The organism is Mesorhizobium sp. M0019 (assembly GCF_040323975.1).
GTDB lineage: Bacteria > Pseudomonadota > Alphaproteobacteria > Rhizobiales > Rhizobiaceae > Mesorhizobium.
Window position 1 is genome coordinate 1 of the sequence record NZ_JAMYVK010000050.1, and the last position, 50,027, is coordinate 50,027.

At 60.9% G+C, this 50,027-nt stretch carries 50 protein-coding genes and 8 pseudogenes; 26 read left to right on the top strand and 32 right to left on the bottom strand.

Translation table 11 applies throughout. The features are described from left to right. Positions 1-321: 321 nt before the first annotated feature. The 5 genes from NKK47_RS27670 to NKK47_RS27690 form a co-directional block, all read right to left on the bottom strand. The gene (locus NKK47_RS27670) at positions 322-909 is read right to left on the bottom strand and encodes a hypothetical protein (protein ID WP_352578986.1); all 588 of its coding nucleotides are present in this window, start codon (positions 907-909) and stop codon (positions 322-324) included. Positions 910-1,886: 977 nt separating this feature from the next. Next, positions 1,887-2,621: an SMC-Scp complex subunit ScpB gene (gene scpB / locus NKK47_RS27675; RefSeq protein ID WP_352578987.1), complete on the bottom strand. Its 735-nt coding sequence runs from the start codon at positions 2,619-2,621 to the stop codon at positions 1,887-1,889. Between the two features lie 5 nt (positions 2,622-2,626). Continuing rightward, on the bottom strand, positions 2,627-3,652 hold the full coding sequence (locus tag NKK47_RS27680; protein WP_352578988.1) for a DUF1403 family protein: 1,026 nt from the start codon (positions 3,650-3,652) through the stop codon (positions 2,627-2,629). Between the two features lie 241 nt (positions 3,653-3,893). Beyond that, entirely contained in the window at positions 3,894-4,487 is a 594-nt protein-coding gene (locus NKK47_RS27685) for a type II toxin-antitoxin system VapC family toxin (RefSeq protein ID WP_352578989.1), read from the bottom strand. Next, positions 4,477-4,773, bottom strand: a complete 297-nt coding sequence (locus tag NKK47_RS27690) for a hypothetical protein (RefSeq protein ID WP_352578990.1) — start codon at positions 4,771-4,773, stop codon at positions 4,477-4,479. Before NKK47_RS27690 ends, NKK47_RS27685 begins: the two co-directional genes overlap by 11 nt. 275 nt (positions 4,774-5,048) lie before the next feature. On the opposite strand from NKK47_RS27690, the gene NKK47_RS27695 reads away from it, so the two are divergent. From NKK47_RS27695 to NKK47_RS27715, 5 genes are all read left to right on the top strand, one after another. Further along, on the top strand, positions 5,049-6,179 hold the full coding sequence (locus NKK47_RS27695) for a site-specific integrase (RefSeq protein WP_352578991.1): 1,131 nt from the start codon (positions 5,049-5,051) through the stop codon (positions 6,177-6,179). 1,003 nt (positions 6,180-7,182) lie between these two features. After that, a complete protein-coding gene (gene repA, locus NKK47_RS27700) occupies positions 7,183-8,364 on the top strand; it encodes a plasmid partitioning protein RepA (protein WP_023749471.1) in 1,182 nt (393 codons plus the stop codon). Next, complete coding sequence (repB, locus tag NKK47_RS27705; protein ID WP_352578992.1) at positions 8,361-9,395, top strand: plasmid partitioning protein RepB; 1,035 nt, start codon at positions 8,361-8,363, stop codon at positions 9,393-9,395. The genes repA and repB overlap by 4 nt, the downstream gene beginning before the upstream one ends. A gap of 154 nt (positions 9,396-9,549) precedes the next feature. Further along, positions 9,550-10,893, top strand: coding sequence for a plasmid replication protein RepC (gene repC, locus NKK47_RS27710; protein WP_352578993.1), 1,344 nt, complete (start codon positions 9,550-9,552; stop codon positions 10,891-10,893). 78 nt (positions 10,894-10,971) lie between these two features. Then, positions 10,972-11,157, top strand: coding sequence for a hypothetical protein (locus tag NKK47_RS27715; RefSeq protein WP_352578994.1), 186 nt, complete (start codon positions 10,972-10,974; stop codon positions 11,155-11,157). Between the two features lie 25 nt (positions 11,158-11,182). Here NKK47_RS27715 and NKK47_RS27720 read toward each other — a convergent pair whose 3' ends face one another. After that, positions 11,183-12,115, bottom strand: a complete 933-nt coding sequence (locus NKK47_RS27720; RefSeq protein WP_352578995.1) for a recombinase family protein — start codon at positions 12,113-12,115, stop codon at positions 11,183-11,185. A gap of 274 nt (positions 12,116-12,389) precedes the next feature. Here NKK47_RS27720 and NKK47_RS27725 point away from each other — a divergent pair, with 274 nt between their 5' ends. The 8 genes and pseudogenes from NKK47_RS27725 to NKK47_RS27760 all read left to right on the top strand — a co-directional run bounded on the left by NKK47_RS27725 (position 12,390) and on the right by NKK47_RS27760 (position 19,193). Next, positions 12,390-13,550, top strand: coding sequence for an RHE_PE00001 family protein (locus NKK47_RS27725; RefSeq protein ID WP_352578996.1), 1,161 nt, complete (start codon positions 12,390-12,392; stop codon positions 13,548-13,550). 71 nt (positions 13,551-13,621) lie between these two features. Then, positions 13,622-14,308, top strand: coding sequence for an XRE family transcriptional regulator (locus NKK47_RS27730; protein ID WP_352578997.1), 687 nt, complete (start codon positions 13,622-13,624; stop codon positions 14,306-14,308). Positions 14,309-14,531: 223 nt separating this feature from the next. Next, positions 14,532-14,915: an RES domain-containing protein gene (locus NKK47_RS27735; protein WP_352578998.1), complete on the top strand. Its 384-nt coding sequence runs from the start codon at positions 14,532-14,534 to the stop codon at positions 14,913-14,915. A 754-nt stretch (positions 14,916-15,669) separates the two neighbouring features. Further along, positions 15,670-15,918 (top strand): hypothetical protein, encoded by a 249-nt coding sequence (locus NKK47_RS27740; RefSeq protein ID WP_352578999.1) that lies wholly within the window; start codon positions 15,670-15,672, stop codon positions 15,916-15,918. 21 nt (positions 15,919-15,939) lie between these two features. Next, a complete protein-coding gene (locus NKK47_RS27745; RefSeq protein WP_352579000.1) occupies positions 15,940-18,057 on the top strand; it encodes a recombinase family protein in 2,118 nt (705 codons plus the stop codon). A gap of 28 nt (positions 18,058-18,085) precedes the next feature. Then, positions 18,086-18,313: pseudogene (locus NKK47_RS27750) on the top strand (transposase domain-containing protein); the annotation flags it as partial. 2 nt (positions 18,314-18,315) lie between these two features. Continuing rightward, a complete protein-coding gene (locus tag NKK47_RS27755; protein WP_352579001.1) occupies positions 18,316-18,549 on the top strand; it encodes a hypothetical protein in 234 nt (77 codons plus the stop codon). A 134-nt stretch (positions 18,550-18,683) separates the two neighbouring features. Then, positions 18,684-19,193, top strand: a complete 510-nt coding sequence (locus NKK47_RS27760; protein ID WP_352450349.1) for a ferritin-like domain-containing protein — start codon at positions 18,684-18,686, stop codon at positions 19,191-19,193. Positions 19,194-19,301: 108 nt separating this feature from the next. Here the strand turns inward: NKK47_RS27760 and NKK47_RS27765 are convergent, their stop codons facing one another. The 8 genes from NKK47_RS27765 to NKK47_RS27800 form a co-directional block, all read right to left on the bottom strand. Continuing rightward, entirely contained in the window at positions 19,302-20,048 is a 747-nt protein-coding gene (locus NKK47_RS27765) for a hypothetical protein (RefSeq protein WP_352579002.1), read from the bottom strand. Further along, entirely contained in the window at positions 20,048-20,944 is an 897-nt protein-coding gene (locus tag NKK47_RS27770; protein WP_352579003.1) for a hypothetical protein, read from the bottom strand. The genes NKK47_RS27765 and NKK47_RS27770 overlap by 1 nt, the downstream gene beginning before the upstream one ends. Continuing rightward, the gene (locus NKK47_RS27775; protein ID WP_352486197.1) at positions 20,941-21,336 is read right to left on the bottom strand and encodes a phage holin family protein; all 396 of its coding nucleotides are present in this window, start codon (positions 21,334-21,336) and stop codon (positions 20,941-20,943) included. The genes NKK47_RS27770 and NKK47_RS27775 overlap by 4 nt, the downstream gene beginning before the upstream one ends. Continuing rightward, on the bottom strand, positions 21,326-21,871 hold the full coding sequence (locus NKK47_RS27780) for a hypothetical protein (protein ID WP_352579004.1): 546 nt from the start codon (positions 21,869-21,871) through the stop codon (positions 21,326-21,328). The genes NKK47_RS27775 and NKK47_RS27780 overlap by 11 nt, the downstream gene beginning before the upstream one ends. A 304-nt stretch (positions 21,872-22,175) precedes the next feature. After that, positions 22,176-22,379, bottom strand: a complete 204-nt coding sequence (locus NKK47_RS27785; protein WP_352579005.1) for a hypothetical protein — start codon at positions 22,377-22,379, stop codon at positions 22,176-22,178. 411 nt (positions 22,380-22,790) lie between these two features. Continuing rightward, positions 22,791-23,381, bottom strand: coding sequence for a YihY/virulence factor BrkB family protein (locus tag NKK47_RS27790; protein ID WP_352579006.1), 591 nt, complete (start codon positions 23,379-23,381; stop codon positions 22,791-22,793). Next, positions 23,378-23,833 carry a YhjD/YihY/BrkB family envelope integrity protein gene (locus tag NKK47_RS27795; RefSeq protein ID WP_352579007.1) on the bottom strand — a complete coding sequence of 152 codons (456 nt, stop codon included), beginning with the start codon at positions 23,831-23,833 and terminating at the stop codon, positions 23,378-23,380. The genes NKK47_RS27790 and NKK47_RS27795 overlap by 4 nt, the downstream gene beginning before the upstream one ends. Before the next feature lie 274 nt (positions 23,834-24,107). Next, positions 24,108-24,263, bottom strand: coding sequence for a hypothetical protein (locus NKK47_RS27800; protein WP_352579008.1), 156 nt, complete (start codon positions 24,261-24,263; stop codon positions 24,108-24,110). A 1-nt stretch (position 24,264) separates the two neighbouring features. Here NKK47_RS27800 and NKK47_RS27805 point away from each other — a divergent pair. The 4 genes and pseudogenes from NKK47_RS27805 to NKK47_RS27820 form a co-directional block, all read left to right on the top strand. Next, positions 24,265-24,489 (top strand): annotated as a pseudogene (locus tag NKK47_RS27805) (ATP-binding protein); the annotation flags it as partial. Positions 24,490-24,660: 171 nt separating this feature from the next. Next, on the top strand, positions 24,661-25,398 hold the full coding sequence (locus tag NKK47_RS27810) for a DUF6088 family protein (protein WP_352579009.1): 738 nt from the start codon (positions 24,661-24,663) through the stop codon (positions 25,396-25,398). Beyond that, complete coding sequence (locus tag NKK47_RS27815) at positions 25,395-26,447, top strand: nucleotidyl transferase AbiEii/AbiGii toxin family protein (protein WP_352579010.1); 1,053 nt, start codon at positions 25,395-25,397, stop codon at positions 26,445-26,447. Before NKK47_RS27810 ends, NKK47_RS27815 begins: the two co-directional genes overlap by 4 nt. Positions 26,448-26,623: 176 nt before the next feature. Then, the gene (locus NKK47_RS27820; RefSeq protein WP_352579011.1) at positions 26,624-27,175 is read left to right on the top strand and encodes a DUF309 domain-containing protein; all 552 of its coding nucleotides are present in this window, start codon (positions 26,624-26,626) and stop codon (positions 27,173-27,175) included. A 49-nt stretch (positions 27,176-27,224) separates the two neighbouring features. Here the strand turns inward: NKK47_RS27820 and NKK47_RS27825 are convergent. The 3 genes and pseudogenes from NKK47_RS27825 to NKK47_RS27835 all read right to left on the bottom strand — a co-directional run. Continuing rightward, a pseudogene (locus NKK47_RS27825) lies at positions 27,225-27,745 on the bottom strand (Ros/MucR family transcriptional regulator). Between the two features lie 3 nt (positions 27,746-27,748). Continuing rightward, the gene (locus NKK47_RS27830) at positions 27,749-28,303 is read right to left on the bottom strand and encodes a hypothetical protein (RefSeq protein ID WP_352579012.1); all 555 of its coding nucleotides are present in this window, start codon (positions 28,301-28,303) and stop codon (positions 27,749-27,751) included. Positions 28,304-28,844: 541 nt separating this feature from the next. Next, positions 28,845-29,186 (bottom strand): annotated as a pseudogene (locus tag NKK47_RS27835) (sulfite exporter TauE/SafE family protein); the annotation flags it as partial. Positions 29,187-29,469: 283 nt separating this feature from the next. Here NKK47_RS27835 and NKK47_RS27840 point away from each other — a divergent pair. From NKK47_RS27840 to NKK47_RS27855, 4 genes are read left to right on the top strand one after another with little or no spacing between them, the layout of a single operon-like run. Continuing rightward, positions 29,470-29,916, top strand: a complete 447-nt coding sequence (locus NKK47_RS27840; RefSeq protein WP_352579013.1) for a thiosulfate oxidation carrier protein SoxY — start codon at positions 29,470-29,472, stop codon at positions 29,914-29,916. A 39-nt stretch (positions 29,917-29,955) separates the two neighbouring features. Beyond that, on the top strand, positions 29,956-30,258 hold the full coding sequence (gene soxZ / locus NKK47_RS27845) for a thiosulfate oxidation carrier complex protein SoxZ (protein WP_352579025.1): 303 nt from the start codon (positions 29,956-29,958) through the stop codon (positions 30,256-30,258). A 54-nt stretch (positions 30,259-30,312) separates the two neighbouring features. Continuing rightward, positions 30,313-30,654, top strand: a complete 342-nt coding sequence (locus tag NKK47_RS27850) for a c-type cytochrome (protein ID WP_352528404.1) — start codon at positions 30,313-30,315, stop codon at positions 30,652-30,654. Positions 30,655-30,660: 6 nt separating this feature from the next. Beyond that, on the top strand, positions 30,661-31,929 hold the full coding sequence (locus NKK47_RS27855) for an NAD(P)/FAD-dependent oxidoreductase (RefSeq protein ID WP_352579014.1): 1,269 nt from the start codon (positions 30,661-30,663) through the stop codon (positions 31,927-31,929). An 8-nt stretch (positions 31,930-31,937) separates the two neighbouring features. On the opposite strand, the gene NKK47_RS27860 is transcribed toward NKK47_RS27855, so the two are convergent. The 9 genes from NKK47_RS27860 to NKK47_RS27900 all read right to left on the bottom strand — a co-directional run bounded on the left by NKK47_RS27860 (position 31,938) and on the right by NKK47_RS27900 (position 41,189). Then, entirely contained in the window at positions 31,938-34,064 is a 2,127-nt protein-coding gene (locus NKK47_RS27860; RefSeq protein WP_352579026.1) for a heavy metal translocating P-type ATPase, read from the bottom strand. 56 nt (positions 34,065-34,120) lie between these two features. After that, positions 34,121-34,849 carry a sulfite exporter TauE/SafE family protein gene (locus NKK47_RS27865; protein WP_352579015.1) on the bottom strand — a complete coding sequence of 243 codons (729 nt, stop codon included), beginning with the start codon at positions 34,847-34,849 and terminating at the stop codon, positions 34,121-34,123. 30 nt (positions 34,850-34,879) lie between these two features. Next, entirely contained in the window at positions 34,880-35,002 is a 123-nt protein-coding gene (locus NKK47_RS27870) for a hypothetical protein (RefSeq protein WP_352579016.1), read from the bottom strand. 153 nt (positions 35,003-35,155) lie between these two features. Further along, entirely contained in the window at positions 35,156-35,380 is a 225-nt protein-coding gene (locus tag NKK47_RS27875; RefSeq protein WP_023718671.1) for a hypothetical protein, read from the bottom strand. Between the two features lie 151 nt (positions 35,381-35,531). Beyond that, positions 35,532-37,196, bottom strand: coding sequence for a cbb3-type cytochrome c oxidase subunit II (locus tag NKK47_RS27880; protein WP_352579017.1), 1,665 nt, complete (start codon positions 37,194-37,196; stop codon positions 35,532-35,534). Continuing rightward, positions 37,193-38,635: a cbb3-type cytochrome c oxidase subunit I gene (locus NKK47_RS27885; protein WP_352579027.1), complete on the bottom strand. Its 1,443-nt coding sequence runs from the start codon at positions 38,633-38,635 to the stop codon at positions 37,193-37,195. Before NKK47_RS27885 ends, NKK47_RS27880 begins: the two co-directional genes overlap by 4 nt. Before the next feature lie 146 nt (positions 38,636-38,781). Beyond that, complete coding sequence (locus tag NKK47_RS27890) at positions 38,782-39,243, bottom strand: c-type cytochrome (protein ID WP_352450401.1); 462 nt, start codon at positions 39,241-39,243, stop codon at positions 38,782-38,784. An 11-nt stretch (positions 39,244-39,254) separates the two neighbouring features. Beyond that, positions 39,255-40,400 (bottom strand): metallophosphoesterase family protein, encoded by a 1,146-nt coding sequence (locus NKK47_RS27895; protein WP_352579018.1) that lies wholly within the window; start codon positions 40,398-40,400, stop codon positions 39,255-39,257. A 90-nt stretch (positions 40,401-40,490) separates the two neighbouring features. Continuing rightward, entirely contained in the window at positions 40,491-41,189 is a 699-nt protein-coding gene (locus tag NKK47_RS27900) for a carboxypeptidase regulatory-like domain-containing protein (protein WP_502905062.1), read from the bottom strand. 196 nt (positions 41,190-41,385) lie between these two features. On the opposite strand from NKK47_RS27900, the gene NKK47_RS27905 reads away from it, so the two are divergent. The 4 genes from NKK47_RS27905 (at position 41,386) to groL (ending at position 45,453) form a co-directional block, all read left to right on the top strand. Next, positions 41,386-41,991 (top strand): SCO family protein, encoded by a 606-nt coding sequence (locus NKK47_RS27905; protein ID WP_352579020.1) that lies wholly within the window; start codon positions 41,386-41,388, stop codon positions 41,989-41,991. Between the two features lie 80 nt (positions 41,992-42,071). Beyond that, a complete protein-coding gene (locus NKK47_RS27910) occupies positions 42,072-42,314 on the top strand; it encodes a hypothetical protein (protein ID WP_023718664.1) in 243 nt (80 codons plus the stop codon). Positions 42,315-42,487: 173 nt separating this feature from the next. Continuing rightward, entirely contained in the window at positions 42,488-43,744 is a 1,257-nt protein-coding gene (gene hemA, locus NKK47_RS27915; protein WP_352579028.1) for a 5-aminolevulinate synthase, read from the top strand. Between the two features lie 65 nt (positions 43,745-43,809). Further along, positions 43,810-45,453, top strand: coding sequence for a chaperonin GroEL (gene groL, locus NKK47_RS27920; protein ID WP_352579021.1), 1,644 nt, complete (start codon positions 43,810-43,812; stop codon positions 45,451-45,453). A gap of 816 nt (positions 45,454-46,269) precedes the next feature. Here groL and NKK47_RS27925 read toward each other — a convergent pair. The 5 genes and pseudogenes from NKK47_RS27925 to NKK47_RS27945 form a co-directional block, all read right to left on the bottom strand. Continuing rightward, complete coding sequence (locus NKK47_RS27925; protein WP_352579022.1) at positions 46,270-46,617, bottom strand: DUF3363 domain-containing protein; 348 nt, start codon at positions 46,615-46,617, stop codon at positions 46,270-46,272. Continuing rightward, positions 46,601-46,866 (bottom strand): annotated as a pseudogene (locus NKK47_RS27930) (DUF3363 domain-containing protein); the annotation flags it as partial. The gene NKK47_RS27925 and the pseudogene NKK47_RS27930, both read right to left, overlap by 17 nt. Continuing rightward, positions 46,761-47,387 carry a DUF3363 domain-containing protein gene (locus tag NKK47_RS27935; RefSeq protein ID WP_352579023.1) on the bottom strand — a complete coding sequence of 209 codons (627 nt, stop codon included), beginning with the start codon at positions 47,385-47,387 and terminating at the stop codon, positions 46,761-46,763. The gene NKK47_RS27935 and the pseudogene NKK47_RS27930, both read right to left, overlap by 106 nt. A 94-nt stretch (positions 47,388-47,481) precedes the next feature. Next, positions 47,482-47,919: a hypothetical protein gene (locus NKK47_RS27940; RefSeq protein ID WP_352579024.1), complete on the bottom strand. Its 438-nt coding sequence runs from the start codon at positions 47,917-47,919 to the stop codon at positions 47,482-47,484. A 302-nt stretch (positions 47,920-48,221) separates the two neighbouring features. Then, positions 48,222-48,344, bottom strand: a pseudogene (locus tag NKK47_RS27945) (IS6 family transposase); the annotation flags it as partial. 58 nt (positions 48,345-48,402) lie between these two features. Between NKK47_RS27945 and NKK47_RS27950 the strand changes: the two are divergent. Next, positions 48,403-48,771: pseudogene (locus NKK47_RS27950) on the top strand (transposase); the annotation flags it as partial. 154 nt (positions 48,772-48,925) lie between these two features. Here NKK47_RS27950 and NKK47_RS27955 read toward each other — a convergent pair. Then, positions 48,926-49,804: pseudogene (locus NKK47_RS27955) on the bottom strand (transposase); the annotation flags it as partial. Between the last annotated feature and the right edge of the window lie 223 nt (positions 49,805-50,027).

Here is a 50,027-nt window from a genome sequence, read left to right on the forward strand (position 1 = left end):
AACCAGCGGTGGCCAAGCTGCCCGTCCGGGTCCGCCATCGCGCAGCGGGTTGAGCAGCTTCTCGAAGCGATACCACTTCACCAGAGCCGACAATCGATCAAGCGGTGAAGAACCGCCAGCCAACTTGCCGCCCAGAAAAGCCTCCGCCAAGCTCAACTGGCCCATCTGCTCACTGCCATCGCGATTCCCTCCGAGCTTCGTCTCAGAGAATCACAATCAGCGAATTACGCAACAGGCCCTCATATGGGAGGCTAACACAACCGCTTGGTGCTGCGACCCTAATCCTGCTCAAGTCTTCTGCACTGAGCTGGCGGACCGAAATCATTCTGGCAAATAGAATTCGGACCATTGGACTGCCGCCGCGCGCTGATTGATCATTGCCTCGACCCGCGGCTCGTCAAATCCGAGTTCCGTCAGAACCTGCCTCGTCGAGGCACCGTACTTCTCCGCTGGCGGATGTGTGCTGATATGGCCATTGTCGGGCCCGATCGCGCACGGTTCGAACAAATCGAGCCATCGGTCAGCGGCATCGATATCGTGCCTGACGAGCCGATAGGTGGGGCCGGACCCGCTCTTGAGCACCGCCGTCTGATGGAGATACTTTTCGCGGAGCTCGGCGATTGAGCTTGGCTGAACCGCACCGATATTGAGCTTTGTCAGCATCGCCACGCATTCCGAAGCCGATCGGCGCTCGAACTCCGCTTCGAGGGATTTAGCCAAGTCGGCAGCTTGGTGGTCATCGATGCCAAGGTGGCGGGCTAGGCCCTTCAATTCCTTTCCGTTCGCGCAGGCAAGGAAGCCACGGTTCCATGGCCCGCGCCTTAACGTGCCGGCTTTTTTGTGGCGTAAGGAATTGACAATCCATAGATTGCTACCGCGGCAGTTATGTCTGACTGAGCCCGCTGCCAACAGGTCGGAAGCCTTGAAAATTTATCCCTCACGCACAGTTCTCGAATATACGATCCTCGTTCTTTTGCTCCTTCTCGCATATCGGATCGCCTACCTGGTTGCGCGGAGTACGTAGGCCCATCCAAGGACCACGCAGATCGAGGCGACCCGGCGCCCCGTTAGGCAGGGGGGCACCAACCCAAAGAGCACCGGGCCTGACCGGCGGGTGTAGTCGCCGGCTGGCAAAATTATGCGCTCACGCCAATGAAAGCGATGCGTGCGAATGAGGAACCGGCTAAGGCCTGGGATGACCGACAAGCCAGCCACCACCTATGTTGTGAGCGTATTCGAGAAGCCGCATCGGCGCACGGTGCTTACGACAAAAGACATGGCTAAGACTTTGGCCAGGGCGAAGGAGATCGGCGACAAGGTGCGGGTCGGGACGAACACCCAGAACCCCATAACGCTGATCCACGGTTAAGACTGGCCTTTGTAGAGAAAGCGGCCGGCGACACAATGGGTCAAGTTTTCTCCTTCCGGCGTCCTCGGTGTGGAAGAATGAGAATCCATATGAGCTACTACTCGAAGCTCTATCACATAGATGGCGTCGCGCACGCCATCGGGTGGAAGAAATTGGTCTCAGTACTTCGTCGGGCGCTGGGATCGGGTCGGCGATGAAAGTTCGCTGTGGTTGTCATGAATTGCTGATCAGGCCTACCGACAGCGACTTGTTTGTCATCTCCCAGGTTTTTGGGCATCGCGAATATGAAATCGGAAAGGCAGGCCAAAGCGCGCTTAACCGGCTGACGACGAGTGGAGACAAAAGGGGTTCATACCCGTTATCGTGGATGCGGGCGCTAACGTTGGCTACTCGTCGATTTTCCGTACGCTAAGGCCGGTCGCGGTCCATGATCCCGATCACCGGCTGCCACAGGATCAGTCGTCTTGGTCACATGAGTGCCGCCTGTCGCTGAGGGTGCAACGCGGCAACGACCCGCTCAAGACACCTGGTCCTCAAGGACATCGGCCTCTGCTTCTTCCTCTTCGCTCTCGCCCTCCCCACTCGCCAATCCAACCGGAATATCTCCGGCCAGCAGCTTTTCCTTCGAGAGCAAGCCAGCATCCTCGAGCGCCTCAAAATCCGGCAGGTCGCGCAGCGTGTCGAGCCCGAACTCCAGCAGGAATTCTTTGGTCGTGACGTAGGTGTAGGGGGCGCCCGGTGTCGGACTGCGCGGGCCGGACGCGATCAGCCCGGCGCCGCGCAGATGGCCGATCAGATCGCGCGAAATCTCCTTGCCGAAGAAGCTCGACAGCTCGGTGCGGGTGATCGGCTGGAAATAGGCGATGCACATCAGCACCAGCACCTCCGGCTGCGCCAGGTCGACCGCCCGCCCGCCCCCGCCGACGGCCGTGCCAAATGCATTGCGGATGGCGTCGGCATAGACCGGGCGGGTCAGGTGCTTCCAGCCGCCGGCGACGGCAACCAGGTCATAGGGCCGGCCGCGCAGCTCTTCACGAATATCGTCGATCAAAAGGTCGATGCTGCAGCTTTTGCCGACAATGCGGGCCAGCGTTTCGCGGCCAACGGGCTCGGTGGCGGCAAAAATGGTCGCCTCGACGCGGTTCATCCACTCGCGCCAGCGCCCCTCCGGCGACAGGTGATCCAACTCACGATCGAACAGACCGTCGTCTGGTCGGCCTTTCCCCCGTTTCGCGCGCGTCGCCTCGGCCATCGCTGTCACAGTCCGTAGATGCGGAACGTGGCGCGGCCCGACAGCTCGCGCACGGCGCCGAGGTCGACCAGCTTGTCGAACAGGCGCCGCAGGCCGCGGTCGCTCATTCCGGTCTTTTTGTCACCACGCGACGCGACGAGCGCATCTTCGTTCAGCAATTGGTCGACGACCAGGTCCGCACCCTTCGCCCTCAGTTTCGGCGCGACGGCAATGAGCCGTTCGGCGCGGCGGCCGAGCTCGGCCGAAAGGTCGATGGCCCGCAGCGCGGCCCGCGACTGCGCCACGAGCAGGCCCTGCACCGTCTCCCTGCCCGGCACCTGGTCCCTCTGCGTCAGGCTGGTTGTTTTCGGGCGCATGCCACGCGTGCTGCCAGCCGATCCCGGCTGCGCTCCCAGCAGCGGCACCGCATGCGACCATCCCAGTTTTTTCGCGAGCATGGCGTCGGCGAGCCATGAACCCAAATTGCGCCCGAAGCCACGGCGCTCAGCAGCTGCGAAAGCGCCGGTCAGCATTTCGACAACGCCCTCTGCCGCAGGCAGCGGACCGAGCTCGTCAGTCAGATCGCTGACAGCCTTGTCGTTGCGGGCGTGACCGAATTCCTCCGATGCCGCAGCGAGGTTTCCCTCCGTCAGAAGGTTCTCCACGGGCCGCGCCGCCAGCCGGCGCCAGGCCAGGACAAAAGAACCGGCCGGCCCACAATCGTCGCCCGGGCGGGTGAGGAGCAAAGAATCGCGCAGGGCGGCTTCATCCTCGACGCGGCCAGCCTGCTTCGCCGTCACCGCGGCCGCCGAAAGCGCCAGCCGCTGCCGCCAGGCGCCGGCCCATCTTTCCTCCCGGCGCACGACCGTGTCGAGCATGGCGATCGCGGCTCCAAAGGCAATCGCAGCATCCTCAAGGCCCTTTGGAGCGCAGGTTTGCGCCGCCTCGACCGCCTTGCGCAGCCAGAACGGCACCGGCGCCATCGGCGCGAACGGCTCGGTCGCGGGAGGCTGGGCATGGCGGCGCGGGGACGGCTTGGGGCGAAGAATCATCGAGAACAGGATGAATCACGGCGGCGCTTTTAGCAATCGATTTGCGCAATAACCGCCGCGCCTGTCGCCAACAAATAATGACCGATAATCTTGCATTATCGTTCGTTTTTGTCCTTACGTTAGAAATGGCCGTTGTCGCCCGCGGTTCAACGGTCGCAGGAGAGTTTCAGCGACCAAGACTGGTGGTCATTAAAGGAGGGTGGACGAACACGGTGCACGGGCATATCTGCCACAGACGCTTTCAACCCTGCGGGCGCAAGTCTGTCACCGGCCGGTAGACGATCACACGCACCGACGGAACAAGCTGGTTGAGGTAATCGAAATCCCGAACATTGCCGGTCAGGACCGTCGCGCCCAGCAGACCGGCCTGGTGAAAGATCAGCGCACCGTTGAGGAAGCGGCGTTCATGCCCCTCCCCTTTCGGCAGACGGCTCAGCCGGAACAGCAGGCCGGCAAGCATGCCGGCGCGTCCCCAGGCGGTGGCGTCGGGTGCATGCAGCCGGTGCACTGGAATGTCTTCAATCGTGCCTGCAACCACTTTCAGGACCGACTTCGTCGTGGGGTGCGCTGGGTCGAGCTGGCCGAACAGGTGGCTGAGCTCGGCAAGGCAGACGGCCGAGTGCTGACAGAGCCGATAGGTCAGAAGGTCATCGACCACTTTGGGCGTGCGGCCCTGAAGGACATCCAGATAGACGCTCGTGTCGAGAAGCAATGCACCGCCGACAGGCGGCTGGTCCCCTGCCCAGGACAGAGCGGAATCCGGCCGCCGTTCCAGCCCGCCGGCACGCCGCTGTGGTTTGAGGGAACGCAGTGCGCTCCCGAGATCAAACGCCAAGATCAATGTCTGCGGAGATGCTGCCCTTGCGGCGGACGAGCCGGGCGCCAAAATCGTCCTCGAGGGCCAGCCGCGACAAGGCGAGCTCCAGCAGCTCAGTGTCGGAGGTCACATGAGCGCGCTTCTTTGCCGCCTCGATCAATTCCGACGGCACCCTCCCGGAAAGGCGTGTGTTCTTGGCCGCGCCGAGAAGGCCGACCGCCCTCGCCTGCTCAAGCACCAGACGGTTCCGGGTGTGGGCGATCCGCTCCTCGCTTTCGGCTGCCGTTGCGCCACGTACGCTCATCCTGGATTCTCCTGTTGAACGAAACATAAGGGATGTTGAACATGAAGGCAAGGATCGGCACTGAGAAAGAGGGCCCTAGGAGGGTCAACACTGGATCGGACATGGTCCGTCGCCCGGTCATGCTATAGCACGACCCAGCGTGTGGTCGTACGCGACCGGCGCAAATCTCGGGAGCTATTGGTCAAGCACCTCGCGGTGGACAATTGGGCGCTTTGGTCGCACGTTGGGGCTCTCAGAATCGCACCACTGTGACATTCAAATGATCGAGAGTTTCGATGGGCAGTCCCCGTAATTTCATGACCCCCATCGACGCGGTCGACACCAGCGACCTGCCTGACATTGTCGACGTCGTCATGGAAATGGGGCACCCGGATGAGGCCCCCTCCCCTCCCACGCAGGTCCTCGACTCGCGACAAGCATCACTGCCTGCGCATCTCGAAAAGCTGGCCGACCGCGCGCGCGATTACGTCGAGGCGGCGAGTTCGGCAAACACCCGTCGCGCCTATGCCGCCGACTGGAAGCATTTTTGCGCCTGGTGCCGGCGCCAGGCGTTTGATCCGCTGCCGCCAGATCCACAAGTCGTCGGCCTCTACATCACGGCCCAGGCCTCAGGATCGGAACGGGACAAAAAGTCTGTGTCGACCATTGAGCGCCGCCTGTCGTCGCTGACCTGGAACTATGCGCAACGCGGTCAACCGCTCGACCGGAAGGACCGGCATATCGCCACCGTGCTCGCCGGTATCCGCAAGAAACACGCCTCCCCTCCCCGTCAAAAGGAAGCCATCCTGCGCGACGATCTTGTCGCCATGCTGGAAACGCTCGATCGTGGCACGCTGCGCGGTCTGCGCGGCCGCGCCATGTTGCTTTTGGGCTTCGCCGGCGGCTTGCGCCGCTCCGAAATCGTGGGCCTCGATGTTGCGCGCGATCAAACCGAGGACGGGTGCGGCTGGATTGAATTTTTCCCGGACAAGGGCGTGCTGGTTACGCTGCGAGGCAAGACCGGCTGGCGCGAGGTCGAGATTGGCCGCGGCTCGTCCGATGCCACCTGCCCGGTCGTCGCCCTGCAGACCTGGCTGAAGCTGGCCCGCATCGCGCATGGCCCCCTCTTCCGCCGCGTCGCCGGGCAGGGCAAAGCTGTGGGCGCCGAGCGGCTCAACGATCAGGAGGTGGCGCGGCTGGTCAAACGCGCGGCCTTGGCCGCCGGCGTGCGCGGGGATCTTTCCGAGGGCGAGCGCGGCCAAAAGTTTTCGGGCCACTCGCTGCGTGCCGGCCTCGCGTCCTCTGCCGAGGTTGACGAGCGCTACGTGCAGAAGCAGCTTGGCCACGCCTCGGCAGAGATGACGCGCAAATACCAGCGCCGGCGCGATCGCTTCCGCGTCAATCTAACTAAGGCGTCAGGATTGTAGAGTGCGGTACGCCCCCAACCACAGGTGACTCTGGATGCGCCAATCCTCCCCGGCGCCACAGATCCGACCATCAAGTTGATGGGTTTCTAAGGTTTATTGGTGCCGCGCAAGCCTCCAACTTGAAGAGCTGTTCCCAGCTGGGAACTCAGAGTACGGGTTGTGCGAGAAGTTTGCTTCTCGATGAGTTCTCCAGGATCCTTCGTCGACACGTGGACTAGCCCCCGAGGGAAGTTGACTGGCGACTGCAGGAGCCTCTTGCTCGACGCTGGAGGAAAGTGCGCGTGGACAGGACGCCCACGTGCCAAACGGTGCTGATTGCTGTCAAATCGCGTGGGACGCCTGGCGACAGATCCGAGCCGCTGAGTTGCCATTCGCGAGAGTCGCTCGGCCCGGAAGGAATGCCTCGTTGCAGGGTAGGGGCCGTGGGGCGTCTAACTGGTCAGCCTGGGGGGGGCGATCACCGAAGTGACATCGGAAGCGGCGCGGCATGGCTGCATCACAAACACAACCCATCGTCTCCGACGCAAAGGATGGTGACTCCCCTAGGACTGCGCGAGCTCAGTGCCTCCGTCACAACGGGAATTTCGCCGCCGCGCCAATGTGGGGGGTATCTCTCCATGCGCCGAAACTTGCCTGCGCTTTTGTAAGGTCGCTCGCCGCCGTACGCAGAAGCCAGAGGCCAACCGGTACACCAACGTCGACTATCTACGAGAACAAAACGGGCAACGGGGCTCGCCCGTGCCCCCATGCTGCGTGACCAACTTCATAGCTGTCGTTTTCAATGCCTGATGCGCAACTTTGACGGCACAGGGAAGCCAGCGATAACGAAAAGTTCCCAGCTGGGAACTGCCCTGCGTCCATTTGCTCGAATGCTCCGAATCGGGCATACCTCCAGTAACGGAAAAACCGCGTAATTCGAAAAGTTGGCGTAGTTGGCGTGGCGTTAACAGCTTGTTAACCACAGTCGCTATCAATAGGCGCTGGGTGCAAGAGGAGAATCTGGGTGACGCGGCATCTAAGTAGCCTTCAGTTCATGAATACCTTTTCGACGAAACTCGAGAAGGCACTCAACAATCTTTCGCTGGCTCAGTATCCTCCTGATGCGATTCGTACGATGCGCAAATTCACTTCGACGGAAGTGGCAGCATTGCTAGGAGTGACCGAAGCTTACATAAGGCAGGTCTCCTTAAAAGGGCAGGGACCTGAGCCAGAGACAACGACCACCGGAAAGCGCCTATATTCTGTGGAGCAGGTGCTGGACCTTCGGATGCACCTGGCGGAAAAGGCACGGAAGAAATGGATCAATCCTCGTCGTGTTAAAGGCGAGGATTGCCAGATCATCGCGATCACGAACTTCAAAGGTGGATCGTCCAAGACAGCGACCACTATTCACTTGGGTCATTGGTTGGCACTACGTGGATATCGCGTTCTCGCAGTCGACATGGATCCCCAGGCGTCGTTAACAAGTCTGCAAGGAGCGTTACCCGGATTTGACTACCGAGAAGGTGACACCCTTTACTCAGCGATTCGGTTTGATGATCCGGTGCCAACGGAAAAGATTATTCATCAGACGCATATCATCGGATTCGACGTCATCTGCGCCGGTCTTGAGCTGACAGAATTCGAGACGGCCGTCACCCTTGAGATGCGCAAGAGCGGTGGAACCAGTTTTCTGCTTCGAGTGTCACAGGCGCTCGAACAGATCGTCGATAACTACGACATCGTCCTTCTCGACTGTGCGCCGTCACTCAATTTCCTGACGCTTTCGTCGCTCACTGCCGCTACCGGAGTCCTAATCCCAGTTCCAGCGCACATGCTCGATGTCGACTCCACAGGGAAGTTTTTGGAGCTGGCCGCATCTTATATGCAAATCCTGGATGAGGCTGGTGCAGGCGCACGTTGGGATTTCGCCAAATTCCTCATCACAAAGTTTGAGGCCAACGACCACCCGCAAGCCAACATGCAGGCCCTAATGCGCCAAGTGTTTGGCGAGGATTTACTTCTGAATTCAGTCTCCAAATCCACTGCGGTTGCGGACGCTCTCACTTGGAAGCAGAGCCTCTATGAAGTGCAACGATCGAGGTTTTCGGCACCTAAAACTTATGATCGTGCAATCGAATCGATCAATGCCGCGAACGCGGAAATAGAAAGCCTCATCACAATGGCATGGAGGCGTGAACAGTGAGCCGTAAAGATTCTAAGGGCATGTTTGCTGCTGTTTTGGGGCAACTCGGGGAGGACAATTCGGAGGAGGGCGTCAGCCGCCGCACGTCATCGCCGCACCTGATGAAGGTGGCGGCTGGTGTTCGCCAAATGCAAGAGCGTAGCGATATCGCCGACAAGTTACTGAAGTCAGGCGAACAGATCATTGAACTCGATCCCGACAAAATACGGCCGTCGTCTATCACCGATCGATATGATGACGCCTACGAGATTTCCGCCATTGCTGAGATCACTGAATCCATGCGGGAGCGCGGTCAAATTGTGCCTGGATTGGTTCGGCCAGTGCAAGGCAAGGATGGCGAGTTTCAAATCGTCTATGGTCGCAGAAGATTAGCGGCAGCTAAGCAGCTTGGGATCGGATTCAAAGCGGCCGTCCGCGAGTTAACTGATGAACAAGCAGTCATTTTCCAAGGCGAAGAAAACACCGCTCGAGAGGATCTTTCATACATTGAGAAGTGCGCTTTTGCGCTTGCGCAGCAGGAAGCGGGATACAAACGGGACACCATCTGCGCTTCGCTGTCGACAGGAAAATCGCATGTCTCCGAGATGATCAAAATCGCCTCATCGGTCGACAAGAAGATACTGCAATCGATTGGTAAAGCTCCCGGGATTGGTCGAGGACGATGGCAGGAATTCTCGAACCGCTATTCCATAGACGGCTCACTCGCAAAAGCTTTCGATCTTATTCGCAAAAACAAATTCCGCGAGGCAACGTCCGACGACAGATTCATTATTCTGCTTGAGACGCTTCCATCGGATCATAATGCGATCAAAGAACCTGCGGGTCCGGCCAAGCCATCAAAGCCCAAGATTGCTATGAAATCCTGGGCTGCTCCAGACAAAACAGTCAGCGTCAGCCTCAAAGACAACGGAAAAACTACCATGATTGCCGTGGGAGAGGCTGAAGGATCGCGTTTCGCAGCGTTTATCGCCGGACAACTGGACGACCTGTTTGAGGCCTTTCGGAAGTCCATCACGAAACAAGGAGTCTGAAACCGCAAAAGAAAAAGGCCCCCGAACGGCAAGCCGTGGAAGCCTCTCTCTGAACTAAGCACTCTGAGAATCGCATCTCCACGAATCACTGTCAAGAGTCATTGGCGTCGTTTTGGCGAGCAGGTTTCTTTTGCCTAATCGAGGGTGAAAGAAAATGGAGACGAATATTGCGACGACGCCCTTTGGGCGGCGACCGATGACGCTTGGCATGATTTCAAGCCAAGTCACCGCAAGGGCCGTGCCGAAGGACGCGATCGTCCACAAATGGCATGTCTTCCAAGATATCAAGGACGCCAGGATCGCTCTGGGCGCCACCGATCGCGCTTTGGCTATTCTCGACGCGCTGTTGTCGTTCCATCCGGACACAGCGCTTTATGGCGACAGCGAACTGGTTGTATGGCCATCCAACGAGCAGCTGATCCGCCGCGCTAATGGCATGCCCCCAACGACCTTACGGCGACACCTGGCCGTTCTGGTCGAGTGTGGATTGATTATCCGTCGGGACAGCCCAAACGGCAAGCGCTTCGCCCGGAAAGGGCAGGCGGGCGAGATCGAGCAAGCCTATGGCTTTGACATCTCGCCGATCGTGGCGCGCGCTGAGGAGTTCAAGGATCTTGCGGATGCGGTCAGATCTGAGAGGAAGGCATTTCGTCTCGTTAAGGAGCGGCTTACCATATGCCGCCGTGATATCGTCAAGATGATCGACACCGGCATTGAGGAAGGCGTGCCGGCGAACTGGGGCAGGGTTCAGCAGGCCTACCAGGCGATTGTTGGTCAGATACCACGCACTGCACCTAGGCAGACTCTCGAGGTGATTGCCGAAGAACTTGAAGGCCTTTGGGCCGAAGTGCGTGAAGCATTGGAATCATTTGTAAAAACACAGAAAATGGACGCCAATGAGTCCCAAAATGGGCGCCACATACAGAATTCAAAACCAGACTCTAAATTTGAATCTGAAAGCGGCTCAGGAAATAGGGATGAAGCGGGCGCCAACGTTGCGGACACCGACAACGTACGGAGCCTACCGAAACGCGAACTGCCGCTAGGGATCGTGCTGGATGCCTGCCCGAACATGCTTTGGCTGGTGAAGGGCGGCGGCGGAATCCGCAACTGGCGTGAATTTCTGGCCGCGGCCGAGGTTGCCCGACCGTCCATGGGCGTCAGCCCGAGCGCCTGGGAGGAAGCGCGAACGGCAATGGGTGAGCAGCAGGCGGCGATTACCATTGCCGCGATCTACCAGCGGCAGGACCAGATCAACAGCGCCGGCGGCTATTTGCGCAGCCTGACAGATCGAGCAAAGGTCGGAAAGTTCTCGGTCTGGCCGATGGTGATGGCCTTGTTGCGGGCCAAGCTTGACGCGTCGAAGACGACCGGAACCGGAGCTGAAGCCGCTGCCGTCGATCTGGAGGCGGCAGGCAAGGTTGTGCGCACCGAATCCCGGCTGGAAATCAGCGATGCGTTGCGCCGCAGCCTCGACAAGCCAGGGCGCGGATCATGATCAGCCGGGCGGGTTTCGATCCGTGGACGGTGGCTGCAGCGCTTGTCGGGACGAGCGTCTTGTGAGAGCATCGAAGGCATGAAAAACCAACACGACCAGGAACCGACGCCCGATGAAACCGCCGGAACGGTGTGGTGGAACTCACTCGCCGAAACCGATCGAGCGGCTTCACTGACGCGGGCCGGCAGCGCTGTTCCAGCTGATGCCTGGGCCGCGTACAAGCGGCTCGGGAATGTCGAGCGTCAGCCACAGACTGTAAACTGAGGACTGTTGTGCAGCGGGATGACGGTCAGCTCGCGGGTAGTTCGGCGACGAGTCCAAGCCGCCGGGCTCGATCGAGTAGGTTCTTCACTGAGGAGGCAGACCATTTTGCGCTTCCTCGTGGGGTTCGCTCATGCAGGCGCTCGAGCTGGCCAGCGATGTCGCGGAGCGCAAGGTCTGGGTTAGACTGCGAAATCCCTGCCACAAGAGTCATCAGGCGATCTTCGGGAGGCAGAGGAGACGCCCGCTTTAGCAGTGTGGATTCGGCCAGGTGCTCGGTGACGAGCCACCTCACTGCCCGCCGCAGTCGTTCAGGCGTCCAGTCGAGGCCGCGCTGGTTCAGGACCCGAGCGATGTCGTCCCAGTTATGGTCTGGTCGCATCCGGCGGACCGTCGGAAGCCATTGGTTCATAGTTGATTGTAGCCGTCGGCCATAAGCCGCCTTTTGTATCGTGGTCATTTTCGCCAGGGCTTCGGGCCTGCGCTCCCGGATACCAGGATTGCCTGGCAGTCGCCCCTTGGATCGTGCAGCGATGATGCCGGCCTTGGTTCGCTCCGAAATCAGTGCACGCTCGAGCTGGGCAACGGCGCCGAGTACCTGTAGCGAAAACATGCCCTGTGGCGTCGACGTGTCGATTGGATCTCGGAGAGATCGGAAATGCGCGCCCTTCTCAGTCAGATCCTCGATCACCTGAAGAAGGTGGCTGACCGAGCGCGCAAGGCGATCGAGACGCACGACGACCAAGATATCGCCGGCGCCGATGTCGCTCATCAACCGCAGTAGGGCCGGGCGAGCTCTCGACGCACCGGATCCATGTTCCTGAACGACGACGTCACAACCGGCCGATCGCAGCTCGATCTCCTGCGCTTCCGTCGCTTGTTCGTCCGTCGACACGCGCGCGTAGCCGATTTGCCGGCCTCTTGGTCGTCCGGAGCGTCGATCTTGCGCTTCACGGGCCATTTGCGGCGTCTCTCAGCATGGGAGGAGGCGTTTGTACAAACACCGAAGATATCAACAAACGATCCTTTGTAAACGTCTCTAGTGCCTTTTTGCGTAGCTCCTACGGCTTCGATGAGCCGGCAAATCAACGTTTTTCGGCCTCCTGAGCGTCCTAGGGCGTGGTGCTGTACAGTCCCGATATGCGGTCATTATCGAAAGTGATAAGGCCGCCAGAGAAAATCCCCTGCAAGTCAACCTAAAGGGCCAATAGCTTGACTAACGCGAATCAGGCATCATGAAAACAACGACTTACGACATCGGCCATTTGTCCCTGAAAACCCTGTTAGGGCCGGTTTCCCGCGCAACCGAGGTTTCGGCGCGTCTTGACGAGCGGCTGGCCCGCTCGCCGGTCCGCGACGGTTTTGTCGAGCGCCAGCACTTCGCCGACGCGGCTGCCGCACTGTGGCTGGAGGGCGAACTCGTCCACATCGAAGACCTCGTCCTGCACGACGCCCATATGGACATCCGCACACCGACCCACGAGCTGACCCGCGCGCATGCGGTGCTGCGGACCCGCCGTCGGATTTTTGCGCAGGAACCGGACTGGGCGCTCAGCCGCGACGGTTTTTTGGCCCTGACCGGCCGCGGCGGCGCGATGCCGGCGGCGGAACAAAAAAGCCGGGAAGGGCAGGGGGCTGGAGCCACTTCTTTTGAAGCCGATGCTCAGGATGACGCTGACGATCTTCTGGCTGAAGAATTTGCCGAGATCGATGCTGTCCTGGCGCGCTCGTCGAAGATTCTCAGCGGCGCCGACGTGCCTGGTCGAAAGGAGGAAACGTCACAACGTGACCGGCCGGAGCCGCAAAACGGCCTGATCTACGATCTCGACTGGAATGAAGAAGAACGCCTGGCCGAATGGCAGGATGTTGTCGCCAGGACACGCGATCTGCCGGTCGTCCTGCGCGGCGCGATCCTGCTTAAGGCCTGGTCGGACATCGAGGTGCTTCAGCATGGTGTTTGGCTCGGGCCGCTGCTGATCGCCGCGCTGCTGCGGCAGGAAGGCCTTGCCGCGCACCATCTCGCCTGCCTGCATCTCGGCGCCAAAAACATTCCGCGCGAGCGGCGGCGGGCGCGCAATCGGTCCGACCGGTTGCTGGCCTGCCTCGATGCCATCCACGACGCCGCGCTGGTCGGCCTGAAGGAACACGATCGGCTGGTGCTGGCAAAAAGCCAGATGGAGCGGCGAGTCAAACAACGGCGCGCCAGCTCGAAACTGCCCGACCTAGTCGAGCTGGTACTCTCGCGGCCGCTCGTCTCCACCGGCATGATCCAGGAGCGGCTAAAGGTGACAAAACAGGGGGCGCTCAACCTGATCGGCGAGCTTGGCCTGCGCGAGATGACGGGGAGGGGAAGGTTTCGCGCCTGGGGAATTGTTCAGTCCCAGCCATTCGCTTAGCTTTACCAAATTATCGAACTTGACGAGCGTGCGCTCTGTAACCATATGGGTGACAGCAGGAGGTTCTCATCATGGCCGCTCCAAAACGCAGTAATCATAGCGGGACCGCATCGCATGCGGGAGTCGCCGCCCTGAGTTTCACCACAAAGCTGCCGGCACAGGCAGAGTTCAAGAAGGTATTGCTCGAACGCTATCAGGAAGCGATCGCACGCAGCCGCAAGATCGGCCACCGCGTATCGTTCCGGGTAGAGGTCGATCCGGCGGCTGATGCGCAGACGATCACACCGGTCGAGGAGCAACTGATGGCTTCAGACGATACCTTTCCCGTCGAGGACACGGGCATGCCCGATGCCGAACTCGAGGCGGCTCTCGCCGGAGCGCGCGCGCGTGGCCGCAAGCGTGTCGCCGAAATTGTCGCCGGCGAGGACATGCTGAGCGCGGATGCCTTTGCCAAGCTGCTCGGCACGTCGCGCGTCACGGTCAACGCTAGGCGGCAAAGGGGACAGGTGCTCGGGATCGATGGCGCCAAGCGCGGTTTCCGCTTTCCTGTCTGGCAACTCGACAGGGACGGTCGTCCCTTCGGCGCATTGCCGGCGCTGCATGCCATGTTGGGCAATAATACCTGGGCCGTCTATCGGTTTTTAGTGTCGCGCCATGGCGTCCTTGATGGGCGGACGGGCCTTCGAGCCATTCAACAAGGCGATGACGCCTCGGTTTTGGCCGCGGCGGAAGGCATGGCCAGGGGCGATTTCGACTGAATGCCCGGTGTTCCACCTCCACCCGATTTCGCGCACGCAAAGCTCGAAATCGAGACCATACCGCGCGGTCGGACGTTCGGTCGGATCTACTGGAGCACCTATCCTGATCCATTGGGGTACGGGAAGTCGCCGAGCCGGTTCAGCGATCCTCGACGCCGTCTTGACGCCAACCGGTTTGGCGTTCTGTACCTCGGTGACTCTCTGAAGGTGCTTCCTCGAGACCGTGCTCCGCGATCGCCGCGAAGGAATCCTTGACGATCTTCCAATAGAGGAGGTGGAACTGACCCGACGGCGCTATGCGCAGATCACGACCAACGCGGACCTGCGCCTGGTCGATCTCAGAGGCGACAATGCCGTTCGAATGGGCGTGCCGACCGATGTCGTTCGCGCACAGCGCCAGAATCTGGCACGCCGGTGGTCACTGGCGTTTCACGAGCCTCCATCTGAGCCTGACGGGATCATTTGTCGCTCGCGCCTCAATGAGGCGACCAATCTTGCCATTTACGATCGCGCGGTACCGAAGCTTCAGGCGAAGCGTGTTATGACCCTTCTCGGCGCGCGAGGACTGGCTCAGGTTCTGGAGGATTTCAGGGTGGGGTTGGTGTGAAGATGCAGCACGTATCCGTATCGCTTGACAAAGATGGCTGTAGCGCCAGAAGCGTCCACTAAGCCGGAGCAACGGAACGACCGGTGTGGGGCCGGTACCGGAACGACGGCTTTCGGGAGCGACTGGGATAAAGCCGCCAGTATAGAGGCCCCTTCGGCGGGGTGGATGTCTCCGAGGCTATGGTGTGCCGCGCCTTGAGTTGTCGGGAGTAAGCATGGAGCGGGTGCCAAAGTAAATTTTAACAACTTTATATTCTCGATAAAAAAAGTCTTAGTCACGTGGGTGAGAAATCTGACCCTGCGCCAGATCCGTGCCTCGGCGGGTTCAGAAGCACAGAAAATCGGCAACGTCGCCAAGGCGTTGCGACTTATGGCGGTGACGCTCGTGCACAAGCAAGTCGAGGAGGAGGCGGTGCCGTCGTGTTCAACCGAAGAGCGAGCATGCGGCCGACCGCCGCAGGGCCAGCCTTCATATACGCTGCCCAAACAAGCGCGGAGAGGCTGCAGGTGCTTGCCAACGAGATCCACGCGTTACGGCAGCGCGCAAGGGCGGGCCTCGTTCTGCCTCGAGCCGGCCGGTGGTGCCAAGAATGCCGCGCCGCTGCTATGGCAATATGGGCAATCGATCAGCATATGCCGTATGACGAAGATTAGCGATTGAACCACGAGGCATCCAACAGGCGGCATTCGGCATAGTCGAGATCACAACCGGGCTGTGATCGCCCGGTAGTGTCTCAGTTTGAAATTCGCCGGCCTTGACCGGCCTGTCGAATTCCGCCGCGAACTCCTATATGCTTAGCGCTATGAGTTATTCCATAAAACTCGGCAAGGAGCCGAACGTTTTGACGATCAATGACTTGTCCAGTAGGCAGGCTTTAGACCAGGCACGCGAACTCAAAGCCGGAAACATCAAATTCGGCATCTACGCCAGCGATGGCACTTTGATCGAACTGTATGATCTTGAGCGTGCCGTGGAGGGCGACGACGTTGCCAACCGGACCTAAAGGCCGCTGACGTGATCAGCAATGCTGTCGATCGGCTCGGAATGGGGACCCTGGATCGGCGTGCCACGCCGAAACACACCGCAATGCCATGAAGGTCATGCGCATCGCGACTGCGAGGAAGCCTTCTATCTCGCCGGGCTCCGCCCGTTCAAATCGCTCAGCCATGGTTATAAAGCGCTGGCAAGGCAATACAGCATCACCGTCATTCATGAGTCCGCTGAAGCGATTGACCCGGCGGCGAAAACCGTTGCGCTGAACAACGGTTCGAAGCTCAGCTACGACCGTCTCGTTGTTGCGCCAGGCATCGCATTCAGGGATCGGGCGCTTAGGGGCTATGACGAAGAGGCGTCCCGCCTGTCGCGCAACGGGCCGGACTGGCATCGGCTGCTCGAGTTGTGCGGCGAAGTCGATGCACGCGTGATCGATCTGGACGGAGTCTACGATCCGGGATTGCCGAACGACCGCCTGTTGCTCGGTATGAAGGGCAGCATCAGCGAGTTCGAGCTCGGCGTGCTGCGTGCCCGCATGTACGAGGCCGCCCGTGCCAAGGCACAGCGCGGGGAACTGCGCATCTCCGTGCCCTTCGGCTATGTCTGGCACCGCGATTACGGTCTCGGGTTCGATCCCGACATGCGCCTGCAGGAGACTATTCGCCTGATCTTCGCGCGTTTCCGCGAACTCGGCAGTGCGCGGCAAGTGTTGATCTCGATGATCGATGACGGCGTGCATTTCCCCAGACCCTCCGACGGCAAGAAGATGGTGTCCTTCGACTGGGTTCCGATCCGCTACCGCAACGTGATCTCGATCCTGAAGAACCCGTTCTACGCCGGCGCCTATGTCTATGGTAAGAGCGAGAAGCGCACTGAGATCGTCGATGGCCGCGTTCGCAAGAGCTATGGCCATTACAAGCCGGCTAGCGAGTGGGCGGTGGTGCTCAAGGACCATCACGAAGGCTACATCGGATGGAGCGAGTACGAACGGAACCAGGAACTGCTCGCGGCCAACGCTTATGGCAAAGCCGGCGGCGTCAAGTCGGGCCGCGGCGGTCGCGCGCTGCTCCCGGGCCTCATCTCTTGTGGTCGATGCGGGCGAAGACTGGTTGTCATGTATGCCGGACGCGGCCAAGGGTATCCGGTATATCGCTGCGAGCGCGGCAACCTCATGATGGCCCAGGCGCGATGCATGTCGTTCAACGGCTTTCGCACCGACGCGGCGGTGACCCGCGAAGCGCTGGAGGCGGTTGCGCCGATGGCGATCGAAGCGGCGTTGGAGGCTGAACGGATGCAGCTGGAGAGCGAGGCCAGGCGCCGGCAGATGATCGAGCTGGACCTGCAGCAGGCGCGCTACGAGGCATCGCTCGCCGAGCGCCGCTATGCGGCCTGCGACCCGGAGAACCGGCTTATTGCGGCCCAGCTCGAGAGGAGTTGGGAAGCCACGCTCAGGCGCGTGGAGACGTGCGAGGCGCGGCTGAGCGAAGTCCAGCGTGTGGAGCCTGTCGACGCGGTTCCGGACTTCACGGGCTTCGCCCAGAATCTCGAGGCCACCTGGAACGCGCCGAGTGTCGACATGCGCTGTCGTCAGCAACTGCTGCGCGCGCTCATCAAGGACATCGTGGCCGATGTCGATGACGATGCGCGCGACGTGATCTTGACCATCCACTGGCACGGAGGCCAGCACTCGCAGGTACGGGTTCGCAAGCCCAAATCCGGAGAGCATGGCCAGCGTACGCCTGAGGAGGCTCTGGCGATCATGCGATCCATGGCAACCCGGTGGTCGGATGCCGAAATCGCTGCCACACTCAACCGCATGGGCATGCAGACCGGTCAGGGAAAGACCTGGACCGCGCGTCGCGTCCAATCGCTGCGCACGGTACACAAGATCAGCGGCTATCGCTCTTCCGACAAGAATGGCGAGTGGCTTACCATGTCGGACGCGGCCGCCCGGCTTGGCGTCTCACACGTCAAAATCCGCCGGTTCATCAGGGATGGCCTATTGCCCGCCGAGCAGGTCATGCGCGGCGCGCCCTACCAGATCCGCGCCAGCGACCTCGAAGACGAACGGATCAAGGCCGATTTGACGCGCAATACTCCGCGTCGCATCCACGACGACAACCAAGAATCGCTGTTTTCCGCCATTTGAAAAGGAGGTGCATAATGAATCGGTCTTCGCTCTCGGCAGAAAGTCCTGGCTGTTCTGCGGTTCCGATCGCGGCGGACAGCGCGCTGCCGTTCTCTACAGCCTGATCGTCAGCGCCAAGATGAACGATATCGACCCTCAGGCCTGGCTCGCCGATATCCTGGCGCGCATCGCAGCCCACCCAGCCCATCGGATCGATGATTTGCTGCCGTGGAATGGGAGATCCGCACAACTGCGGACCCAATCAGCGGCGGCCTGATCATGCAGCGCAATAAGGTGCATCACGTCTACACCGTCGACCGTGTCGCCAGGGACCTCGGCGTCAGCGAAGCGCTCATCCAGGACCTGACCCTCGGTCTCGAGCCCGAGGACGGCGTCATCTGGGTCTACGGCGCCAACGATGACGACGGAATCTTGGCCTTCACCGATGAAGGCATCGAGGAGGTCAAACTCCTCCTCGAAGAATATCATCGCGTCTCACCATCGAAAGCTTGACTCCGGCACCGCGGTGCTCAGGTGCTCATGGCCGCCGGATACGCACGTCTGCGGTCTTCACCGGATGGATACCCTGCGGCCGGAACAATCCTCGTCGCTCGTGGTTTGGATGCCACCAAACAAGGAGACCTCTGATGTCTGAATCGCGCGAATGGATGATCCAGTGGCTGAGAGATGCCCACGCCATGGAAGAGCAGGCGGAGACGATGCTGTCTGGACAGTTGAGCCGCATCGAGAGCTATCCGGAGCTGAGCGAGCGCATCCGCCTTCATCTCGAAGAAACAAGGCAACAGGCTTCCCGGCTGAAGACCTGCCTCGACCGTATCGATGAAGGATCATCCACCGTGAAGGACGCGGGCGGCAAGCTCATGGCGCTCGCCCAATCCATCAGCGGCGTGTTCGCCGGCGATGAGGTGATGAAGGGCTCCCTCGCCAGCTACACTTTCGAGCACATGGAAATCGCCTCCTATACAATCCTCATCGCGGCGGCCAACGCCGAGGGCGAGACCGAAATCGTCCAGGCCTGCGAGCAGAACCTCCGCGAAGAGGAGGCAATGGCGGAGTGGCTGAAGAGCCGTCTTGGCCAGACAACCCAGACGTTCCTGACGCGGGCCGCCGCCGACAGCGACAGCGCCAAGCGGTGATGGCCGGGTTGGTTAGCGCGAGAAAGGCGACCCGCTCCTGACAGCCGGGACACTGGGTCGTCCAGGCTGCTCTTCCGTAGTTCTGGAGTTCCGGCGCTGAATTCTCGCCTAGTCGACCGCCGCGTGCTCCTCAAGCCGTCGCTGATACGCAATACCTACCGCAGCCGCGATGGCTAAACCCGCGGCACCAAGAAGGAGCTTGTCTCGCGTCTCCTGATCGCTCAGTGCGCCCTGGACAGCAGACGACGCTTGACCGGCCGCGGCGGCTGCCCCCTCGGCGGCCTCGCTGCCGGCCTGCCGCAATTCGTCGACCAGATTCGGCGTCTTGGCGCCCAAATTCCGCACCTTCTCTTTTACGGCGCCAGCCGCTTCCTCCGCATGTTCCTTCACTGTTTCGGCCGTCTTGGCGCTCATTTCGCCGACCTTCTCTGCCAGCTCGACGGATTGCTCCTTCAAGCGCTCTCTGGCGAAAGCGAGATGATCGACCTGCCCGTCCAAGCCCGGCTGAATTGAAGGCGTACGCAACAGGCTGAATAGTCCTGCTCCGATCAACGCGGTCGCGATTGGCGGACGGTGAAGGAACCGCCACGCGAGACCAGCCCCAATTACCAATGCGGCGCCAGGATTCGCGGCAGCCTTTGCCTTGAGATCCTCGATGATCTCCAGCGCCGTCGACTGCGCGGTCGATCTTGCTTTCGCGACCAGCGCATCCTTGGCCTCGAGCGCCTCTTGCTTCAGTTCGTCGGTAAACTCGGACACCGTATTTGGCGAGCGCAGCGTCGACAAATCTTCCGCGAGCCTTGCGCGGGCTGCCTCAACGTCGTGTTCGAGTTGGCGGAGATTTGCCTCGCCCATCACGAACCTCGCTTTCCGCTGGACTGGCCGGATTTGCCGGACCGGGAAGCACCCGGCCGTTGTGACTGATCCGAATTGGCCGATTTATCTGTCGACCGGCCCATGCTACCCGGGGCCGATTGGCCGCGCGATACGCCTGAGGTCGCGGACGGCGACTCAGCCGACCCGGCTTGCTGTTCGCCCGACAAGGTGCTGCCGAACTCGCCAGCCACGTCGCTCACGACATCCTTGAGGCCATCAGCATTAAGGCCGCGCTCCTCGGCAGCGGTCCTGAGCCTTTCGCGCGCCTTCACCGTCGACTCCTTCAACCGTTCGCCGACTTTCTCGGCGCTGTCCGTCAACTGCTCTCCAGCTGGGCCGAGTGTCCGCTTTTCAAAATCCGTGGGGCGGAAGGCTGCAGCGACAGCTGCCCCTGTGGCGAGGCCGAGCAGCGCCAGCGTCAGTGGCTGCTCTTCGACTACGCGGTTCACCGTCTCTTGGAAAGTTGATTGGGCCCGTCGCGCGACCCGCTCCGATGTCTCAGTGACGTTGCGTCGCGCCTCGTCGACGTATTCCGACGCGAACGAAGTGTAAGCGCTGGCCGTGGCTGCGACCTTGCCGCCGAGGTCCGAGGCATGCTCCCGTGCATTGTCTGCCGTCTCCGAAGCGTCCTCCATGCTTTTCGACCGGCGCCCCTGGCCGGCGGTGTTCGAAGACCTTGGGTGAACGCTTCGCTGGCCCTTGCTTCCGCGGGTTTCATCAGCGTGATCAAAGCCGCCGGTGGCCCATGCCCCCCCGCGGCGCATCAACAGCGCGCAGCCGGCTGCAACGAGAAGAAGACCTTCCGGGTTGTTTTTGGCGGCGCCGATGAGCCATTCCGCCGTTCCGATGTTGGGCGTATGCGCTTCGCGGCTCATGTTAGATGCTCCTTGGTTATCGATATATCCTGTTTGATCTGATGGATTGATCGCGTGGGCGTCATCTCCTTTTGCGCATCCATGCGGCCCTTGTAGTAGGCGAGTGCTCCAGCTGCGGCCACGACGCCGGCAACGATCAGGCAGGACCAGTGCATTACGATCCCAAAGCTAGCTATCCAGAAGACGACGGCTTGCACTGTCAGCAATGCAGCGATCAGCCCAAGCACCCCGGCAGCGGACATCCAGATGCCGGCCCGAAGCTTGGCAAAAACGTTTTCAGACAGCTCCGCCCGGGCCAGCCGCAGCTCCTTTTGCACGAGGTCGGCAAGATCCGCCGCGGCGTCGGATAGTGCTCGTGGGAGCGTGGAATTCTTGAGCTGATCATGTGCCATTAAATTCGCTCGCTGCTTGCCGGTTGCGCCCGCGCACGGGCTCATTGGAGCGTGACGACGCCGGCGGCGCGCTCTTCAGCGTCCGAAATGTCAAGAACCCCGCTAGGGCAGCAAGCCCAAAAACCAATCCGGGCTGGCGCCTAGTCAAATCGGAGGCGGCGCGGACCAGCTGATCGACCGACTGGTCCCGCAGATCGTCTGCGTAACCATCGATCCTGTTCGCAAACGTACGAACCACACCCGCGACTAAGGGCGCGCTTTCGTCGAGGTCCTCGGCTGCGCGTTTCGTCGAACTCGCGAGCTGGCCCATCACCTCGGCACTGCTGCCGACCTGACGGTCTAGCATTTCCTTCACCTGGTTGGTAACTGTTGACGCACTATCCGAGGCCGCCTGCTTGGCCGTATCAACTGCTTGTTGAGCCATGTCGGAGGCTTTCGAGACCGCGTCGCTCACGGTTGCCCCAATGTCCTTGTTTGCAATGTCCTCATCAGGTGTTTTGGTCGCGGATTCTCGTTCCTTGTTTTGGCTGTTCATGGTTTCCTCCTCCATTGACAGGCAAAACTGCGGCAAAACCTTTTAGTTCCGTGGAGCTGCTCAAAGAAGCTACCCTTGCGCGCGGATACGTCTCAGCACAGACCAAAGTGCTTCCACGAAATTGGCTTCCCGGCTGTTTCATAGGAGCCAACTATCACCGGTCTCGCTTCGCGAAGGTATCGGCAGCGATCCTTGTGGCAGCCCGGACCAAGGGGCGGTATTTCGCCGTCCAGTCATGCCCCCGGCGGTAGGGTCTCAGTTTGGATTTCGGCTGTGGGTGGAAGCGGACTGCTGAGACCGGGACCTAGCGGCTTGCCCCGCCACCAAAAGCCATTCGAAACCCAAGGGCAGCGATGAAGAAGCCTGCGATCCGCTGCTGCCAAAGCTTCACGCGGGGCCGCGTCGTGATCCACGAACCGATGCTGCCCGAAGCCACGGCATAAGTTCCTAATACTAACGCGCCCGTCATTTTCTGGGTTTCGTCTAACAGGAGCTGTTGCAGGCTCACGGGCCCTCCGCGCAAGTCGACTGACTTGACGTGGGTCCTGCTGGGCTGCGGGCTTCCCGAACGTGAAGATCAGCCGTAGTCCTAGCCGAACGAGGTAGGCTGCTCCCATCCATTGGAGCGTCGCGAATGCAAACGGGGACGCTCGTACGAGCTAGGAAACGGTCCATATCGAAGGCGGAGGGCTCGTCACTATCGATATCGAAGCAGTATCACGTGGGCCGGCAGCGACAGTCCGCAAGTCTCGGTGACATCCAAACCGACGCCATCACGCCTGTGCGCTCCCCGTTTTGCTGCAACCAGTCGCCGGCTCGCGCCTCGACAGCCGCTTCGTCCGCAGCCGGTGGTTTGGCGTTCGAAGCGCTATTCACGAGTGATCGGGGCCGGAAGCTCTGTTTGTGTAAACCCTCGTTCTCAGCGACGTGATGCGCTTTCGGCGCCGCTCCGGTCGGCCGAGCGGCCCAGCGTGTCGGCCATCGCGGCACCTCGCGCGCCGATCGGCTGCGGCGCGCCGGTTGTGGTGTCCTTGGCCGTCTGGTGTTCCATCTCGGAGTTGAGCTCGGCTCCGACGATGAGGATCATGACTGAGATCCAGGTCCACATCATGAAGCCGATGACGGCGCCGAGCGTCCCGTACGTCGCGTTATAGTTGGCGAAATTCTCGAGATAAAAGGAAAACCCGATCGAGGCGGCAAGCCACACGACCGTCGCGAGGCCGGCGCCCCAAGTCAGCCACCGCCACGTCGCTTTCTCGCGGCTGGGACCGTAGCGGTAGATAAGCGTGATACCTGCCGCCACCGCGACCAGCATCACGGGCCAGCGCAGGATTTTTATCAGTGTCTCCGTCCAGCTGCCCAGATTGAGGAGCGCGAGCGCCGCAGGGACAAGCCCGACCGAGACCAGGAACGCGATGCCGATGAAGATGACGCCGAGCGTGAAGGCCAAGGCCAGCAGATTCAACCGGACGACGCTGCGCTTTTCGGTCTCCTCATAGGCGATGTTCATGGCTTCGAAGATGGTCTTGATGCCGTTGTTGGCGCTCCAGAGCGCGACGGCGAGGCCCCCAAGATAAAGCCGAAGGTCAAAGCGCCGGTATTCTGTTGGGCAAGGGACCCAAGCTGTGACCGGATAAGATCGAGCCCGCCCGACGGTAGAACGCCGCCGAGGAAAGCGATGTGCTCGGCGATTGTGTTGGGATCGGCGACGAAGCCGTAAATCGAAACGAAGGCGGCAAGTGCAGGAAACAGCGCCAGAAGCAGGTAGAACGTGGTTCCTGCTGCGATCAGTGGGACTCGGTCATCGCTTACTTCAGCTATCACCCGCCAAAGGATGTCTTTCCAGCCTTTGGTCGGAATCTGCGTGGGCCGCACCGCATCTCGCCCGCGGCCCTGCTGCTGCGCCCGCCGCCCGCTATGCACCTGTTTTGCGTGGAAATTGTTGGGCTTCTCGTTGGCCATGGCTCCGGTTCGCCTGTCTATTCGTCATGTAACGTGCAGGTCGGCCAAAGGATGCAAGCTGCAACTGCCGAGACCCCGCGCGCGGGCGGAAGCTCGCTTGCTCTGGGTCAATTCACCGCCATGACCCATTCAGGACCTACCGACACTCAGGCGTATCCGTCAGGTCCTGCCGGGATCGTTTGGCATTCGTCGTGGCAGGTGGAACGCTGTCAACATTTTTACAGCTGAAAGCGATGGAGGACCCAGACCTATGCTTCTAGCGCCTTCCCCATTCTTATGAGAGGAACACTTGCGCCACCGCGCGCGTCTTCCACTTGCTCGATAGGTCGATATCTCCGCAAGCCAGGTAAAGCGGTTCGCCCGATAACGTGGCCATCAACGCGATTTCCCGGAAGCCCTCATTGCGCGCCGCCTCCTCGCAGAGCGCCATGATCAGCCTTGCCGGGTACTACGAGTTTGCCCAGTTTCGACCGTCAGTGCCATTCATCGCCGACGACATTATGGAAACTTTCGACCATGTCCGGTCCGAAGAGGTCTTCAGGTTGTTTGGCGAAATGGCAAGTGCCGGTCAGGTGATCTATCTCACGCATCACCAGCACCTATGTGAGATCGCCAAGGCTGTTGTGCCAGGCGTAGCGATTCACGAACTGAGATAGTGGCGGGTGATTGTGTCGTAAACCGCTTTACGTCGATGAGGGTGTTTTGCCCTACCATGATGAGGATTCGAACTGCCCGGCAGCTCTACATGCACTTGCTAGTGGCAGTTAGTCGGAGCTATGCTGTCCGAAATATGAAGACATTTTTCGGACATTCCAAGGGCTTGGCGTTTGTCCGAAATACTTATACATATTTCGGACATGCGCGAGACTCGATCCGACCTGAAGGCTCTCATCCAAGATCGCATGGCGACAAGTCCGCCACGCACGGTCTGGACGCCCGCGGATTTTCTTGACCTCGGCAATCGCGATGCGGTGGACAAAGTGCTGCAGCGGATGGTCAAGGCCGCCGAACTGCGGCGGATTGATCGCGGACTTTACGATCGACCAACGTTCAACACCTTGACTCAACAGAAAAGCCCACCAGACCCCCGTGGTGTCATCGACGCCGTGGCGCGGCGCGATCAGATCAGGGTCCTCGTCGATGGTATGACCGCTGCGAATGATCTCGGCCTGACCGACGCGGTGCCAGCCCGCATCGTCGTTCACGCCGATGCGCGGTTGCGGCCGATTCACCTTGGCAATCTCGACATCACCTTCCGGCCTACGTCAGCCAGCAAACTCTACTGGGCCGGGCGCCCGGCCATGCGCGTCGTCCAGGCGCTGCATTGGATACGCGATATGCTGGGCGACGATGATGGGGACCAGAAACTGTTACGGCGCCTGCGCCGACTGCTGAACGATCCCGACCAAGGTGACCGCCTCCGCGCCGACCTGGCCGAAGGCCTGCCAACTCTTCCCGCCTGGATGCAAGTTCTGTTGAAGCCTCTTCTGAAGGATGCCGCCCAAGCGCCCCACGGCCAGACCCAGCCAGGCGCGACAGCGCCTCCGGGAGCGCACGGACAATGAATCCCGCCTATGATCAAGTCCTGAGCGCGGACGCCGAAACACGGGCTGGTCTGTTCACGACGACGGCACAACGTCTCAGCTCCACACCACAGAATATCGAAAAAGATTTCTGGGTCTGCTGGACTTTAGACGCACTGTTCAACGGCCTGCCCGACGATAGTCCGCGGCTCCTCTTCAAGGGCGGTACCTCGCTCTCTAAGGGGTTCGGCCTGATTAGTCGGTTCTCGGAAGACATCGACGTCACGGTGTTCCGCGATGACCTGGGCGAGGACACATCGATCGCCGAACTTGAGGGCCTCAGCCGGACAAAGCGTGAGGCCAAGCTCGACGCCATCAAGGACGCCTGTACGGCTTACATCCAAGGGCCGATGTTTGAGCGTTTGACCGCCTTGGCGGCAGCGGCCGCAGAACGTACGGGATTGATGCTCGAAAGCTTCCAGGTGCGGCCCGACGAGGAAGACGGGCAAACTCTCTTGCTCTGGTATCCAACCGCGACGCCCGTAGAGGCATACGTGCGTCCGGCAGTGAAAATTGAATCGGGCGCGAAGTCGGCGCTCGACCCGAATACACCGCGGATCATCCGGCCCTATGTCGACCAGGATGCGCCCGATCTTAATCTAAGTATAGCCAATGTCACCACAGTCGATCCAGAGCGAACCTTCTGGGACAAGGTGGTAATCCTGCATGGCCTGCGGCGCTGGTATGAGCGCCGCGACGAACTCCGGGGTGAAGGCCAACGAATCTCGCGCCATTATTATGACATCCATCGGCTCATGGAAGCCGAAACCGGCCGCCGGGCGATCGCGAACAAGGATCTTGGCGCCGACTGCGTGGCTCATGCTCGCATGTTTTTCAACCGCAAGGACTACGACCTTGCGTCAGCCAAACCGCCGACCTTCGCCCTGCTGCCACATGACGAAATGGTTGACGCTCTCCGGCGAGACTATGTTGCCATGACTGCAATGATCTTTGGGCCTGTGCCGAATTTCGACTTAGTGCTTGAGAGCGTCCGACGGTTGGAAACCCTGTTGAATGCGCCAGAAGGCTGACGTCCAGCCTCTCGCATGTTCGCCATTTGTGCTGAAAAAGTCGCTTAAAAGGCCGTCTGGAATTGGGAGGAAAATCTCCAGAAACCGGAACTCAGCCCCATCCATGGCCTCAGCTCTGACATACGAAGCCTATGCCGTCAGCTCCATGTGACACGAATTGCCATCAACGCGCTTTCATGCTTGCTGGGCCGATGTCTCGTCCTCGCCTGCTGCCCGAAAAGAGTTTTCCGACCTATGCGTACCTGCCTGGCAAACATCCACATCCGGTACGTGACCCCTTAGGCCATAGCTACCGAAACGAGCCCGTAACCATCCCCCTTGCGGAAGCACTGGGCTCGGATGTCTTTCGATGGGGAATCGACCTTTTCAACCACGGCTATTACTGGGAAGCCCATGAGGCTTGGGAGCCTCTTTGGCACGCTGCGAAACGAAGCACGCAGCACCGCCTGTTCTTCAAAGGACTGATCCTGCTGGCCGCAGCCGGGGTGAAAATCCGAGAGGGAAAGCGGGTCGCTGCCGTGCGCCATGCGACAAAAGCTGCCGCGCTTTTTCGTCAGGTGGTGACGATGCCGAGCCGGCTCTTTGAGTCCGCACTCGGGATGACACCTGCCGCGCTTGCAGAATATGCCGAAGCAGCCGTAACTTCCCGGGTTTTGCCAGAACCAAAGCCTGACCAGCCCGAGCCCGTTTTCGATTTTATTCTCGCACCAAAACTTGAGAGTGTCTGATCGGCAACCCTTGGTAGCGTTCAACCCAGCTTCGCCTGTGGAAGGCTGGTTACTCCCGCCTATTTTGTGTCCGGGCTACATAGGCCGATGGATCTGCAGCAATCAGGCCGCGGTCTTCTTGCGCGTCCGCTTCACCGGCGCCGGCTTTTCCGGTTCTTTCGGCTTTCGGCTTTCGGCCGAGCCCCATCGTCTTGGCCAATGCCGAGCGCGCTGCGGCATAGTTCGGCGCGACCATCGGATAGTCCGCTGGCAGGCCCCATTTGGTGCGATATTCGTCGGGCGTCAGGTTGTAGTGGGTCGCGAGATGGCGTTTCAACGACTTGAACTTCTTCCCGTCCTCAGGCTGACAATGTAGTCCGGAGTGACCGATTTCTTGATCGGCACGGCAGGCTTGAGAGCCCCGGACTTATCCGGCGCAGCACCGCCGCCGGCGGTGCCCTTCAATGCGGCGTGGATCTGACTGATGAGGGCCGGCAAGTCACCGACCGGAACCGGATTGTTCGAGACATAGGCCGAGACGACGTCGGCTCTGACGCTGCATGCCGGCGATCTGTTCTTCTTTTTCCGCAACCTTCATTTTAAGGCCGTCTTCGGCTTCCACCTCGCCTTGACGCGAACGGCGTCCAATCCTTCCTGGATCTTCCTTTCGATGGTCAGCGCCATCTCTCGCTTTTCATCGTCAAGCGCACGCTGCTTTTTCAGGAATTCCGCCTGTTGCTGCTGGGCCTCGGTGAGCTTTTCGTCGCGCGCCTTCAACGTCGCCTCCAGCTCGGCAAGCTTCTTATCCTTGTCCTCCAGGTCTACCGAAAGCAGCAATTTTGCCTTGCGGGCTTCCTCGACCGCGATTCCGGCACGCTCAAGCTTGATTTGCTCAGCCACCTGGTTGGCGATGTCCTCTTTGGCGGCGACGATCTCGGCCTGCTGGCGCTTGAGCTCCTCTTCTCTGGCAGCCATCGATACCTTGCTCTGCGCCAGGCGCATTTCGTATTCTTCACGCGTGGCGGCAATCAAAGGGGCCGCGAGCGACTCATTGAGCTTGATTTCCGTCTTGCAGCTTGGGCAGCTGATTGTCGGTTCATTGAGAATCCTGTCCCCCTGCAGCATGGTATTGATGGGCTGGACGGTCATCTGCGCGCTGCCTCCCTGAGGAATCAGTTAAAGTTAAAGGACACGCCAGACTATATCTCGCCAAGCGTTTTCGGAAAAGAACAAAGAGTGAACTGATGGGTTATCCCCGCCGCAAAGCTAGGGGAGCCGCTTCTTAAACTTGTTTGTGGAATGATCGCCTGCGCGAGCGGCGGCAACCTCAGCATGACTCGATTGCCAGGCAGGTCGATTACCCTCGACGTGTATTTCCGAAATGTCGAGATCGCATGCAAATGCCGAATTCCGTCCTTTTCGCCTGGACGGAGCTGAAAGTTCGCTGGGCTGATTCTTTCATTGCACCGGCAATTCCGCCAGCTCTTTCAGCTTCCCGTTTCCGTTCGAAACTGAAATCTCTATCCGCGCTGATTGAGACCGTGATGTCGTCAAATTCACGCCTTTGACCCACTCGAGACCTTCGGGAGCCGATTTCCTTTCCAGAAACCGGGCGTTCGGCGGAACCGGCGTCCATGAGCCTAACCCGTCCTTTTTCAGCCTTATCATGAATGTCGCGCATGCTTGTAAATCAGACCTTGCGCTGGCGCGGTTCGAGCGCTCCAGTTAATTCGAGCATCTGATAGCAGGCCAAGAGTGTGATCAGAGATCCGACAACCCGCAAGAGCGTTCTTTCCCGCAATGCCTTGACCATCTATCCCGACTGCGGTCCGCAAAAACGCCTCCAGCGATCAGGCCGGCAAACGAAGTTAGGTAGTCGCAGAATCCGCCGGCGTGCTCCCAACGGCCGGTAAGAATCGCGGCGAGGAATCTAAACGAGACCGAAAGGGCAATCAGGAACTCGCTCGCATTGACCGGTTCCGATGACGTACCGAGGCTATCCACTTGTGCCAAGTAGGCCGATGGCGGCGAGATATCTCTCGCTGGAAGCGGTCGAGCAGCAACTTCCAACGCTTCTATTGGTTTTAGGCCGCCGCAAACTCCATCGTGCAAGTTGAATAGTTGAATATCGTTATTGAACAGAATGCATTGGTTTAAAGGACGTCCATGGGCACTTCCGCGAGATTGCTCCCAGCGGTTGTCGGTGCTAAATTTCGTAGAAGCTGCCGCACTCATGTGTCCGAGTGCGCTGCCTGCGGCCGCCGATGTGTTCTTAGGGTGGCCTAAAGAGGTGGCAGGGTTTGGAGACCGGGACGATGAGCTTGACGCGCCGCGATGTGTTGATCGCAGGGAGTGCAGGCTTTGCCGGAGTCGCGCTCTTCTCGCCGCAGAGCGCGCGTGCGAACGATCAAGCGCTGGATCTCGTCGAACAGCTCACCGGACGGACGGCCACGGTATCGGATCGCCTTCACCTGATAATGCCGAGGGACTTCCCGACCGGCTATACCGTGCCCATGAGTCTTTACATCGACAGCCCCATGACTGAGGCCGACCATGTGAGGCAAATGCGCGTGTTCGCGCCGCGAAACCCGCTTATCGAAGTCGCCAGTTTCCATTTCGTCCCACAACGCAGTCTACCTCGCGTGTCGACACGCATCCGTCTTGCCAAACCGCAACATGTCGTCGCTGTCGCCGAAATGAATGACGGCAATTTGCTGATGACCACGACGTGGGTCCGTGTCGCCACGGATGGCTGTGCCTGAGATCGGAGAGAGACAGTGACTACCCCGACACCACGCGTGATCGTGCCGAGCGCTGCCGCGAAGGGAGAGTTTTTTCAGGTCAAGACCATCATCAGCCATGAGATGGAAACAGGGCTACGCCATGATGATCAAGGCAATGTAATCCCGCGCAAGATCATCAACAGGTTTGTCTGCCGCTACAACCAATCCGTGGTGTTCAGCGTCGATCTCCACGAGGCGATTTCGGCTAACCCGTTCTTCGAATTTTCCCTGCGCGCGACGGAGAGCGGCCGGCTCGATTTCGTCTGGGAGGAGGACGGCGGTGCCATCTACACGTTGTCGCACCGGCTCACGGTCGGTTGAGGTGGCGACGCAATCGAGCTGCGCGAATTATGGCGTGACAAGTTGAGTGGGAGCGTGACCGGAAAACTCCGAAACAGACGGGTATTCAGCATGCGCCCCGTCGCGAGATCTGCGATTGCCACGGGCCTCGTGCTTCTCGTCAGCCAATCCGGCGCGGCGGCGGGGGCCGATCAAGGCGCTCAACTCGCCGCGACCTGTGCGTCCTGCCATCGCCTCGATGGCGGCGGCACAGGCGTTCCCAGCATCATCCGGCTTGGTGAGGAGAGGCTCACCAACGCCCTGCTTGCCTACCGGGCGAGCGAGAGTCCAAATCACATCATGCACGCTATCGCGCTGTCGCTCAGCGACGAGGAGATCGCGAGCGTCGCGCGCTATGTCGCAGCGCAGGGAAAGTAGCGCGCCATGAAATTCTGGACGCGTCGCGAGTTCGGCCGCCTGACTGGAGCAGCGTTGCTAACGGCGCTCAACCAGCCGAAGGCGCGGGGCCAGGCCAAGGCGCGTGTCGTCGTGATCGGCGGCGGCATCGGCGGCGCAACGGTCGCCAGATATCTCGCCGTCAGCGCCACGGCTATCGAGGTGATCCTGGTCGAACCGCGGCAGAGCTACACGACCTGCTTCTTCAGCAATCTCTATCTCGCCGGGCTCCGCCCGTTCAAATCGCTCAGCCATGGTTATGAAGCGCTGGCAAAGCAATACGGCATCACCGTCGTTCATGAGTCCGCTGAAGCAATTGACCCGGCGGCGAAAACCGTTGCGCTGAACAACGGTTCGAAGCTCAGCTACGACCGTCTCGTTGTTGCGCCGGGCATCGCATTCAGGGATCGGGCGCTTAGGGGCTATGACGAAGCTGCGATGGAGATCATGCCGCACGGCTGGAATGCAGGGCCGCAAACCAAGCTGTTGCGCCAGCAACTGGAAAGCATGGAGGAGGGCGGCCTATTCGTCATCGTCGTCCCGCCGAATCCGTTTCGCTGTCCGCCCGCCCCCTATGAGCGCGCTTCGCTCATCGCCTCCTATTTCCAGCGCAGCAAACCCAAGGCCAAAATTCTGATCCTCGATTCGAAAGACAGCTTCAACGCGCAGGACCTGTTCCAGGACGCTTGGAACCGCCACTATCCGGGAATGATCGAATGGCTACCGGCCCAGTTCACCGGCGGGGTCACGGCGATCCACGCGAAGACCCGGTCGGTGATCACCGCGGGAGCAACATTCAAGGCCGCGGTGGCCAATGTCATCCCGGCGCAAATGGCCGGGCGCTTGGCGCAGCAGGCAGGGCTCGCCAATCAGTCGGGCTGGTGTCCGGTCGATCCGGTCACCTTCGAATCGGCGCTGCAGCCCGGCGTCCATCTGGTCGGCGACGCGATCATCGGCGGAGATATGCCGAAATCCGCCTTCTGCGCCAACAGCCAGGCCAAAGCCTGCGCCTTTGCCATCGCGGCCGATCTCACCGGATCAGCGCGTTTCCCGGCGCATTTGTTCAACACCTGCTACACCTATCTCGCGCCCGACGATGCGTTCAGCAACGCCATCAGCTTCAAGCCCGTCGACGGGAAGCTCAAGAGCGTCATCAGCTTCGTCAGCAAGGTGGGCGAGAGCGCCGATATCCGCCGGCAGGCTGCGCGCGCCGCGGAAGGCTGGTACGACGCCTTCACGCACGACGTGTTTGGCTGAAACGTAACTCAACTCCGCTCGACGGCCGGGCCGGCCATTGCGGAAATGCCGGCACCATTCTGGGCGCGCTCCGCCTCGGCGCCGGATCGTTGCTCCGGGATCAGCGTTGCAACAGGATCGGGCAGCCGCTCCAGCCGCAGCGAATTCACCACCACGAGGATGCTCGAGCCGGCCATGACCGCCGCCGCAAGGATTGGCTGCAGAAGTCCGAATGCTGCGAACGTCAGGGCGACGAGGTTGTAGCCGAACGCCCACATAAGGTTGGTCAAGATGGTCCTGCGCACCGCGCGGGCCACGTCGACGATCCAGGGCAGCATCCACAACCCGTCCGCAGGCAGCACGAGCGCCGCAGTCTCGCGGGCGAGATCGGTGGCGGAGCCGACGGCAATACCGACATCTGCGGCGGCCAGGACCGGCCCGTCATTCAGTCCATCGCCGACCATCGCCACCGAACCGTGGTCATGGCGGAGCCGATCCAGGGCCAGCCGTTTAGCCTCCGGCGAAAGGCCCGCTTGGACGTCCTTGATCCCGACCTGGGCCGCGATCCGCTCCGCCGCTTGCGCCAAGTCGCCGGTCAACAGCGTGGCGTCGAGCCCGCGCTCACGCAGGGCCGCGATCGCGGCCTGCGCCTCGGGAAGCGGTGAATCATCGAGCGACAGCACGGCGTGAACCTGCTCGCCCCAACCGACATAGACCACCGAATGACCGCTCGCCTCCAGCGACCGCGCACGCTCAGTCAGCGACGGGGGGAGCGGCCAGCCCAGATCATTCATCAATCTGCCGTTCCCTGCCGCTACGGGCCGGCCTTCGGCGCTGCCGCGGATGCCACGGCCGGGAACCGTCCGGACATCGCGGGTGACGAGCGGCGTGATGCCGCGCTGAGCGGCGGCTGCCGCGATGGCCCGCGCCAGACCATGCTCGGAATGGCGCTCCAGACCGGCGGCGCGCGCCAGTACTTCGTCGATGCCGATCTCCTGGCAGTCGACGCCGACGAGACGCGCTTTGCCCGCCGTCAGGGTGCCGGTCTTGTCGAAGGCGAGCAACCGGACACGCGCGAGGATCTCGAGCACGCCGGGGTCGCGTATCAGGCAGCCGTGCCGCGCCAGCCGGCCGATGCCGAGTGATGTCGCCATCGGAGCAGCGAGGCCGACGGCACAAGGACAGGCAACCACCAGCACCGAGAGGCCAGTCAGCAACGCCCGATCCAACGGCAATGACTGCGCCCAGTAAACGATCGTCAGCCCGCCGAGGGCGAGGACGAGCGGCACGGACACGCCAACGACGCGATCGGCAAGGCGCTGGGTTGGACTGCGACGGCCCAGCGCTTCGCGCACCGATCGGCAAATCTGTGCCCAGCGGGTTGCAGTTCCGTCACCGCTGCTTTGGATCAGGAGCGGGCCGTCGATGTTGATACTGCCGGCAATCACCTTTGAGTCCACGCCCTTTGTCACTGGCCGGCTTTCTCCGGTAATCACGGCTTCATCGGTGTTCGATTCCCCCTCGACAACCACGCCGTCGACCGGAATGCGCTCGCCCGGCCGGACCCGCACCAGCATGCCGGCCGTCACCTCCCGCACCGGGCGGCGGATCTCTGCCGCGCCATCGATCACGGTCGCGCTCTCGCTTTCGGCGGCCAGAAGAGGTTCGAGGTCGCGCGCCGCCTTGGCGCGGCCAACAGCCTCGAGATAGCGGCCAACGGTGAATAGCATCAGCACCATCACGGCGGTGTCGAAATAGACATGCGTGCTGCCCTCGAACACGGCAAATGCCGAATAGAGGTAAGCGGCAGCGACGCCAAGCACGATGAGTGTCGACGACGTCACTCGTCCCTGAATGCCATTGAGCCACATTTCGCGCAGATAGGGTCCGCCGAGAATCACCACCGCCGGCGTCGCGAAGATCCAGAGCAAAAGGTGAATCCACGGCAGCACGCCCGCATCGACGCCGGTGAACGCGTCCGAATAGAGGAGGAGGCTGAACATCATGATATTCATGGAGAGAAAGCCTCCCACGCCGAGCTGGATCAGAAGCCAGGCGGCTTCCCACTCTTCGTGTCTGCCGCTCTTCACCTGAAAGGCGATGCAACAGCCGTAGCAGCAGAACGCGCAAGCCTCACCGTTGAGTCTGCGCTCCATCGGGCGCAGGCCGACGGGCAGCGAACAATGGCTACAGAGGATATCGCCATGCGCAGTCATGCGGGATGTCCGCCCAGCCAGGCAAGGCCGATATGCGCGTCGGAAGGCAGGAGACCACGGCCGAGCGTGATGACACCGAGCAAAAGAATAAAGCCACCAGCCAGCCGCACGCCGCGCCGCCGCCAGACTGGCCCGAGTATCCGGCCAACGCCGCCCATCATCAACATCGCGGGGAAGGTTCCCAGTCCGAACCATGCCATGACGAGAAACCCGGGAAGCGCTCCGGCGGTGCTCGCCGCCTGGGCGGCGAAGGCATAGACCAGGGGACATGGCAGGAAGCCGTTGATAACGCCAAAGGCAAGCGGTGCGGCGCTGCTCCGGGCAGTCAACAGACCGCGCAGGGACAATGCAAATGTGCTGCCGCCAAATCCGATCGCAAGGCGATGAAAGACCTGCAGCAAGCCGAAGAACTGCAACGCCATGGCAATCATGAGCAGGCCAGCGACGGTCGCGAGAATTCGTTGGGCGATGTCGAGGGAGCCGTTCAAGAGCGGCGCCGCCGTTAGACCTTGCGTGGTGCAGATGACCTGACCGATCGCGCCCGCGAGCCCGCCCAGAAAGCAATAGGTTGTCAATCGGCCGGTATTATAGAGCAGGTGGCGAAGGACGGTTGCGCCTCCCCCTCGCTGATCCCGGCCCAGCACGCAGGCAAAGCCGCCGCACATGCCGATGCAATGAAAGCTGCCTGCAAATCCAGCGGCGAAGATCACGAGGTAGTAGATCATTGGCGTTTGCACAGTGGCGCGGACGCGGCCCTATTGCCGCACAAGATACAAAAGAAAGAGGATAAAGCCGACGGTGGAGCCGCCATAGATGAGGAAGCCAAGCATCTGCGGGAAGCCGGCGTCAGCAAGCTTGAAGACGGTGTCCTGTAGCATCCGCTGCTCCTATGTCAGCCGAAATAAAGACGAAGCACGTTTATCGCCAGCTCGAAGCACAGGAAAAGGAGGTTCAATGCGGCGACCCCAAGGAGAATTTTGGCTATCATCGTCTCCATCACTCCTGTCTTACCAGCCCTTGCGACCGTCTACTTAGAACAGACGGCCGGGCCCGAGCCCGCCCCAATAAACATACATGTAGTACAGCCCCCAGGCGAACAGCAGCACGTAGACGACGAGAAGCCATAGCGGAATGAATCCCACACGCGCCTGTATCAGGCCGCCGGCATAGTCCTCCAGTTCAGGGTGCGAGCTTTGACGCACATCCAGTTCCGGATGCGTCGGGCTCTCCGGATCGCTGCTCTGCAGATCGCTCATTCTCCATTTCCCTTTCAAAAAACCCATTGGCGGCTTTGTCGGTGCCGCTCAACGCGCCGGACAGGACGCCCCAGATGAACAAGAACAGGGCCGCCAGGCTCATCAGCATGGCGCCCGCATAGGGTCCGGTGACTTCAAAACCGAGCATGCGCTAACCTCCGGCGGGCGCCTGTTCCTCGCCAGGCGGAGCTGGCGGGCCGGACGCCGGCACCGACGGATCGGGCACATAGGCTCGCTCCGGCTTGTCAGCGACCAGTTCCAGATCGTTCAGCGCCGCGCGGGCCTCCTTCTTGATCGACAGCGGCTGCAGCGAGAGCGGGTCTTTATAGGCGGAAAGCGCCACCACGAAATAGGAAAGCGCCCACCGGTCCTCGTCCGGAAAGGCATCCCGATAGGACGGCATCGGCGTGCCGCTGAGGCCGGTAGTTATCGTCCGGAAGATGTCTTCGACGGCCGGGCCAGACTTGAACTGGCCGCTGGTGAGGTCGGCCGGCACGGTGGCGAACCCGATATCATCCTTGAGGCCGGCCGCCTTCTCGCCGTCGCCCTTGCCACCTTGGCCGTGGCACTCCCAGCACTTCGCTACCTGCCAAACCTCCTTGCCACGGTCCAGCATCGTCTGGGACGGGGTCGGCGGGCGCCCGATATACAACGGTGGGCCAGGCGGTTCCTCGACGAAGAAAGCGTAAGGACTGGCGGGATTGGAACGGTCAACCGCTAGCTCATACTTGATGTACTGGGTCACCGCCAGCCGATCGTTGAGCGGCAGTTCGTACCAAGGGGGCATTGCCGTGCCGCGGATGCCGCGAGTAATGGTGCGCAGCATGTCGCCGTCCGTGGGCAGGGGCTCCTTTGTCAATCTGAACTTGAAGACTGCGGACGTGAAGTTCCTGGGCCGCTGGTTAAACATAAAGGTGGCGGCCGGCCCGTTGCCGTCGCCTTTGGCACCGTGGCAACCGATGCAGCGGCGCTCATAGACTTCCTTGCCATAAGCAATCCATTCCTCGGAGCGCGGCATCGTCGCATCCATGACCTCCAGGCTTTGCGGCTCGAAAAGATCGCGCCATTTACCCCGGTTCGTGCCGAGCTTCTGGACGTAGGAAACAAGCGCCGCCAGCGATTCCGTCTCCGCCGCGATGCTGACGGTTTCGCCTGTGTATTCGTCGTTCGGCGTCAGGATGATCGGCTTTCTTTCGCGCGCCTTCAGCGGCACGAACAGCAACCCGTACGCATTGGGCGTCAGCTGGATCGCTTGCTTGCTGTCGAAGTCGAACAGGCCTTTGGTGGCCTCTGTCCTTTCCAGGGTCCGATTGCCAGCGCCGTCGTCAACGATACGGACGGCTGCATCGGGCTCGTGGAAGAGGCCGCGATACGGCGCCATTATCGAGTCCGGCACCAACATCCGCGGATTGTAGAAGTGCGCCAGGTGCCATTCGTCGCTGTATTTCAGGCCGACGCGCGTCAGGTCCGGTCCGATCCGGCGTGTGCCTAACAGGTGCGGCACGTCATAGGCGTATTCGCCCGCCTCGCTGACCGGTCCCCAGCGGCGGATCTCGCCGGTCACCGGCCGCACGAATTGCGAATGGCAGTACCAGCAGCCTTCGCGCAGGTAAATGTTGCGGCCGCGACGCTGCTGCTCGGTGTAGTCCGTCGCCTCTGAAACCGTCCATTTCAGCTGGCCGAAATCCGTGCGCACCACCGAGGTCACGCGCGTAGTTCGCGAGGACGGCTCCACGAAGGGCAGCACGCCCTGCGTGATCACCGCAAGGGTGATACAGAAGACGCCGGCGAACAGCGCGAAGAAGCGAACGTTCACTGCGCGGGCCCTCCCGCCGGGGCCGGGATAGGCGCCTCCACCGGCCCGCGGGCGCGTCGCGCCTCAGTCGCCGGGCTGGTCAGTGCGGTCAGCATCAGATTCACCACCAGCAGCGACATACCGATATCCATGCTGATGCCTGCCAGGGTCCGCGCCAGCCAGTAGGGCTTCATCCAGACGAGCGAGTCGAGCCATTCGACCCCATTCATCCATTGATAACCCTGCTGCAGCCCGCCCGCTGTGAGGACCAGGCCCATGGTCGTGATGCCGACGGTGATCAGCCAGAACGACCAGTTGCCGAGCTTGAAGGACCAGAGTTCGCGCCCGAACAGCCGCGGCCAAGTATAGAGGAGGCCCCCCATCGCCCAGACGACGAAGGTGCCGAACACGGTGAGATGCGAATGCGAGATGACGAAATCGGTGAAATGGGTCGGCTGCTGCAGCTGCCGCAGCGCCTCGGTCGAGCCCTGGAAGCAGCCGACGAGATACATGAGCGAGCCCATGATCAGGAACTTCGCCGGCAAGTTCCTGCCGAACTCATGCCACCTGCCCATCATGGTGCCGAAGAAGTTCACCAGCACCGTCCACACCGGAATGATCAGCAGCATCGACGTGACGATGGCCAAGGTCTCGGCCCAGTCCGCGATCGGGCTGTAGAGGTAATGGTGAATGCCGACGAACGGGTAGAACAGTGCCAGGGACCAGAAGCCTACCAGCGAGAGCTTATGGGCATAGAGCGGATTTCGCGCGCTGACCGGCAGGAAATAGTAGATGATCACGTAGCCCGCGGGCGTTATCCACAGCCCGACGATGTAGTGGAGATAGAGGCCATGGAAGGCGGCGCTGTTGATGCCCGAGATCGTGTATGGCAGGATGAAGCTTCCAAGCACGAAGTTCATCGTCGTCCACACGAAAGTGGCGATCAGGTACCATAGCGCGACATAGATCGCCGGCTCGAGCCTTCGACTGATCGTGATCAGGAACTGCGCGGTAGCAACAGCCATCACGATGAAGAATGCGAGCTTCGCGTAGAGCGGAAGCTCTCCGGCTTCCAAACCGTCACTGTCGCCGAGCAGCAAGCCGACCAAACCGGCAAGCGTTGCGACGTTCCAGACCCATGCGAGAAGAACCGACCACTCCGACCATATCACCCGCACCCCCGACAGACGCGGCACGAGATAGTAGCAAAGGCCGATGAAAAGCGTCGAGAAGGCGCCGAAGATGACACCGTTGACGTGGACCGGGCGCAGCCGGCCGAAGGTGAGCTCGAGGTTCCCCGATCCGAGATAGTCGGGGTAGTTGAAGGTGCCCGAGATCATGACGCCGACGGATGGCGTCACCATCAGCCAGAACATGCCGAAATAAAGCCAGGTCCGCACGACCCGGTTGTCGACCAGCGCATCCAGGTCCACATTCGCGAACTTGCCGCGCAGCACCATCCCAGTCTCTGCCAACGCATAGCCCTTCCCGCGCGGTTCCCGGGCCGCACGACTGCTTTAAGCCCACCGTTCCCCATCGAGGTGTCACTACGATGGCGGACTCGCTTCGCGCTCCCTGAAGCCGGTGCCCCCGGCTATCGATGAGACTAGTATTTGCCTGGCACCAACACCGAGCCGCTGTTCGACCAGGTGATGTACGCCTCGAGCGCCTTCATCGCCTCCGATTCGGGATCGATCTTCTCGCCCTGGCTCGGTTTCTCGATGCACCAGTTGATCATGTCGCGCAGTGTCGCGAACTTGGCCATCGACGCCTGGAATTTCGGGAACGCCTGCGGGTGGGTATCGGAGGCCATCGGATGGCACATGGCGCAGGCCCACCCGGTGTTCGACAGCTTGACGCCCAATTGCTCCTTCATCGCCGCATCACCATGGAACAGGAGGTCTCCTTTCCTGACCTCCTCCATGAACGCTTCTTGATAGAGTTTCAGCTGCTTTGGCGTCACCGGATCCTTGTTGGCACTGGCCGGCCCGACGACGGCAGCTGCGACGACTGCTCCGGCGACGGTGGAACGCCTCAGAATGCAGAGGAATGTCGATGTGTTTATCATAGCCACCGCCCTTATGGATTTGCCCATGGGTACTGTTTGTCGGCGATGCGTGACCGTATGACCTCCGCAACGCTCTTGTCGTGGTCCTCCGGCGACTGGACGAACACCTCCTTGCGGCCCCACATGATGTACTCGACATCGACCTTATCGTCGGCGTTGACGTTCACGGTTTCCCAACCGACCCCGTCGAAGGGATCGCCCGGATCGACACGGATCATCGGCTTGGTAAGCTTGGGCAGGCCTTCCGGCGCATACGGCCACGGCCAGGAGGTCGCCAGCATGCCGATCGAGCGCATGCTGCCGATCTCGTTGTAGAGCACCTGGTGCACATGACCGTGGATGTTGGTGACTTTGGTATAAGGCTTCAGCACGTCATTCACTTCGCGCCAGTCGCGCACCCAGAAGTTCCAGGGCGGGTAGTACTCGTACAGCGGATTATGGCTGAAGATGACGATCGGTTTGGACTTATCCCAGTCGGCGAGTGTCTTCTGCATCCAGTCGAGCTGGTCGCGGCCGACGCCGGCCCACGCGCCGGCAACCGTGCCGTCGAGGGTAGCCATATGGCCCATGCGCTCCTCTGGCGTCATCTTCTTCGCTGTCCAGTAGTCCGGTCCCCGGCTGACCGTATCGAGCCCAATGAAGCGCACGCCCTTGTGATCGAAGGTCCAGTTGGGTTGGCCGAACAACTCGCCCCACTTCTTGCCCATATCCAGATACCAGTCATGCTCGCCCGGGATGTAGTATTTCTTGATCGTCAGATCCTTGAGGAGCTCAACGCCAAGCTCAAGTTCCTCGATCTTTCCGAGCTGGGCCAGGTCGCCGCCGAAGATCAGAAAGTCGGCCGGCGGATCCATGGCCTGGACCTCTTGCACCGCGCGCACCACCTTGTCGACGAAGCGCGTGTTGAGGGATCTCTCGTAGAGATGGGTGTCCGAAATCCAGGCAAACTTGAAGGGCGCTTCGGCGGCGTGAGCGACGTCGATGGTGTTGAGCAGCGGCCACCACGCGAAGGTCTGGCCGACGGAAGCAGCGCCGAACAGCAGCGATCTGTGAATGAAGGTGCGGCGGGTGATTTGGAGCGAGTCGTCGGGGCGGACGCCAGGCTGCTGCAGCACCGCATGCATTTCGCGCCGAATGCGGTCAAGCTCGTCAGACATCAGGGTTCCTCCTCAGTGCAGACCGTTTCTTAAAGCGTCGGTCTTCTCGCAGGAACGCGACCCTGTTGAATCAGTGGGTCGCCCATTTTGTTATTTTTTCAGTTCAATCGTCAGACTGGTGGCCTTATTCTCCTCTACCGTTACAGGCTGCTCGATGGGCCCGGTGAAGGGATGGATCGCCACGAGCTTGTATTCCCCAGGCGGAACATCGGTTATGCTGAATTTGCCATCGGCGCCGGTGACCGCGTAGTAAGGATTGTCCACCACATAGACCCAGCCCTCCATCCAGCCATGCGCGTCGCAATCGATGCGGACAGTGCCGGCACGCTTCAGTTCGACCGGTATGCGCTGGCCCTTATTGGGCAACGCCACGTTGAAGGCGGTGCGCTTGCCATAATAGCCGTGGGTGTTGTGGAGCACTGGGTCGCTGTTGACCACCTCCAACGATCCGGCCGGTATCATCTGCACCGCGGGCTCAAAGCGACATTTGAGGTTGTTAAGCTCAGGCAGCTTTCCGGGCTGCGGCCAGGCCTTTCCCTGTGCCACGTCGACCAGCTGCACCGCCGCGTTCAGCACGGCCTGATCGCTGCCGACTTCGATCAGCGGCTCCTCGCGGGGGTCGCCGCACACCTCGATATTCTTGGTGGGGATGATCTTTGTTGTCGGCACATCGCCGCGGTAGACGATCGTACCCTCGACCGTTCCGCCTCCCGTGACCGGACCCACTTCGTAGGCTTGCGCAGGCGCGGACATTGTCGCAACGAAAGCGATGGCCGCTAGTCCGCTCATCAATTCGCGAATCGTCATAAAAGCCACCTCCTTCAAGAGAGATGAGGGGCAACTTTTAAAAATAGAGCCAAACCAGTGCCATGTCTAGCCATCCAGCAACAAAATATGATAAAGTGGGGCGGTTTAGGCGAGTTTGTTAATCACAAACACACGCGGGGGTTTTGGCGCGTCATTCTCGAAGTGCCGGAGGTACTTGATGAAGCGACGGCATGGACTCCTCCGCCCCTGGGCCTACGGTCCGCATACCCTCTTCTGCATCATATTCGCAGCGGCCCTGTCGATCTTCCAACCGCTCGTGCGAGCTGACACGGCGCCTGTGACCGTCGGTGGCCCATTCACGCTCACGGCGCCGGACGGAACGACGGTCACCGATGAGACTTATCGCGGCAAATGGCTGCTGGTTTTCTTTGGCTATACGTCTTGTCCCGACATCTGTCCGACGACTCTGTCCGAAATCGCCGCGGCGATTGAGGAACTCGGCCCCGACGCCGCAAAACTGCAACCGCTCTTCATCACCGTCGATCCCGAACGCGACACGCCTGAGGTGATGGGAAGCTTTACCGCGGCGTTCGATCCGCGCCTCGTCGGGCTGACCGGCAGCCCACAACAAATCGCTGCGGTTTCGGAGGCATATGGCGCCTACGGCGTGGCGCGCCAGGGCGAAGCGGGCGGTGGCGACTACCTAATGGATCACGGCACCCACATCTACATCATGAACCCGCAGGGGCAATTCGTGGAGGGGCTAGACTCTGACACACCAAGCAGCGGCATTGCCGTCAGGTTGGGTGAACTGGTGCGATGACACGATCCCTGGGATGACGGAGATCACGATTATGCAGTTGATCGATCCATAGAAAGTTGTCTTCCGGAAGGAGAGCGGCAATGCAAAGACATACAAAGGAAGCTTCGGAGCTTAAGGCATTGATCCTCGCGGATCTTCATAAGGAGCCGGGATGCGGGGACGTCACCGATTTTGTGATTCAGCGGCTCGAAACCAAGGAGAACGGGGCAAACTGGACTGTCAAATATCTGGATCCTAATCAAGATAAGGTCTGCGAGACGATTCTGATAAACATAGCGCGAATGTTGCAGCTCAACTTCGACCTTCCTGAACGCGGGTCGTGAGGAACGATGCAAGCGGGATCGGCGCGCATCGCGCTTCGACATAATTCGTATGCAAGCAGGGGAATCGGGCGATGGCGGAACCCACAGCGTTGCACACCGGCAAACCTGGCGGCGTAAAGAACGTCATTGCGCCGCGGCGATTTGGACCTCCGATGACCGGAGATGCGGGCGATATGGCCGATGGGCAAGGCGGTATCTTGGAGCCAGGCATTAGGAGTTATGACGGTTTCTTTGCGGATGCGATCGCGCGTCTGCAGGGGGAATGGCGCTGCCGTGTGTTCGCGGACCTGGAGCGCATCGCCGGACGCTTTCCCAATGCCGTGTGGCATTCCCCGCGTGGACCGAAGGACGTCCTGATCTGGTGCTCCAACGACTATCTCGCGATGGGGCAACACCCAAAGGTGGTCGCCGCCATGGTGGAGACTGCTACCCGCCTGGGAACGGGGGCCGGCGGGACGCGCAATATCTCCGGCACCAGCCATCCGCTCGTAGAGCTCGAGGGCGAGCTTGCCGACCTCCACGGCAAGGAGGCGGCACTGGTCTTCACGTCCGGCTATGTTTCGAACCAGACTGGCATCTCGACCATCGCCAAGCTGATCCTCGGTTGTCTGATCCTGTCCGATGCGCTCAACCACAATTCGATGATCGAGGGCATCCGCCGGTCCGGTAAGGCGAAGAGCATCTTCCGCCACAACGACGTCGATCATCTCGAGGAATTGTTGAAGGCGGCGGGTCCGGATCGGCCAAAACTCATCGTCTTCGAAAGTCTCTATTCGATGGGCGGCGACGTCGCGCCAATCAATCGCATTTGCGATATCGCCGATCGTTACGGCGCAATGACCTATCTCGACGAGGTCCATGCTGTGGGCATTTACGGCCCTCGCGGCGCCGGCATCGCTGTGCGCGACGGCGCCATGAACCGGATCGATGTGATCGAAGGCACGCTCGCCAAGGCCTTCGGCTGCCTCGGCGGCTATATCACGGGAAGTGCTGTGCTGATCGATGCGGTTCGTTCCTATGCTCCGGGTTTCATCTTCACCACCGCGTTGCCGCCGGCGATCTGCGCCGCGGCCACAGCGACGATCAGGCATCTGAAAACCTCGCAGTGGGAGCGCAAGCGCCAGCAGGACCGCGTCCGGCGGGTCAAGGCGGCGCTGGGGGCCGCTGCGCTGCCGGTCATCCTGGGCGACACCCATATCGTTCCGGTGGCAGTCGGCGATCCGATGCATTGCAAAGCGGCGAGCGACCTGCTGCTGAGCGAGCACGACATCTATATCCAGCCGATCAATTATCCGACCGTGGCGAAGGGAGCTGAGCGGCTGCGCATCACGCCGACACCCTGTCATGAGGACATCATGATTGATCGGCTCGCGGCAGCTCTGTCCGATGTCTGGAATCGGCTCGGGCTGCCACGGGACAATCTCGCCTGAGCGGCCGAATGAGGCTTCGGCTTGCCCGGACGCTCCCCGAAGATTGGGTCTTAAGGTTCAAGGAAATGGCTGCCAAGGAAGTCATGTTCTCGTTCGAGGCTCGCGACAGAATGCTGCGCGGCATTGACACCCTGGCGAATGCGGTGAGCGTCACGCTTGGCCCGCTAGGGCGCAACGTCGCGATCGGCAGGGAGCACGGCGCGCCGCGGGTCACGAAGGACGGCGTGACCGTCGCCAGGGAAATCGAACTCGACAACAAGTTCGAGAACATGGGCGCCCAGATGGTGCGCGAGATCGCAACAAGAACCTCCTATCAGGCCGGCGACGGCACGACCACCGCCGTCGTGCTCGCGCATGCGATCGTCCGGGAGGGCGCCAAGGCGGTGGCCGCTGGCATGAATCCCATGGACCTGAAGCGCGGCATCGATCTAGCGGTCGAAGCCGTCGTCGCGGAACTCAAGAACAACGCCACGAAGGTCACTTCGAACGTCGAGATTGCGCAAGTCGGCACCATCTCGGCCAACGGCGATAGGGAGATTGGCCGCTGCCTAGCCGACGCCATGAAGAGGGTCGGCAATGACGGCCTGATCACTGTCGAGGACGGGACGTCGCTCGAAACCGAACTCGAATTCGTCGAGGGCATGCAGTTCGACCGCGGCTATATCTCGCCCCATTTCATCACCAATCGCGCAAAGATGCAGGTCGAGATGCAGGATGCCTATGTCCTCATCAGCGAGAAGAAACTGTCCAGCCTGAACGAAATACTGCCACTGCTGGAGAAGGTGGTGCAGGCCGGCAAGCCGCTGCTCATCATCGCCGAGGATGTCGAGCGTGAGGTGATTGCGGCGCTGGTGGTCAACAAGTTGCGCGGCGCTCTCAAGGTTGCAGCAGTCAAGGCGCCGGCCTACGGAAACCGCCGCAAGGCGATGCTGCAGGATCTCGCGCTGATGACCGGCGGAACGGTGATCTCGGAGGATTTGGGCATCAAGCTCGAGCATGCTTCCCTCGATATGCTCGGGCGCACCAAGAAGGTGATGATCGACAAGGCAAACACCACGATCGTCGGCGGCGCCGGCAAGCGGGCAAGCATCGAGGCCCGCATCGCTGAGATCAAGCTCGAGCTTGCGGAAACCACCTCCGATTACGACCGCGAGGAGCTCCAGGAGCGGCTAGCCAGGCTCGCCGGTGGCGTCGCCGTGATCCGGGTCGGCGGTGCCACCGAAGTCGAGGTCAGGGAGAAGAAGGATCGCATCGATGACGCGATGAACGCGACAAGAGCCGCGGTCGCAGAGGGCATTCTCCCGGGCGGCGGGGTCGCCTTGCTGCGCGCCGGCAGGGCGCTCAAGAAGCTCAAGGGCGGCAACGAGGACCAGCAGGTCGGCATCGCGATCGTCAGGAAGGCGATCACTTGGCCGGCTCGGCAGATCGCGATCAATGCCGGCCTGGAAGGCTCGGTCGTCATCGCCGGGATCCTCGAAAACGACGACAACGCCTATGGCTACGATGCCCAATCGGGCGTGTACGGGGATCTGGTGTCAAAGGGCATCATCGACCCGGCCAAGGTGGTGCGCACGGCGCTCCAGGGCGCGGCCTCGGTTGCGGGCCTTCTCCTTACAACGGAAGTCATGGTGGCCGAAGGGCCTGGCCCGCCGCCGCCGGAGCTTCCCGGTCACGAGCATCATCATCACGACATGGATATGGATTTCTGAGCGCATTGCGGGCGGCGGAAGCACCGAAGTGTCCGGACTGGATCGCCGCTGGCGACTGCTAGAGAAAGCCCACTCGTCCGAACCGCGGCCAACAACAGCAGTATTCGGGATCAACTCCTGGAGGCGCTCCGGGCTGCGCCGTGGTCATCGGTCGGCGATTCCGACGTGACAGTGACAGTCGGGGCGGTTCATTTTGGGGTACCTATCGGTCCAAAGAGGACCGGGCTGCATCGCGCGTTCTGGCCGAGAATATCCCGGGCCTGCGCGAAGTTCAGGATCATCGGGTCTCGATCGATAAAATCCCCCACAGCGTCTGACGCCACCCTGCGAGCGCGTCGCTTGGTATTCTATCCGTCCGTGTAGGGTAGAAATCTAGCTGCACACCGCCGGTCCATGGCCGTAGCGGCGCATTGAATTCGGCTCGAGTCGTGAAGAGTGCGGCCTCAGAATTCCAAGGGATACGATCATGAAAGCGTTCGTCGCCGAGCTTTTCGGCACCTTCTGTCTTGTCTTCATCGGCTGCGCGTCAGTGGTGACAGGCGGCTTTGGCGGGCTGCTGCCGGCGCGGTCGCTGGGCATCGGCCTCAGCTTCGGCGTCGCTGTAACCGCCCTAGCTTACGCGGTTGGGCCGTCTCGGGCGCGCACCTCAATCCGGCCGTCACGCCGTGGACGCCTCCCACAAGGGCCGCTTTGTATCCTCTTTCCCATATCGCCGCAGTCCTCAACGAAGATCTGCAGATGGCGCGAACTTCTCATTGCGGGCCAGACAAGAGTTACCGCTCTCGCCCCACCTGCGGCGTTTGGCTGGACCGGCCCTCACATCCCGATCCCCAGGCCGCGTTTTCTGCCGAAACTCCAGTCGATGCCGCCGCTGTTTTGCACGACGCCGGTGATGTGCTGGCCGATGCGCCCTTCCAGCATTGGCTGCCAGGGAACGAGCCGAAAGCCGAGCCCATCGTCCAGCATGGCAAAGCGCCCGCTGGCAAGACTGATCGGGCCGAGGAGCGTGCCGCTGACATGGTTGCCGGGCTGGACGGGCGCGAAGGTGAGGCCGCACGCAGCGGCCATTTGCTTGCCGACGCGCGCGACCCTCCTGGCGCTCCAGCGTGGCAACAAGGTCTCGCGAGAAGGTGATCGTCCCACTGGTCGCATCGTGTTCGGCATGGTCCATCCTGACGAGCTGGGCAGCCCGTCTGTCGAGAGCGTTGTCGACGTCGAGACCAAAGCCTGACCTCACCAGCGGCACAGGGGTCCTGGCCATAAGCTCCCGGTCGAGCCAGGTGGCACCGTCGCTGCCGATCTGCGCGTCAGATCGAGCATCGAGAGCACGCGGACGGAGAAGTCCTTGCCGCGGTTGCGGGCATCGTAGGCGATGCCGCGCTCGGACAGGTCTTGCGGAACGCGCCAGTGGTCTTCGTCGGTGCGTTCGACGTGGCCGGCCCGGCGCAGTGCTCCGAGACGGCGAACATCGAACGGACGAAGGCGTCCGGGTCCTTGCCCTGCTCCAAAAATGTCTCGCGGATCGCTTCGAGGTGTCTGCTCGGGCGATAGATGCCATCCTCGCCCGCTGCTGCGCTGATGTTGCGGTCAGCCGCACGCGGCTCCTCCTTCGGCAGGATCGGATCGAGCGCTACGATATGGCCGCGCTGAATGTCGTCGAGCTTTGCCGCATTACCGGTCTCGACATAGTGAGTACGCCCGTCGACGCCATCGATGACGAGCGACAGCTTGTCGCTCATCTCGTCGCCGGCAAGACCCTTGGCGAGCACACGGCCGACGACCGGCTCCGGTGATGGTCTGGCGGTGCATAACATATTGGCCCGGGCTCCGCTGCTGGGGAGGCCGTGCTCTTCCAGCGCCCGGTGCATGGTCTTGATGATGTCATTGCGCTCGCCAAGCGCCCGCAACGTGCTTTCGGCTGCGTCGGAGATCACCCACCGGCCCGGCGTGGGGAGCGCTTGCCTGCGCTACGGCGGCGGCTTTCCATGCGAGCCGCTTCAAAAATGATGCTGCGAAACGGCGCCGGCTTTATCCGACGAACGCCTCACGCATCCGAGCGAACATGCCGGGCTGTCTCCCGGCAACCGCCGCACGGATGTGACGGGCGGCCGTTGCGGCGCTCACCGTCGCGCCGAAATGACAATAGCAGATGATCTCATGCAATTGCCCGTCGGTCAGCTCGAAGAACCGCTTCGCTTCGCCGTAGTTGTCGTTTTCCAACCCGGCGGCGCGGAGGACAGGATCCTCGAAAGCGACTGCGATCGGCGAGCCGTCGCCGCGCATGGCCGCGCGTGCTCTAATCGGCTGATACTCGGTCTGGTGCAGCGTCGAGAGGCGCCGGTCAGGGTTCCGTTCAAGGAGCTCCGCCCAGCGTTCAAGACGTTCGCTGCGCGACATGGTTTGGCGCAGGCAGTCCTGATCGATCTCGGCGACGATCTGCAGTTGCTCAAGCGTCTGGTGCTTCATTTTAGCCTCCTATTCGGACGATAGTTGGCCCACCCATATCCTTCTTATACCTGCGGCCAGAGTGACTCCGACCGATCGTGAAGTCCAATCACGATGAGGCTGGGAGGGCTTCCCCCACGAGAATGCGGAGGCTTCGCAAAGATCCGGCCATTAATTTGCGAACGCGGTCAAATGCGCGGCTGTTCGACGATGTCGGTCTGGAGTCCGTGCCGATCGAGGTGATCGACGGGCAGAGTCTGTGCTGGAGTAGCCCGGCTCCATCGCTGGCCGGGCAGCGGGATCAAGCGAGTGGCAGATGAGCTTCGAAATCGCCGAAGGCCGGGCGGATGCGAGTTCTCCGCCCGGTCGTTGGGGCCCTTGTGGCTCCAGTGTACGACTTCCGGCATGACCTGGCGCCTGGCTACTCCGCAGGATCGCAGTTTGTCGGGACTGTCAGGAATTCTGTGCGCGAGGTCATGATGATGGAAAGGAGAGAATCATCACATGGCTATCGAGAAGGAACTTCTGAACCAGCTGCTTGCGGGCCGCGATCCGAATGAGGTGTTTGCCAAGGAGGGGTTGCTGGACGACCTGAAGAAGGCGCTGTCGGAGCGGATATTGAAGGCCGAGCTTGACGAGCACCTCAAGGACGAACGCGCCGAGGGCGGCGCCAATCGACGCAACGGCCATTCGACGAAGACGGTGCTGACCGGCACATCGAAGATGACGCTGTCGATTCCGCGCGACCGGGCGGGAACCTTCGACCCGAAGCTGATCGCCAGGTATCAGCGCCGCTTTCCCGATTTCGACGCCAAGATCGTATCAATGTATGCACGCGGCATGAGCGTGCGCGAAATCCGCGGCCATCTGGACTATGCGATGGCCCCACAGCCGACGTTTGTTCCCAAGGCGGAACCGGAAAATCACGTCTGCATAACGCTCGATTTCAACCATTCGATATTGGGCTTCGTCGCAAATCTCTGCCGTGTCCATGTAGTGATGCATCTTATGGCCGGAATCCGAGGATGCCTTTGACGATGATATCGGCATGGGGCTCGAACAGGCTGACCAGTTTATCGCTGGCCGGCACCGGTTCGCCGGCCAACACTCGCCTTTCGCTCTGTGTGATGATGCGTTCGATCAGCGGCCGATAGTGACAGAGTTGGGCTTGCCAGAGTTCAACGAGCGGATTGCTCGCCACGGCCAATTGCGCGGCTGCCTGCCGCAGATAGGCCAAGGTCGCGCGGGTGATCGCAATCAGTTCACGGTAGAGTTCGACGCGGTTGGGTCGACCACGTGTGAACTGGATCTTGCGGGCACGCTTCTTGGCCGCGCGGCAATGATCGCGCCATGCCAAACCTGCGCTGCCGATCAAGCTATCAGCGTGCTTCAACAGGCGCACCATGACCCGGACTGCGTCCCACAGCAGGCTGCTGTCGCTTGGTTCGTGCATGAGCGCTGAGGTCACAGTGCTGTCCAGCCGCACGACAGCGCCATCTTGCAGTTTTGCCTGCCGGGCATTCGACAGCAGTGCCCAATTGATCTCTTCCCAGGTCTCGGGCCGGATCGCGCTTATCGTCTTTTGCAGCACCGACTTCTGCGGGCTCCAGGACCACGGCAGCCGCGCAAAGGCTCGAAATGATGCTGAATCCTCAAGATGGAATGCCAGCTCTTGATAGGTCAACTGCCGGTATTGCTTCAGAAGCGCGCAACGTAAGACCGCTTCGGCAGGTAGGCCTTGCCGTCCGGTCGCCTTGACGCTGCACCGAACCAAGTCTCGCGCCACCAATCCAAGCAGATCGTGGTGCTCGTCCAGCCACTGCGACATCGCCTTCAGTTCGTGCCCGATCTCGTGTGTGGCGAAAACATCGAATATACTGCCTTGGACGGTGCGTTCTTGGCGCATTGTCGGCTCCGGCGGTTGCAGATTGTGCTTTGGAATCAGTGGCATGAGACCAAAGTGTACCTGAAACCGCCGGACCTTGCCTGCGCAAAGTCACAATTTCGGCAATAAAATCAATAGTTTGACGTTTGTGGACGGAAACTAGCACTACTTTGGCAGATTTTTAGCGGAGAGGGTTCCGCGGCAGTGGGGACAACGGATTGGGGGCGGCTGCGCGAGCGCGGTG

Bases quoted from the DNA above. Each gene is read 5' to 3' on its own strand.
- scpB (WP_352578987.1), bottom strand. From the start codon at position 2,621: ATGGCCGAGGCGACGCGCGCGAAACGGGGGAAAGGCCGACCAGACGAC.
- NKK47_RS27890 (WP_352450401.1), bottom strand. From the start codon at position 39,243: ATGATAAACACATCGACATTCCTCTGCATTCTGAGGCGTTCCACCGTC.
- NKK47_RS27720 (WP_352578995.1), bottom strand. From the start codon at position 12,115: ATGGCCCGTGAAGCGCAAGATCGACGCTCCGGACGACCAAGAGGCCGG.
- NKK47_RS27865 (WP_352579015.1), bottom strand. From the start codon at position 34,849: ATGATCTACTACCTCGTGATCTTCGCCGCTGGATTTGCAGGCAGCTTT.
- NKK47_RS27695 (WP_352578991.1), top strand. From the start codon at position 5,049: ATGGGCAGTCCCCGTAATTTCATGACCCCCATCGACGCGGTCGACACC.
- NKK47_RS27765 (WP_352579002.1), bottom strand. From the start codon at position 20,048: ATGGGCGAGGCAAATCTCCGCCAACTCGAACACGACGTTGAGGCAGCC.
- NKK47_RS27780 (WP_352579004.1), bottom strand. From the start codon at position 21,871: ATGAACAGCCAAAACAAGGAACGAGAATCCGCGACCAAAACACCTGAT.
- NKK47_RS27800 (WP_352579008.1), bottom strand. From the start codon at position 24,263: ATGGCGCTCTGCGAGGAGGCGGCGCGCAATGAGGGCTTCCGGGAAATC.
- hemA (WP_352579028.1), top strand. From the start codon at position 42,488: ATGGCCGATGGGCAAGGCGGTATCTTGGAGCCAGGCATTAGGAGTTAT.
- repC (WP_352578993.1), top strand. From the start codon at position 9,550: ATGGAGACGAATATTGCGACGACGCCCTTTGGGCGGCGACCGATGACG.
- NKK47_RS27925 (WP_352579022.1), bottom strand. From the start codon at position 46,617: ATGCCGAACACGATGCGACCAGTGGGACGATCACCTTCTCGCGAGACC.
- NKK47_RS27940 (WP_352579024.1), bottom strand. From the start codon at position 47,919: ATGAAGCACCAGACGCTTGAGCAACTGCAGATCGTCGCCGAGATCGAT.
- NKK47_RS27900 (WP_502905062.1), bottom strand. From the start codon at position 41,189: ATGAGCGGACTAGCGGCCATCGCTTTCGTTGCGACAATGTCCGCGCCT.
- NKK47_RS27875 (WP_023718671.1), bottom strand. From the start codon at position 35,380: ATGAGCGATCTGCAGAGCAGCGATCCGGAGAGCCCGACGCATCCGGAA.
- NKK47_RS27745 (WP_352579000.1), top strand. From the start codon at position 15,940: ATGCTGTCGATCGGCTCGGAATGGGGACCCTGGATCGGCGTGCCACGC.
- NKK47_RS27775 (WP_352486197.1), bottom strand. From the start codon at position 21,336: ATGGCACATGATCAGCTCAAGAATTCCACGCTCCCACGAGCACTATCC.
- NKK47_RS27680 (WP_352578988.1), bottom strand. From the start codon at position 3,652: ATGATTCTTCGCCCCAAGCCGTCCCCGCGCCGCCATGCCCAGCCTCCC.
- NKK47_RS27870 (WP_352579016.1), bottom strand. From the start codon at position 35,002: ATGCTACAGGACACCGTCTTCAAGCTTGCTGACGCCGGCTTCCCGCAG.
- NKK47_RS27855 (WP_352579014.1), top strand. From the start codon at position 30,661: ATGAAATTCTGGACGCGTCGCGAGTTCGGCCGCCTGACTGGAGCAGCG.
- NKK47_RS27790 (WP_352579006.1), bottom strand. From the start codon at position 23,381: ATGAACATCGCCTATGAGGAGACCGAAAAGCGCAGCGTCGTCCGGTTG.
- groL (WP_352579021.1), top strand. From the start codon at position 43,810: ATGGCTGCCAAGGAAGTCATGTTCTCGTTCGAGGCTCGCGACAGAATG.
- NKK47_RS27770 (WP_352579003.1), bottom strand. From the start codon at position 20,944: ATGAGCCGCGAAGCGCATACGCCCAACATCGGAACGGCGGAATGGCTC.
- NKK47_RS27715 (WP_352578994.1), top strand. From the start codon at position 10,972: ATGAAAAACCAACACGACCAGGAACCGACGCCCGATGAAACCGCCGGA.
- NKK47_RS27730 (WP_352578997.1), top strand. From the start codon at position 13,622: ATGGCCGCTCCAAAACGCAGTAATCATAGCGGGACCGCATCGCATGCG.
- NKK47_RS27815 (WP_352579010.1), top strand. From the start codon at position 25,395: ATGAATCCCGCCTATGATCAAGTCCTGAGCGCGGACGCCGAAACACGG.
- NKK47_RS27840 (WP_352579013.1), top strand. From the start codon at position 29,470: ATGAGCTTGACGCGCCGCGATGTGTTGATCGCAGGGAGTGCAGGCTTT.
- NKK47_RS27860 (WP_352579026.1), bottom strand. From the start codon at position 34,064: ATGGAGCGCAGACTCAACGGTGAGGCTTGCGCGTTCTGCTGCTACGGC.
- NKK47_RS27885 (WP_352579027.1), bottom strand. From the start codon at position 38,635: ATGGTGCTGCGCGGCAAGTTCGCGAATGTGGACCTGGATGCGCTGGTC.
- NKK47_RS27755 (WP_352579001.1), top strand. From the start codon at position 18,316: ATGCAGCGCAATAAGGTGCATCACGTCTACACCGTCGACCGTGTCGCC.
- NKK47_RS27910 (WP_023718664.1), top strand. From the start codon at position 42,072: ATGCAAAGACATACAAAGGAAGCTTCGGAGCTTAAGGCATTGATCCTC.
- NKK47_RS27905 (WP_352579020.1), top strand. From the start codon at position 41,386: ATGAAGCGACGGCATGGACTCCTCCGCCCCTGGGCCTACGGTCCGCAT.
- NKK47_RS27795 (WP_352579007.1), bottom strand. From the start codon at position 23,833: ATGGCCAACGAGAAGCCCAACAATTTCCACGCAAAACAGGTGCATAGC.
- NKK47_RS27830 (WP_352579012.1), bottom strand. From the start codon at position 28,303: ATGACCGTCCAGCCCATCAATACCATGCTGCAGGGGGACAGGATTCTC.
- NKK47_RS27725 (WP_352578996.1), top strand. From the start codon at position 12,390: ATGAAAACAACGACTTACGACATCGGCCATTTGTCCCTGAAAACCCTG.
- NKK47_RS27895 (WP_352579018.1), bottom strand. From the start codon at position 40,400: ATGTCTGACGAGCTTGACCGCATTCGGCGCGAAATGCATGCGGTGCTG.
- NKK47_RS27760 (WP_352450349.1), top strand. From the start codon at position 18,684: ATGTCTGAATCGCGCGAATGGATGATCCAGTGGCTGAGAGATGCCCAC.
- NKK47_RS27820 (WP_352579011.1), top strand. From the start codon at position 26,624: ATGCTTGCTGGGCCGATGTCTCGTCCTCGCCTGCTGCCCGAAAAGAGT.
- NKK47_RS27690 (WP_352578990.1), bottom strand. From the start codon at position 4,773: ATGAGCGTACGTGGCGCAACGGCAGCCGAAAGCGAGGAGCGGATCGCC.